Here is a 56,071-nt window from a genome sequence, read left to right as displayed (position 1 = left end):
CCGAGAGCGAGCGCATGCTCACTCAAATCAACGGTTTCTTCGACATCGTCGAGAAGATGCGGGCTGTGGATACCTCCGGCGTCGAGCCCCTGGCCCACCCCGTGGCTGCCATCCAGGACGTTGCCCTGCGCCTGCGCGAGGACGTCGCCAGCGAGCCCAACCAGCGCGACGCCAACCAGCGCAGCGCGCCGGCGGTGGAGCGGGGCCTGTTCCTGGTGCCGAAGGTGATCGAATGAGCGCGCTGCACGACTTCACCGTCACCGAACTGGCCGAAAAGCTCGCGAGAAAGGAAGTCTCCGCCGTCGAGGCCGCCCAGCATTTCCTCGCGCGCGGCCGGCAGCACGAATCGCTCGGCGCCTACCTAGACACCGACGAAGCCGTCACGCTGGCGCAGGCCCGCGAAGCCGATGCCCGCATCGCGCGCGGCGACGCCGCTCCGCTGCTGGGCGTGCCGCTCGCGCACAAGGACATCTTCGTCACCAAGGATTTCGCGACGACCGCGGGCTCGAAGATGTTGGAAGGTTATCGCTCGCCCTTCGATGCCACCGTCGTCGCGCGGCTCGCGCAGGCCGGCGTCGTCACGCTCGGCAAGCTGAACTGCGACGAATTCGCGATGGGTTCGTCCAACGAAAACTCCGCGTACAAGCCGGTTCGCAATCCGTGGGATGTCACGCGCATCCCCGGCGGCTCGTCGGGCGGCAGCGCCGCTGCCGTCGCGGCGCGCCTCGCACCCGCGTCGACCGGCACCGACACCGGCGGCTCGATCCGCCAGCCGGCCTCCTTTTGCGGCATCACCGGCATCAAGCCGACCTATGGCCGCGCGTCCCGCTACGGGATGATCGCCTTCGCGTCCAGCCTGGACCAGGCCGGCGTGATGGCCCGCAGCGCGCAGGACTGCGCGCTGCTGATGTCCACCGTGTGCGCGCCCGACCCCGACCGCGATTCGACTTCGCTCGACGTGCCTGCCGAAGACTTCACGAAGTCGCTCGATGCGTCTATCGCGGGCCTTCGCATCGGGATCCCGAAGGAATTCTTCGGCGAAGGTTTGTCCGCCGATGTGCGCGGCGCGATCGACGCGGCGTTGAAGCAATACGAAAAGCTTGGCGCAAAACTCGTCGAGGTGTCGCTGCCCCGCACCGAGCTCGCGATCCCCGTTTACTACATCATCGCGCCCGCCGAAGCATCGTCGAACCTTTCGCGTTTCGACGGCGTGAAGTTCGGCCATCGCGCGAAGCAGTACGCCGACCTGCTCGACATGTACAAGAAGACGCGCGCGGAAGGCTTCGGCGACGAGGTCAAGCGCCGCATCATGATCGGCACCTACGTGCTCTCGCACGGGTACTACGACGCCTACTACCTGCAGGCGCAGAAGATCCGCCGCATGATCGCCGACGACTTCCAGCAGGCGTTCAAACAGTGCGACGTGATCGCTGGGCCCGTCGCCCCGACCGTCGCGTGGAAGCTCGGCGAGCACGGCAACGACCCGCTGGCCGACTACCTCGCCGACATCTTCACGCTGCCCGGCTCGCTCGCGGGCCTGCCCGGGATGAGCATCCCCTGCGGTTTCGGCGACGCGAACATGCCGGTCGGCATCCAACTGCTCGGCAACTACTTCGCCGAGGGCAAATTGCTGAACGCCGCGCATCGCTTCCAGCAAGCCACCGATTTCCACCTCCGCAAGCCCGAAGGATTCCTTTGAGCCCCCACGCTCGTCACTTCGTGTACTCGCTGCCCCCCGAGGGGGCTGGCCTCCCTTGGGGCGGCCCGGCGGGAGTCCGTCTATGACCACAAAACTGATCCAGGGCTACGAAGTCGTCATCGGCTTCGAGACGCATGCCCAGCTCTCCACCCGATCCAAGATCTTCAGCCGCTCGCCCACGGCCTTCGGCGCGGAGCCGAACACGCAGGCCAGCCCGGTCGACCTCGCGTTACCCGGCACGCTGCCGGTGATGAACAAGGGCGCGGTGGAACGCGCGATCGAATTCGGCCTCGCGGTCAACGCGAAGATTGCCGAGCGCAGCGTCTTCGCGCGCAAGAACTACTTCTATCCGGACCTGCCCAAGGGCTACCAGATCAGCCAGTTCGAGATTCCGGTGGTGCAGGGTGGCAGCGTTGAGTTCTATCTCGGCGAGGACAAGAAGTCCGTGCGCCTGGTGCGCGCGCACCTCGAGGAAGACGCCGGCAAGTCGCTGCACGAGGACTTCGTCGGCCAGTCGGGCATCGACCTGAACCGCGCAGGGACGCCGCTGCTGGAGATCGTGACGGAGCCCGACATGCGCTCTTCCGAAGAGGCTGTCGCTTATGCGAAGGAGCTGCACAAGATCGTCACCTGGATCGGCATCTGCGACGGCAACATGCAGGAAGGCTCCTTCCGCTGCGACGCCAACGTGTCGGTGCGAAAGCCCGGCGCCGAGCTCGGCACGCGCCGCGAGATCAAGAACCTGAACAGCTTCAAGTTCATGCAGCAGGCGATCGACTACGAGATCCGCTGGCAGATCGAGGAGATCGAGGACGGCCGCGCCATCCAGCAGGCCACCGTGTTGTTCGACCCCGACACGGGCGAGACGCGCGCGATGCGCACCAAGGAAGACGCCGCGGACTACCGCTACTTCCCCGACCCGGACCTGCCGCCGCTCGTGGTGGCGCCCGAATGGGTCGAACGCGTGAAGTCTCAGATGGCGGAATTGCCCCGCGTGATGGCGGCGCGATTCGTCAAGGATTACGGCCTGCCGGAATACGACGCGACCACGCTCACGCAGAGCAAGGCGATGGCGGCGTACTTCGAGGCCGCCGCGAAGGCGAGCGGCCAGCCGAAGCTCGCGAGCAACTGGATCATGGGCGAGCTCTCGCGCAGGATCAATGCCGGCGAAACATCCATCGAGACGGCACCGGTCCCGGCGGCGGTGCTCGCCTCCCTGATCGGCCGCATCGCGGACAACACCATCTCCAACAATGCGGCGAAGCAGGTGTTCGAAGTGCTGTGGACCGGGGAGGGCAGCGACGTGGACGCGATCATCGAGTCGAAGGGCCTGAAGCAGATGAACGACACCGGCGCGCTGGAGGCGATCATCGACGAGGTGCTCGCCGCCAACCCGGACAACGTGGCGCAGTTCAAGGCCGGCAAGGACAAGGCCTTCAACGCGCTGGTCGGCCAGGCGATGAAGGCGAGCAAGGGCAAGGCGAACCCGGCGCAGGTGAACGAGGTGCTGCGCCGCAAGCTGGCGCAGTAGTTACTTCTTCGCGGTGGCGGAAGGCGGGGAAACCCGCTGCGCCCACAGCGCCCGGAGCTTGACGAGCTCTTCGTCGAAGCGCGTGTTGATGCGTTTCTTCTCTTCTTCCTGGTTCGCGACGAAGCGCTTCTGCGCCTGCAGCTGCGTCTCGTTCTCCTCGAGCTGCCGCCTGAGGGTCAGCGGGGCCTTGTCCGGGTTGCCCTTGAAGAACTCCACGTCCAGGTCGAGCTTCCTGCGCTGCGTCACGAGGTGCTCGGTGTTGGTGTTCGCGACCTTGATGGTTTCATCGATCACCGCCAGCGCGATTGCGCGCTCCTTGTCGTGGGCGGCCTTGTCGGGATAGCGCACGAGCAGCGCCCGCTCGCGCTTCCTCTCCTCGGCCTGGCGGTTTTTTTCCTCGATGGCGAGGCGATTTTTTTCTTCTTCGACCGCGCGTTCTTCCGCGGTGAGGGTCGGCCCGATCTTGCGTTTGAGCATGCCGTCCTTGGTGAGCTCGCGCTGCTCGCGGTCCGTGCATTCGGCGATCGGCCGGTCGGCCGTGAGGCGGCGGCCCTTGGCATCGACGCACGTGTAGATGCCCTGGGCACCTGCGCCGGCGCACAGGAAACCCAACAGCAACCCCGCAAAGATGTGTCGCCCGAACGTGCTGCGCACGAAAAATCCTCTATTCGACGCCGTAGCGATCCCGGTAGGCGAGCACCTGCTCGTGATACTCGCCCAGGGCCTGGCCACTGTGTTGTTCCAAATACTGAAGCAAATCCGCAAGCCGCGCAATCGCGCAAACCTTCAATCCGAGCTGGTCGCGCACGTACTGCACGGCGCTGTGGTTCACATCCACCCCGTTCTCCGTCGCCTTTTCCTGCCGGTCCAGCGCAATCGCCATCGCATGAGGCACGCCCCCCGCCGCCCGGATGATGGCGATGGATTCGCGTGCCGCCGTGCCCGCCGACATCACGTCGTCCACGATCAGCACCTTCCCTTTGACCGGCGCGCCCACCAGAGTTCCCCCTTCGCCATGATCCTTGGCTTCCTTGCGGTTGTAGGCGTAGGGGACATTGCGTCCCAGGCGCGCCAGCTCGATGGCAACGGCCGCGGCCAGGGCGATGCCCTTGTACGCAGGCCCGAAGATCATGTCGAACTCGATGCCTGAGGCGAGGATGCGCTGTGCATAGAATTGCGCCAGCCGGCCCAGCTTCGCCCCGTCGTCGAAGAGACCGGCGTTGAAGAAGTACGGCGACATCCGCCCGGCCTTGGTCTTGAACTGGCCGAAGCGCAGCACGCCGGACTCCACCGAAAACTGAACGAAATCCAGGGCAAGCTGATCCTGCCCGCGAGTTGCCACCATGGGGAAATCCTTGTTCAAACTGACCAGCCTCAACCTGAACGGCATCCGTTCGGCCGCCAGCAAGGGCGTGGAAGCCTGGATTGCGAAAACCAAGCCGGATTGTATTTGCCTGCAGGAGGTCAAGGCGCAAAAGCCCGACGTCGAGGGCCGCTTCGAGCAGATGGCGGGACTCACCGGCCACTTCCACTTCGCGGAGAAAAAGGGCTATTCCGGCGTCGCGGTCTACACGAAGCATGCGCCCAGCGACGTCATCGTCGGCTACGGCTCCCCGGAATTCGACGCGGAGGGCCGCTATGTCGAGTTGCGTTTCGACACGCCGAAGCGCAAGTTTTCCGTGATCAGCTGTTACTTCCCCAGCGGCTCGTCCGGCGAAGAGCGCCAGCGGGCCAAATTCCGCTTCCTGGCGGAGCTCGACCCGCATCTCGTGAGGTTGAAGAAGGAGCGGGAATTCATCCTGTGCGGCGACGTGAACATCGCGCACAACGAGAGCGACCTCAAGAATTTCAAGGGCAACCGGAAGAACAGCGGCTTCCTGCCCGAGGAGCGGGCGTGGATGACGAAGATCATTTCCGAGACGGGCCTGGTGGACGTCTACCGCCGGCTCAAGCCCGAGGCGACCGAGGCCTGCTACACCTGGTGGAGCAACCGCGGGCAGGCGTACGCCAAGAACGTGGGGTGGCGGCTGGACTACCACCTCGCCACGCCCGCGATGGCCGAGCGCGCACGCGATGAGGAGATCTACAAGACCGAGCGCTTCTCCGACCACGCGCCGATCACGGTGGAGTACGAGTTCAGCCTCTAGTTGGACGCACAATGCTGCCCATGGAAGAAGCCACTCCCCCCACCGCCGCGCCGTCCCGTCCGGAACTGCCCGACCACCTGAGCGCGGACCCGCGCAGCCCGCACCACGTCGCGGCGGTCTTCGAACACGACATCGGCATCCGCTTCAACGGCAAGGAGCGGCACGACGTCGAGGAATATTGCATCAGCGAAGGCTGGATCAAGGTGCCCGCGAGCAAGACGGTGGACCGCAAGGGCCAGCCGCTCATGCTCAAGCTCAAGGGCAAGGTCGAAGCTTTCTATCGCTGAAGGCGGGTCGCGCCGTAGGCCGCGAGCGCCAGCAGCGAGGCGAGGTTTTCGCTGAAGTTCTGGACCGCGATCGACTGGCCCGGATGCATGAGGGCGAGCCCGCGCCGTTGCAGCACCGTGTTCATCGGCACCAGCAGCAGCCCCGACATCGCGCCGACGGCCAGCATCAGCGCGGCGGCCACCGGCACGGAAGCGACCGCAGCCATCGACGCCACCGCGGCGGCCAGGGCGAGTCCCAGCGGCCAGGTTTGCAGGGCACGATCCTCGCGGATCCACTTGCCGGCGGCCGCGGCGCCCGCGATCGTCCCCGCGGCGACGGCGCCCTGCATCAGGCCGGCCTGCGCGAGTGTCAGGCCCAGCTGCTCCACGGACCAGCGCAGGATCACGAACTGCAAGACAGCGGCCGCCGCCCAGAACACGCAGGTGGCGGTGAGGGAGACGCGCGCCACCGGGTCGCGCCACAGTGTCCTTGCGCTGTGCGCGAATTCCCGCACCAGCGCGGCGGGCCGCGCGAGCGCGCGGGGGCTGCTGGCTGCGGCGGCCCGCACGGGCAGGGCGCACAGCGCCGCGAGCACGTAGGCGGCGCCCAGCGTGAGCGCGGCGTTGGACGCGATGCCGTACGCTGGAAGCGCCAGTCCCCAGCCGCCTTGCAGCAGCAGGCTGCCCCAGACGGTGCCCATCAGCAATGCGAGCACCGTGGCAATCTCCATCCATGCATTCGCCGCGAGCAGCTCGCCCTCGGGCGTGAATTCCGACAGGATGCCGTAGCGCGCCGGCGCGTGCGTCGCCGCCCCGATCCCGATGAGCGCATAGGCCAGGAGCGGCGTGGCGCCGGTCAGGAGTACCGCGCATCCGCCGACCTTCAGCAGGTTGATCGCGACCAGCATCCGCTTCTTCGGCCACGCGTCGGCGATGGCGCCCGCGAACGCGGACAGCAGGACGTACGAGAGATAGAACACCATGCGCAGCGCGGGCGCGTTCCAGGCCGGCGCGTGGCGCTCGAGAAGAATGGCGAGCGCGACGAGCAGCAGGGCGTTGTCAGCCAGCGCGCCGATGAATTGGCCCGCGACCACCCAGCGCAGGCTACGCCGCGGGTTCAAGCGGCCTCGAGGAAGTGCTTCCGGTAGCGCGGCGCCATGTCCTGCAGCCGCAGCATCATCGGCAGGTCCGCCGTGTTGAACTGCGCGTCCAGCGCCGGAGGGCCGAGCACGCGCGCGCCGCAGCGCAGGTAGCCCTTGATGAGCGGCGGCGCGTCGGGCATCGCGCGTGGCGCCGCCGGCGTCGCCAGGGGTTCGTCGAGCGAGGCGCCGGGCAGGACGCAATGCGGTGTCACGCGCCATTGCGGCGCGGCGAGGTGGGTGTGCCGCAGTCCTTCCCACAGCGCCAGCGCCGGCAGCAGGCCATCGGCCAGACCGATGCTGGCGCACCCGATCATCGTGTCCAGCCCGTGGCGCAGCATGTATTCGCCCAGGGCACTCCACATGCCCATGATCACGCCGCCCAGCCGCCAGTCCGCGTGCACGCAGGAGCGCCCGAGCTCCACGGCGCGCGCGCGCAGCCCCGCCAGCGGCGCGAGGTCGAACTCGGCGTCGCTGTAGTAGCCGCCCGCCTTGCGTGCCTGCGAAGGCGACAGCACGCGATAGGTGCCGACGACCGGGCCGCGTGTCCCGCGTTCCACGGCGCGCACGAGCAGGTGCTCGCAAAAGGGATCGAAGCGGTCGATGTCGAGCCCCGGCGGCGAGCCCGGCGGCGGCGACAGCCGAGCGCCCATCTCCTGCGAGAAGACGCGATAGCGCAGGCGCTGCGCTTCGGTCACATCGTCCTGCGAGCGCGCCCATTCGACGGCGAACTGCCGGGCCCCGGCGGCGGGCGCGCGATGCTCCGCGGTGGCGGTTCCTCTCCAGATGGCGGTGTCGCAGGCAGGCACGTCGGTCTGGCCTCAGTTGGACGGCGGGTAATGTTCGATCAGCCGGTACTGCCGCTGGTTGAGGCGCGCGAGTTCCAGCACGGAGATGGGCCGCGTGCCCTCCCGCCGGCGCGCATCCCCGATCGCGAACAGCAGGGCCTGCTTGCGAAAGATCGCCCGGAATCCTTCGACGAGGCCCGTCGCGGGGTCCCAGGCCTCGATGGCTTCGGAGCCGGCGCCGTTGACTTCCATGATGCGCAGTCCGTTGCCCGCGCGCAGGGACGCGAGGCTGTCGAAACGCACGTCGAAGCGGCCGAAGTGGAAGTGCGGCATGTCGCGCGCGATCGCGTCCACGGCCGCGACGAGCTGCGGCGTGATGCACGCCGCGCCGTCGCGGTACAGCCCGCCCACCCGGGTCGAGCCGATGGTGGCCAGGCGCACGGCCTCGCCCGCGGCGGGAACGCGCGAGGCATCGACGGCGCACTCGTGGCGCGGCGAGCCCCCGATGCGGCTCGCGCGCGGGTCCGCCGCGACCAGCTCGGCCACCGTGCGCACGCCATCGCCCACGACCTGCGGAAAGGTGCGCAGTGCGAGGCCGATGATCCGGCCTTCGTCCGTGCGCGGATCGCGCGCGTAGAAGATGCCGGCCTCGCCGTCCTGCGGCAGGTATTCCTGCAGCACCACGACTTCACCCGCGGGAAACCGAGCGAGGTAGTCGAGCAGGGAGGGCATGTCGTCGACGCGCCGCACGCCATGGCCGCACAGTCCCAGGTCGGGCTTGGCGATGAGCGGAAAGGCCAGGCCCGCTTCGGCCAGCCGTGCACGCAGCGAAGCCTCGTTCGCCGTGCCGTCGTTGCGCATGCCGATGTGCCGGGCGGTGGCGGCGCGCGCCACGCCGCCCATGCCGCGGAAGTATTCGAGCTTGCCTTCGCCCACCAGCCCGCCCGCGGTGATGGACGGGTTGGCGGCCGAGGGCAGCGTCAAGCTGCGATAGCGCAGGCCGAGCCACAGCCACTGCAGCACGAGCGGCACGCAGATCAGCCACTTCGGCATGCGCTCCAGCGTGCTGCGGCGGGCCGTCGCATCGGCCCCGGGCCATGCGTCGCCCGGGTTCTCCATGCGTTCGCCGGCGGCGGCTTGCATCACCGGTCCTTCTCCCGGGTGGCAACCAGTCCGACAGCCGCGATGCGATCGGCGCGGTCATAGGGGGCGGCTTCGAGCTCCTCGCCGAAAACGTCCGGATCGATCTCTTCGTAGGACCACTCGCAGCGCGCGGCGCGCAGCAGCGGCTCCACTTCATGCAGGAAAGGGTCACCGCCGTCCACGATCGCGACGCCCGTGTACAGGAGCAGCTGGCCACCGGGCGCGAGGCGATGCAGGGCCTGCGCCGCGATGCGAACGCTCAGGGCACGTCCCAGTCCCTCCCCGCCGTCGCGGTAGGCGCGGCGTTGCGGGTCGGCCATGTAGGGCGGATTGGAGACGATGAGGTCGAAGTCGCCTTCCACGGCCTGCAGCGCATCGCCTTGCGCAAAGGCGCAGGCGATCCCCGCGGCCGCGGCGTTCGCGGCGGCCAGGCGCAGCGCGCGCGGGTTGATGTCGTTCATCGTGACGTCCGCCTCGATGCCGTGCAGTGCGAGGCGGCGCGCGACGACGATCGCGCCGGCGCCCGAGCCGCAACCGATGTCGAGCACGCGCAGCGGGGAGGCGGGCGCCGGGCCGGATCGGCGGGCGCGCGCATCGACGGCCTGTTCGATGAAGCGCGCGAAACGGTAGGTGTCCGGGCCGAAGAATACGGAATCGTCGGCGACCGTCGGGTAGGACGAATGCAGGAAACCGTCCGCACCCAGTGTGGAGATGCGCACGGTGCTGCGCAGCAGTCCACCCGACTCGCGCAGCACGTCGGCTTCGCGCATCGCGTGAAGTGTGTCGGCGCCCACCGCGTCCGGCTCGAAAGGCAGGCTCCATCCGAGGATGCCGCGCAGGTCGGTCGCGCGGCGCGCCGGGTCGCGCGCCAGCACGCGCTGGTGGGTGAGGGGCGTCGGCGTAACAAAACGGTAGCCGCCCGCCATCACGGCGCGCAGCAAGGCCTCGAGCTTCTCGAAGGAGGATGGGACATGCACCGTACGAGCATGCCATCGCGCCCGGGTCTCGCGGGGTCGCCCGGTTGTCGTGCGTTGTAGGACGATGTCGCGACCGCGCCGCGCGGCCGGCGGCCAGCTCGGCCGTGGGCGCGAAGCGGGGCGCCTACTCGCGCACCAGGCGCTCCCGCATGGCGGCCAGCGCCTCGCGCTCCTTGGCAGCGAGCGCGGGCTTGCGCAGCTTCAGGCCCTCCAGCGTCCGCACCAGGATCTGCGAGACGATCAGGCGCGCATTGGGCTTGTCGTCGGCCGGCACGGCGTACCAGGGCGACTCGCGCGTGCTGGTCGCCGAGAGGCACTTGCCGTAGGCGTCCATGTATTGCGCCCAGTAACGCCGCTCCTCCATGTCCTGGACGTTGAATTTCCAGTTCTTGCCCGGCTCGTCGATGCGCTCGAGGAAGCGCTTGCGCTGCTCCCCGGGCGACATGTGCAGGAAGACTTTCACGATCCGCGTGCCGTTGGCCTCCAGGTGCCGCTCCATGTCGCGGATCGAGCGATAGCGCTCGCGCCACACGTGCCGGTGCGAGGCGATGGCGTCGGGCAGGTTTTCGCTGCGCAGGATCTCGGGGTGCACGCGCACGATGAGGACTTCCTCGTAGTACGAGCGGTTGAACACGCCGATGCGCCCGCGCTCGGGCAGGTTGCGCGTGGTGCGCCAGAGGAAGTCGTGCTGCAGTTCCTCCGCGCTCGGGTGCTTGAAGCTCGTGACCTGGCAGCCCTGCGGGTTGATGCCGGACATCACGTGCCGGATCACGCCGTCCTTGCCCGACGCGTCCATCCCCTGCAGGATCAGCAGGACCGCGTGGCGGCTGGTCGCGTACAGCCGCTGCTGCAGCTCGCTCAGGCGCCCGACCTGGCGCGCGAGCTGGCTCTCGTAGTCGTCCTGCGACCGGTACAGCGGATCGACCCGCGTCGGCCACTTCGCGAGCTTGACGGTGTCGCCTTCTTCCACGCGGAAGGGCTTGCAGTCGATCTTCATGGGTGGGTGCCGGTGCGCGGTCCGTATTTTTCCGGCACCAGCATGGCCTCGGGCACCGGCAGGCGCGAATAGTCCTGGTGCCGCACGCGTGCGGGGAGCTTCACGGGCACATGCTCCACCTCGGCATAGGGCACCTGCGAGAGCAGGTGGTCGATGCAGTTGAGGCGCGCGGCTTTCTTGTCGTCGCCCTGCACCACCCACCAGGGCGCCTCGGGAATATGGCTGCGCGCGAGCATGGTTTCCTTGGCGCGGGTGTAGTCCTCCCAGCGCCGGCGCGACTCCAGGTCCATCGGGCTCAGCTTCCACTGCTTGAGCGGGTCCCTGATCCGGCTCACGAAGCGCAGGTGCTGCTCTTCGTCCGAGATCGAGAACCAGTACTTGACGATCTGGATGCCCGAGCGCACGAGCATCTTCTCGAATTCGGGAACCGTGCGGAAGAACTCCTCGTACTCCTCGTCGCTGCAAAACCCCATCACCCGCTCGACGCCCGCGCGGTTGTACCAGCTGCGGTCGAAGAGGACGAGCTCGCCGGCGGCCGGCAGGTGCGCGACGTAGCGCTGGAAGTACCACTGCGTGCGCTCGCGGTCGTTCGGCGCGGGCAGCGCGGCCACGCGGCACACGCGCGGGTTCAGGCGCTGCGTGATGCGCTTGATGACGCCGCCCTTGCCCGCGGCATCGCGTCCTTCGAAGAGGATCACGATCCGCCGGCCGTTCGCCACCACCCAGTCCTGCAGTTTCACCAGCTCGAACTGCAGGCGCAGCAGGTTCGCGAAATAGCTGCGGCGCTGCGCCTTCTCCTCATCCGTGAGCGCGAGCTCGACCCCGTTGACGTCGAAGGGGCGGTCCTCGAGCTCGAGTTCGAGCTCCTCGTCGTAGCTGTCGAGCGCGTCGTTCTGCAGTCGTTTGTCGAATTCGGCTTCGTTCATGGGCAAGGGGTCGTGGCGGGTCCAGCCCCCAGCCTACACCCGCCGCATGACTTGTCCACCCGCCCCACCGGGGCTACCAGTCGACCAGGCTGAAGCCGACCGTGAAAACCGTGCGGTGGCGGTTGTAGTCGAGCAGGCTGTCGCCATAGCCCGTGAAGAGCTGCGTGTGCAGGCGCAGGTTGCCGAGCGTGGACGGCGAACGGGTCGGCAGGCGCTGCAGCCATTCGACCCGGGCCGAGCCGCGGTTCGTCCCGTTGAGCGGGTGCCGCAGCGTGACGATGAAGGCGTGGTTGGGGTTCACGTTCCATGCGGCCGTGAGTTCGCCGCGGCCGATGTAGTCGCTGATGCCCGGGTTGTCGTCCGAGCCGGCGCTCTCGTGCATGCGCTTCCACAGCCGCCCCTGCACCGTGAAGCCGCCCGCGTGTTCCATGCCGGCCATGAGGTAGGCGCGGTTCCAGCTGCGCGAATAGGGCAGGCTCTGGCCGTTGGACTGGTGCACGAGGCCGAGGCCGCCATAGCGCAGCGTCCAGCCCTGGCCGAGCGCCTGCGCGAGCGGATACACGTACATGAGTTCGGGCTCGTGGTCGGTGCTGCGGAAGGGGCGGGAGATGCTGGGGGTGAACAGCTGCCAGTACGACTGCTGCGTGTAGCCGAACCACAGCGAATCGCGCGGCGCTTCCTCGCCCGCGTCGTGCGCGAGCAGGCCCTCGAACAGCTTGGTGCGCAGGGACAGCTGGATGCGCGTTTCCACGGTGCGGTAGGGCTGCGAAGTCGTCGCGTTGTTGAGCGGATTGGCCGACGTGGGCTGGTCGTTCACGGTGCTGCCCACCACCAGCGACGCGCTGTTCGGGCGGTAGCCGCGCAGCGCGTACGTGCCGCAGCTCGTGTTCTCCTGCAGTTCCCAGAAGCGGGCCAGGCCCGGTGGTCCGCTCGTATTGCAATCCTTCGCGGGCGTGTCCTTTTCCCGAGAGTCCCCCGCGACCGGCGGCGAGGGCGGCGCCAGCGCGCGCGCCTTCTCCGCGAGGCCGTCGAAGCACGCGAGCCGCTGCTCGCGGTCCCGGAGCGCGGTGCAGGCGCGCCAGCCTGGCAGCTCGTCCTGCGCGCGCACCGCGCCGGGCGCCGCCGCCAGCGTCAGCGCGAGTCCGGCAGCTTGCGCAGCACGAACGCCCGCGCCGGCGAATCGCCCGCGCCCTGCCATGTTCCCTTGATCGTCTTGCCGCATGAGCCCTCCTCCATGGTTCCCCACCAGGTAGCGCTGATGTTGACACCATTTGCGGACTCTTCGAGCGTCACGTCGCCGTCATCGACATCGCCGGAGACTTCGGCGCGCTCGCCGTTGCGGTTGATCGCGCCCCGGACGCTCTCCGCGAGCTCGGGGTGCTGTCCGAGCAGGAGCGTCGCGCCCTGGGCCAGCCCCTCGAATTCGGCGCGCCACAGGCCGATCAGGTGGACATGCGCCAGCTCATCCGCGCCCGGGCATGCCGCAGGCGAGGCGGGCTGCGCCCGCGCGGCCCCGTGCAGGGCGAGGGCGCACGCCAGGAGGGCGAGGCGCAGCATCACGATCCACCCGTCGCCGCGGCGGCCAGCGCCGCTGCGGCCGCCGCCGAGTCCACCGCCTTCTTCGCGAATTCGGCGCGCAGCGCCTTGAGCTTCTCGCGCGGGTCCTCCACGGTCGTGAGCTTTTCCAGCGCCATCTCCGCGATGAAGCGGCTCGGCTGCGCGGCAATCATCTCGCGGCCCTTCTTGCGGCGCTTGGTCCAGCTCACGGCCAGCGAGCGCTGCGCCCGCGTGATGCCCACGTACATCAGGCGGCGCTCTTCCTGCAGACGCTGCAGGATGCCCTCGGACATCGGGCCGTCGGCGCGCCCCGTCGGGTTGTCGTCATCGCCCAGCTTGAACGGCAGCAATCCTTCGGTCACGCCCACCAGCATCACGTGCGGCCACTCGAGGCCCTTTGCGGCGTGCAGCGTCGAGAGCGTCACCACGTTCTGGTCCTGCTCGCGTTCGCTGATGGTGGAGAGCAGGGCGATGGTCTGCGCGACTTCGAGCAGGCTCTTCTTCTCGCTCGCGATGCTCGCACCCGCCGCATCCTCGATCTCGCCGCCGGCGCGCTGCGACATCCAGTCGCAAAATTCGAGTACGTTCGTCCAGCGCGAGGCCGCGAGCTTCTCGCTGTCTTCGCCGTCGTACAGGTGCTTCTCGTAGTCGATGTCCTTGAGCCACTCCAGCATGAAAGCGCGCGAAGCTTCCGCGCCATGGGTGTGCCGCGCGCGGAACTCGAGGTCGTTCACGTAGCGGCCGAACTCGTGCAAGCTGCCCACGGCCTTGGCCGGCAGCGCCGCGCCCAGCGAGGAGGAGAAGAGCGCCTCGAACAGGCTCAGCTTGTATTTGCTCGCGAAGGTGCCGAGGTTCTGCAGCGTGGTGTGGCCGATCCCGCGCTTGGGTGTCGTCACCGCGCGCAGGAAGGCCGGGTCGTCGTCGTTGTTGATCCAGAGGCGAAACCACGCGCACAGGTCCTTGATTTCCGCGCGGTCGAAGAAGCTCTGCCCGCCCGACACCTTGTACGGGATCTGCGCCTTGCGCAGGGCCTGCTCGAAAACCCGCGCCTGGTGGTTCGCGCGGTAGAGCACGGCGAAGTCCTTCCAGTCCTTACCCATGCCGTTGGCGCGGATCGACTGGATGCGCGCGACGACGCGTTCGCTCTCGTGCTCTTCGTTGTCCGCGTCGACGATGCGCACCGGCTCGCCCTCGCCGAGTTCCGAGAACAATGTTTTCGGAAAGAGCTTCGGGTTCGGCCCGATCACGTTGTTGGCCGCGCGCAGGATGGCGCTGGTGGAGCGGTAGTTCTGCTCCAGCTTGATGACCTTCAGCTGCGGGAAGTCGACGGGCAAGCGCTTCAAGTTGTCCAGCGTCGCGCCGCGCCAGCCGTAGATCGACTGGTCGTCGTCGCCCACCGCGGTGAAGCGCCCGCGCTCGCCCACGAGCAGCTTGAGCACCTCGTACTGCGTGGCGTTGGTGTCCTGGTATTCGTCGACGAGCACGTGGCCCATCTGCTGCTGCCACTTCTCGCGCACCTCGGGGTGCTGCTGCAGGAGCTTGAGCGGCAGGCCGATCAGGTCGTCGAAGTCCACGCTCTGGTAGGCGGCGAGGCGCTCCTCGTAGCGCGCCATGACGCGCGCCGTGACCTTCTCGCTGTCGTCCTTGGCCTGCGCCTCCGCCTGCGCGGCGTTCAGGCCCATGTTCTTCCACAGGCTGATCGCCCACTGCCACTGGCGGGCCGTCGCGGAATCGGTGGAGCCGCCGGCATCCTTCAGGATGCTGGTGACGTCGTCGCTGTCGAGGATGGAGAACTGCGGCTTCAACCCGAGCGCCGCGCCGTCCTGCCGCAGCATGCGCACGCCCAGCGCGTGGAAGGTGCACACGAGCACCTGTTTCGCGTCGCGGCCGATCAGCGTCTTCGCCCGCTCGCGCATTTCGGCGGCGGCCTTGTTCGTGAAGGTGATGGCGGCGATGCGGTTGGCGTCCATGCCCGCCTGGATCAGGCGGCCGATCTTGCGCGTGATGACGCGCGTCTTGCCCGAGCCCGCGCCCGCGAGCACCAGGCACGGACCCTGCAGGTAATTGACAGCTTCCTGCTGCGCGTAATTGAGGCCGGCGGACATCGGGAGGGATTGCGAAGGGGAAAAGCGCAGCAGGGAAGCCGCGAATCATACCGGCGACAATATCCGCGTGCTGGACATCCTGCTCGTCACCTTTCCCTTCTTCGCACTGGTGTTGTGCGGCTACGTCGCCGCGCGGCGGCGCATGCTGCCGCTGGACGCGATCCCGGGGCTCAACACCTTCGTGCTGTATTTCGCGCTGCCGTGCATGCTGTACCGCTTCGGTGCGAGCACGCCCGTCTCGCAGCTCCTGGACGTCGCCGCGGGTTCGGTCTACCTGCTGTGCGCGCTCGCGATGGTCGCCTTCATCGTCTGGGCGAGCCGCAATTCGCGCATCGGCTGGAACGACGCGTCCTTCGGCGCGCTCGTCGGCGCCTTTCCCAACACGGGCTTCATGGGCGTGCCGCTGCTCGTCGCGCTGCTCGGCGCGGCCGCGGCGGGCCCCGCGATCCTCACCATCCTCGTGGACCTCGTCATCACGAGTTCGCTGTGCATCGCGCTGTCGCGCCTGGACGGCGCAGACGAACACGGCGCCGAGAAAGCCGCGAAGAACGCGCTCAAGGGCGTGGCGGTGAACCCGATGCCGTGGGCCATCGTGCTGGGCGGCATCTCCTCCGCGCTGCACCTGCAATTCGTCGCGCCTGTCGCGCAGACGATCGGCCTGCTGGCCGACTGCGCATCGCCGGTCGCGCTCTTCACCATCGGCGCGGTGATGGCGCGCTCGCAGTTCGTCGCCACGCGCGAAGACCACCCGCCGATGCCGATGCGCGACTTCGTGCCCGTGTCGCTCTTCAAGCTGCTGGCGCATCCGCTGCTGGTGTGGGCGGCCGGGCGCGGCGCGATCGCGCTGGGCCTGCCGCTCGACGAATTCGCGCTGAAGGTGATGGTGCTGGTCGCCGCGCTGCCGTCCGCCAGCAACGTGGCCCTGCTCGCGGAGCGTTTCGGCGCGGACACGGGACGCATCGCGCGGATCATCCTGCTCACCACCGCGGCCGCGTTCCTCACGTTCTCCGGCGCGGTCGCGCTCCTGAAGTAGGCGTGCCATGTGCAACCGCTACCGCCCCGCCTCCGTCACCTACATCCGTGACGTCTTCGGCTTCACCGAGATCAAGGTCCGCGAGCCGGACCTGCCGCCGGTCGCACCGTCGATCGGCCCCTACCAGCAGGGCCCCTTCGTCCATTCGCAGGGCATCGAAGTCGGGCAGTGGGGACTCATCCCCTGGTTCAGCAGGACACGCCGCCCGACGGGCAAGGCAGGCCGTCCGATCAGCACCAACAATTGCCGTATCGAGACGGTCGCTACCGCGCCCAGTTTCAAAGGCCCGTGGGCGCGCGGCCAGCGCTGCCTGATTCCCGCCACCGACTACGACGAGCCGTACTGGGGCACCGGCAAGAACATCTGGTGGCGTTTCGCGCGGCGCGACGGCACCGCGTGGGCGCTCGCCGGCATCTGGACCGAGTGGACGGATCCGGAGAGCGGGGAGATCGTGGTGAGCTACACCATGCTCACGCAGAACTGCGACCAGCATCCCCTGCTGTCGCTGATGCACAAGCCGGACCCGGCACTGCCGCCGGACCAGCAGGACAAGCGCGCCGTGATCCCGATCGAGCGCGCGAACTGGGATCAGTGGTTGAACGGTTCGATCGAGGAGGCGATGGCGCTGGTGAAGCTGCCCGACGCGGACCTGTTCTCGCACGGCGCGGCGGAGCCGCAAAAGCAGGTGGATTTGCCGTTGCGCGACGACGGCGACGCGCCTTAGCGCACGGACAAAGGCGCCGGCTGGGTCGGCAGGTAAGCCCGGTGCGTGCGCGCTTCGCGCAGCTGGTGGTCGCGCAGGACGTCCGAGGCGGGCACCGTGTCGGCCCATTCCGCGCCGGTCGCCGTCGAGGCGCGTGCATCGACAGCCATGGCTTTCAGGCTCGACACGACTTCCGAAATATTCTTGGTGAGCATCGGTTGCCTCCAGGCGAAGTGGGAATACGGCGATTCTTCCCCACGCGCGCCGTCCCGCCTTAAGGCAATTTCCTAAGCCGTGCGGTCCACGGCACCTCATCCCAGCGGAAACTTCCTGCACGCCGCCTGCTCCGGCGAGGGATCGGCGATGATGCGAATGCTTCACCGATGATCATGCAATTCACACTCCACGTCCGAATCGAACGCCTTGACGGCTATGTGCTGGGCCACCTCAGCGGACTGGTCTCGGTCGAGGCCTGGGACAAGGCCCTGCGGGAGCTCGGCGCAGGCGTCGCCGGGATGCCCGGCGACCGCCTCGTGGTCGACCTCACGGGGCTCGTCGGGTGGCTGGGCATCCCCGAGCGCACCGAAGTGGGCAAGCTCTGGGCGATCCATCTGTCGCGCATGGAGAAGGTGGCGCTTTTCATCCAGCCGGAGAAGATCGCGGGCGTGGTCGAGGCGCAGGCCCGGCGCGAAGGCCTGAACCTGCGCGTGGTGTCCAGCTACGAGGAAGCGGTGGACTGGGTGACGTCCTGATCAATCCGCGAGCAGCCGCGCCTTGATGCTGCGGCCCTTGATGCGGCCCTGGTTCAGGCGCGCGACCGCCTCGGCGCCAATGCGGCGCTCCACGGCGACGTAGGTCGCGAATTCGTTGATGTCGATCTTGCCGATCTGCTCGCGGGTGTAACCGAGGTCCGCGGTGAGCGCGCCCAGCACGTCGCCCGCGCGGATCTTTTCCTTGCGTCCGGCCTGCAGGTGGATCGTTACCATGGCCGGCAGCAGCCGTCCGCCGGACGCCGGCGTCAGCTCCGCGAGCGGATGCCACACCGACGCGCTGCCCTGCAACTGGTCGATGCGCCCGACCGCACCCATCTCGTCGAGGCTCGCCAGGCACAGCGCGAGGCCGGTCTCACCGGCGCGGCCGGTGCGGCCGATGCGGTGCACGTGCACTTCGGGGTCGGGTGTCACTTCGACATTGATCACCGCGGCGAGGCCCGCGACGTCCAGCCCGCGCGATGCGACGTCCGTCGCGACGAGCACGGTGCAGCTCCCGTTGGCGAAACGCACCAGCACCTGGTCGCGGTCGCGCTGCTCCAAATCGCCGTGCAGCGCGAGCGCGCTGTAGCCCTGCGCCTGCAGCAGCTCGACGAGTTCGCGGCAGCGCGCGCGGGTGTTGCAGAAGGCCAGGGCGCTCGCCGGACGGAAGTGGTCCAGCAGCCTGCCCACGGCGGGAAGGCGTTCGGATTCCGTCACTTCGTACCAGCGCTGCTCGATCTGGCCGCTCGCATGCTGCGCTTGCACCTTCACCGTGACAGGGTCGCGCATGAACTGCGCGGCGAGCTTCGCGATGCCTTCCGGATACGTCGCCGAGAAAAGCAGCGTCTGGCGCTGCGGCGGGCATTGCTTCGCGACCGTGGCGATGTCGTCGACGAAACCCATGTCCAGCATCCGGTCCGCTTCGTCGAGCACGAGCGTGTTCAGCGCGTCCAGCTTCAGGTTGCCGCGGTCCAGGTGATCCATGACGCGTCCCGGTGTGCCCACCACGATGTGCGCGCCGTGCTCCAGGCTGCTCGCCTGGCCGCGCAGTGGCACGCCCCCGGAAAGCGTGACGAGCTTGACGTTGTCTTCCGCCCGCGCGAGCCGGCGGATCTCGTTGCTCACCTGGTCGGCGAGCTCGCGCGTCGGGCACAGCACCAGGGCCTGTACGGCGAAGCGGCGGGCGTTCAGGTTGGCGAGCAAGGCAAGCGCGAAGGCCGCGGTCTTGCCGCTGCCTGTCTTGGCCTGCGCGATCAGGTCCTTGCCCAGCAGGGCGTGGGGCAGGCTGGCGGCCTGGATCGCCGTCATCTCCAGGTAGCCGAGGCGCTGGAGGTTTTCCAGCGTGGCGGGCGCGAGGGGGAGCGTGCTGAACGGGGAGGGGGATGCTTGGGACATCCCCGATCATTTCACAGCTCGCCGGCCAGGCGCGGTGCGTGCCGTTCCCCCGCCTTTTCCTGCAGTTCGTCGCGCCCGCCCGCAGTTCGTCGCATCCCGCTGGAAGCGCAGGGACCTGCCGCCTAAAGTCCAACCCATCGAGCCACCCCGGCCCGCCAGAGGATCAAATGAACACCATCGCCGCCACCCCCTTCGCCGCCGCCCCCCAACCCCTGCTGTCCCTCACCGCGCGCATCGCCGCCGGTGTCGCGGTCGGCGCGGCCATCTCGCTCGTCATGCTCGGCGCCGGGCAGGCCAGCCACCAGGCCGTGCAGACGGCCGCCCAGGCGTTTGCGGGCAACGTGCAGCACGTCAAGCTGTCGACGGTGGAAATCGTGGGCCGCCGCGAGACCGGCAGCAAGCGCACCTGAGGCCCGCTAGCGCGCTTCGCCGGAAAAGCTGGTCTTGGCCCCGGTGGAATTGGTCACCGTGACCGCCACCCGGGCGCCATCGAAGCGCAATTCATAGGTCCTCGAGATGCCCTCTTCGGGCACGCGCAGGACCGCCGACAAGGTCGATGCATCCGTCCAGCCCGCCTGGATCGCCGTCAAGCCTTCCGGTGTCTCGCTCATCGTGAACTTCCCATCCATCCCCAAAGGCAAGGTGACCTTCATGGTCGCATTGCTCGTGCGCGAGGTATAGACGACGAGCTCCATCGCCGGTGCACCGTCCATGCGCAGCGTCATCTCCTTCATGCCCCAGGGATTGCGCTCGAGCGCATAGGTCCTGCCCGCGACTTCACGCGCGATCGGCGGCGCGGCCGGCAAGGTCGCCATCGGCTTGGGGGTGGCCGCCTCGCGGATCTTCGCGTCCAGCGCGGCCTGCCCCTGGGCGTCGGCGGGCAGCGGCGATGCCGACCGCGCGGCGCGCGCGAGATGGTCGATCACGTTGTCGAGCGGGTAATTGGAGCGGCCCGTCATCGCCGCCACGACGCCCGTCTCGGGCATCACCACGATCAACTGCCGGTCGAAGCCGACGGTGAAATACGCGCCGCGCGAGGGCAGCGTCCACCAGCCGTCCGCGTACTTCCAGGCGCCCGTCGCGAACATCGGCACGCTCGCCTGGAACACCTTGTCGGCCCAGGCGCGCGGCACGACCTGCGTGCCGTTCCACTGGCCATGATGGAGGTAGAGATAGCCGAAGCGGGCCATGTCCTGCGTCCTGAGGTACAGGCCGAAGCCGCCGGTCGCCACGCCTTGCGGGTCGAGGCGCCAGCGCCAGTCCACGATGCCGAGCGGCGCGAGCAGGTGTTTGGCCGCGAAGTCCCGCGACGGCATGCCCGACGCGAGCGACACGATCGCGGACACCAGCTGCCAGTCGCCGCTGTTGTAGTTGAACTTCGCCCCCGGCGCCTGCGCCATCGGGCGGTCGAGGACGAACTGCACCCAGTTCGCGCTGCGGCCCATGGCGATCATCGTTTCGGGCACCTCGTCCGACAGGGGTTCCACCCACGAGATGCCCGAGGTCATGTTCAGCAGCTGCTGCACGGTGATCGCGCGTTTGCGATCGTCCTCGTTCGCGGCGGTCGCGCCTTTGAAGAACCCCAGCGCCGGCGCGTTCACGTCCAGCCGGCCCTGTCCCGCCGCGATCCCGGCGAGCGCGCCCATCACCGCCTTGGTGGAGGAGTTGATGCGGTGCTTCATGCCGCGCTGGAATGGCGCGTAGTACGCCTCGGCGACGATACGGCCCCAGCGCGTGACGACCAGGCTGTCCATGCGCGTGTTGGCGCCGAATTCCACGAAGGTCGCGAGCGCCGCGGAGTCCATGCCCATCTCCTCGGGCGTGGCGCGTTCCCACTCGGCCGCGGGCCATGCCGGCGCGGGCGCCTGCGCGAAAGCACAGGTCGCGAAAGCGCAGATGAACAGCGCGCCGCACGCGCGCCGGAAGACGGACTGCATGGATGGGTTCATGGCTGGACTATAGCGATGCACGGGACTTCGCCTGACGCTTCCGCCGCACGAACTCCTACAAACCGCCCGCGGCCCGTCTCCGTACTACTCATGCGGGCGCTGTGCCCGAGCCAACTTTGGAACACACACCATGAAAACGATCTCCATCCTCGCGGCCGCCGCGATCGCCTCCGCCTCCGCTTTTGCCCAGGCACCCGCCGGCACCGTCATGCGTCCCGCCGCCGAAGCCAACGCCGCCAAGTCCGGCGGAATGCCGGCCGAGAAGGCCGAAATGAAAAAGGACGGCAAGACCATGGGCAGCGGCCCCTCCGCCAACTGGAAAGCCATGGACGCCAACGGCGACGGCATGGTCTCGCAGGAAGAGTACATGGCCTACCACACCAACAACTGGAAGAAGATGAAGATGACCAAGGGCAACATGATCTCCATGCAGGACATGGAAGCCCAGATGGCTTCCGGCCCGAACTGATCGTTAGCGCCGCCGTTTCCCGCGGAACACCGCCATGCGCGAAAGCGCGTGGCGGTGTTTTCACATGAGCCAAAACCGTTTCGGGATTGCCCGCGTACTGCATGCAGGGGACGCCGTGTCGGTGGCCCTGACAGCTCTTCCAGGAGACTCCATGAAACTTTCTTCGATCGCGTCCGCGGCACTGCTGCTGACCCTCGGCGCCGCGAGCGTCGCGTTCGCATCCAGCCACCGCGAGGGCCCGTACATCACGAGCCAGCCCAAGGTGGACGGCACCGACTTCTACATGTTCCGCAGCTACGAGCCCGGCCGCCAGGGCTTCGTGACGATGCTCGCGAACTACCAGCCGTTCCAGGACCCGCAGGGCGGACCCAACTTCTATATGTTCGACCCGAACGCGCTGTACGAAATCCACGTGGACAACAACGGCGACGCGGTGGAGGACATGACCTTCCAGTTCCGCTTCAACAATGCGTCCAAGGACGGCGCGCTCGCCGTCGGCGGCAAGCAGACGAAAATCCCGCTCATCAACAGCGGCCCCATCTCCGGCGTGAACCCCGCCACGCTCAACGTGCGCGAAACCTTCACGATCGACCTCGTGCGCGGCAACCGCCGCGGCGGCGCACGCACGTCCGTCACCAACGCGGCCGGCGGCTCGGCGACCTTCGACAAGCCGGTGGACAACATCGGCGAGAAGGTGTTCCCCGGCGGCTATGCGGCCTATGCGAACCAGCATATCTACAACGTCGCCATCCCCGGCTGCGCGACGCCCGGCAAGGTGTTCGTCGGCCAGCGCAAGGAGCCCTTCTACATCGCGGTGGGCAAGACGTTCGACCTCTTCAACCTGAACCCGCTCGGCCCGGAGGTGGGCGGCAACAACAACGACCTGGAAGCCAAGAACGTCAGTTCCATCGCGATGGAATTGCCGATCGATTGCGTCGCCACCTCGGCCGATCCCGTGATCGGCGCCTTCACCACGGCCAGCCTGCGCCAGGCGCGCCTCGTCAACGGCGCCCCGGGCACGGGCCTCGCGAAAGCCACCAAGGAAGGCGGCGCATGGACGCAGGTGTCGCGCGTCGGCATGCCGCTCGTCAATGAAGTCGTGATCGGCCTGGCCGACAAGGACAAGTTCAACGCGTCGCGTCCTTCCGGTGACGGGCAGTTCATCGACTACGTGACGAACCCCGCGTTGCCTGCGCTGATCGAGAGCCTGTTCCCCTCGGCCAAGGCGCCGACCAACTTCCCGCGCACCGACCTCGTCACCGTGTTCCTCAAGGGACTCGAAGGCGTGAACCAGCCGAAGAACGTGGTCGCGTCCGAAATGCTGCGCCTCAACACTTCCATCGCGGCGACACCGGCGGCCAGCCAGAACGCGCTCGGCGTCCCCGGCGGCGACCTCGCGGGCTTCCCGAACGGACGCCGCCCGGCCGACGACGTGGTCGACCTCTCTCTGCGCGTCGCGATGGGCGCCCTGTGCGCGCTGACCGGCACCGCCGACACGCTGAAGGTGGGCTGCAAGCCGTCCGATGCGCCCGCGGGCGGCCTGCCGCTGACCGATGGCGTGCGCAAGACCGCGGCCAACTACGGCACGGCATTCCCGTACCTCACCACCCCGATCACGGGCAACTTCAACCCGGCTCCCGCGGCCGGCACGACCTACCCGTGACACCGAGGACCCTGCACATGCACAAACTTCAACTCCGAAGCGCAGCCGTGGTCCTGGCAGCGTCCGCGCTGCTGGCGGGCTGCGGCGGCGGCGGCGACGACGCTCCCGCAACGGCGAGGACGACCGACGTGCCGGGCTCCGCGCAATCCAGCGTGGACGGCCTGATCGCGTACCTCCAGGAACTGATCGCACAGACCAGCGAAACCACCGAGCCCGTGCTCGTGGGAGATGCCGTGCTGCCCACCAGCGACACGACGGAACCCGCGGCCGTCAACTGAAGGCGCCGCGAACATGAAATGGGGCGACACCGTCGCCTGCGCGGTGGCCGCCATCTCCCTGATGGGATGGGGCCCCGCGCTTTCGCACGAATTCTGGATGGTGCCCGACCGTTTCCATCCCGCCGGCGACTCCGTGTCGCTGGCGATGCAGGTCGGGGAGAATTTCAGCGGTGAGCTCGTGGGCGTGTCCACCGCTTTCGTCACGCAATTGCATCGGCGCGCCGCGGGCCGGGCGAGCGACCTGCGTGCGTTCATTCCCGCCGCGCCCTCGGGAGCCATGCAGGTGCCCCTCGCCGGCTCCGGGACGCAACTGTTCTGGGCGGACACGCAGCCCAGCCATGTGGAGCTGGACGCGGGACGCTTCCACGCGTACCTGCACGACGAAGGGCTCGACGGGATCATCGATGCGCGCACCCGGGCCGGCACGGCCGACCAGCCCGGGCGCGAGCGGTTCCGGCGCCACGTGAAGACGCTGGTCAACACAGCCGCCGAGCCGGGCGATGCCGCGCTGCATGTCACCGGCCAGCGCCTGGAGATCGTTCCCCTCTCGGACCCCACGGCCGCGCCCGCGGGAGGCGACCTCGTGTTCGAGGTGCTGTGGGAGGGCAAGCCGCTGCCGCGGGCGCTGGTGAAGTTCTGGCACCGCCGCGGCGGGCAGCTGCTCCTGATCCGCGCGACGACCGATGCGCAAGGCCGGCTCGTCGCCACGCCCCCCTTTGCCGGCACGTGGATGGCGAGCGTGGTGCACATGATCCCCGCGACCGATTCGCCGCAGGACGACTGGGACAGTCACTGGGGCAGCCTCACGTTCGAGATGCGCGCACGCTGAGCGTGCGGTGCACGCGTCCGAAAACAGCCAGTCACGGGGCGGTCCCCGGCCGACCATGCAGCCTTCCCACCAAGGAGATCATCATGGACTCGCAAGCCACCAAGGAAATCGTGAAGAACGCGTGGGCCGCTTTCGCGACACGGGATGCGGCGCGCATCGAGGCGGTGTTCACGCCCGACGCGATCTGGCATGCGCCGCCGGGCAACGCGACCGGCGTCGCGCTCGGCTACACGCAGTTCGACCTGACGCGCGACGTCATCGTGCGATTCCTTTCGCGCGAGTTCGCAACGCTGTTCGTGGCGGACGTCCAATCGACGCCGCGCAGCCTCACGGCCGAAGGATCGCGTGCGGTGCTGGAGACGACGTTCCGGGCGCGGCTGTCCAGCGGCAGGCACTACGAGAACGACTATTGCTTCGTCATCGACGTCATGGACGGCCGCATCCACCGCATGCGCGAGTACATGGACACGCAGCGCGGCTTTCGCTGCATCTTCGGCGACGCCGGCAGCCTGGCGACTTCGGGCTGATCAGCGGGCGGACACGACGGCGATCCCGCGCAGCTGGCCCGCCTGCGCCTTCGCTTCCGGCCGCGGATACGCGACCGGGTCGAGCCGATGCAGCAGCTCCGCCTCGCGCGTGCGCGCCAGCGCGACGTTCGCGAGCTTCACGTGGCCGAACCCGCGCATGGACAGCGGCAGGGACGCGATGTCCGTCGCGATGCCCAGCCGCCGTGCATCGAGCAGGGGCAGCAGCGACTCGATGCGCGCCACGTAGTCCTCGATCAACTGCCGCTCCATGCGGCGCTCCTGCGTGCGGCCGAAGATGTCGAAGGGCGTGCCGCGCAGCATGCGTCCGCGCGCCAGCAGCTTCATCGCGTGCTGCATCCATGCGCCGAGCCGGACCTTGCGCGGCGCCTGGCCGTCCTTCGCGCGGCTGAGGAAGGGCGGGGCCATGTAGAACTCGAGCGAGACCTCGCCTTCGAACTGCTGGCGCAACTGCTGCTGGAAGCGTCCGTCGGTGTACAGGCGCGCGACCTCGTATTCGTCCTTGTACGCCATGAGCTTGAGCAGCGCGCGCGCCACCGCCGCCGTGAAAGGCAGGCCGCTCCCCTCGTCGAGCGAGAGTTCACCCGCGCGCACACGGGAGACGAGTTGCGCATAGCGCTTCGCGTAGGCGGCGCCCTGGTAAGCGGTGAGGTGATCGATGCCGCGCGCGATCGACGCGTCGAGCGAGTCGGCGGGCGGCGCATCCAGGCTTTCTTCTTCGAGCAGCTGGCGCAGCGCGGACGGCGAGGCGGCCTCGAGGCGGCCGAGCGAGAAGGCGAGCAGGTTGGTTTCGACCGCGACGCCGTTCAATTCGATCGCGCGTCGCAGCGCGGCGAGGCCCACCGGCAGGAGGCCGCGCTGCCACGCGTAGCCGACGGTCAGCATGTTCGCGAGGATGGAGTCGCCGAGCAGCGCCTCCGCGAGTGCCTGGGCATCGAGCGTTTCGACGCGATCGTCGCCCGCGGCGAAGCGCAGCTTGTCCAGCAGCTGGGGGATGCGCAGCTGCGCATCGGGGTTGCGCAGCGACTCGGCCACGGGCGTCTCGTGCACGTTCGCCAGCACGCGCGTGCGGCCGCGACGCACGGTCTGCAAGGCTTCCGGCGAAGCGCCCACGACCGCGTCGCAGGCGACGATCGCATCGGCCTGCTGCGTGTCGATGCGCACCTGGTTCAGCCGCGAGGGCACGTCGGCCAGGCGCACGAACGCGAGCACGCTGCCGCCTTTTTGCGCGAAGCCCATGAAGTCCAGCACGCTCGCGGACTTGCCTTCGAGGTGAGCGGCCATCGCGATCACCGCGCCCACGGTCACGATGCCCGTGCCGCCCACGCCCGCGACGAGCAGGTCGTAGGGGCCGGTCCACGCGTGCGGCGCGGGCGGCGGCAAGACGTCGACCAGGCGCGCGACCTCGCTCCCGCGGCGCGCCAGCGCGCCGGCCTTCCTGCGCGGCTGGCCGCCCAGCACGCCGACGAAGCTCGGGCAGAAACCCTTGGCGCACGAGTAGTCCTTGTTGCATGCGCTCTGGTCGATGCGGCGCTTGCGGCCGAGCGGCGTCTCCGTCGGCAGCACGGCGACGCAGTTCGATTGCACGGAGCAATCCCCGCAGCCTTCGCACACCTGCTCGTTGATGAAGAGCCGGCGCGCGGGCTCGACGAGCTCGCCCTTCTTGCGGCGGCGGCGCTTCTCGGCCGCACAGGTCTGCTCGTAGATCAGCACCGTGACGCCGGGCATCTCGCGCAGGCGCCGCTGCACGGCGTCGAGTTCGGCGCGGTCGTGGAACTCCGTCCCCGCGGGAAAGCGCGCGTGGATGCCGTCGTACTTCGAGATGTCGTCGGACATCACGATCACCTGCTTCACGCCCTCGGCCTCGACCTGCCGTGCGATGCCGTCGACGGTGATGATCCCGTCCACCGGCTGGCCGCCCGTCATCGCGACCGCGTCGTTGAAGAGGATCTTGTAGGTGAGCGTCGCTTTCGCCGCGACGGCCTGCCGGATCGCGAGATAGCCCGAGTGGTAGTAGGTGCCGTCGCCCAGGTTCTGGAACACGTGCGGCACCCTGGTGAACATCGCGTGCGACACCCAGTCCACCCCTTCGCCGCCCATCTGGATCAGGCCCTCGGTCTCCCGGTCCATCCAGCTCGCCATGAAATGGCAGCCGATGCCTGCCTGCGCATGCGAGCCCTCGGGCACCTTCGTCGAGGTGTTGTGCGGGCAGCCCGCGCAGAAGTACGGCAGGCGCTTCACGGCATCGGCCGCGTTGGCGAGCAGCTCGGGCGGCGTGAAGTCGCGCACGAGGTGGCGGCGGTCGAGGTCCGGGAAGTGCGCGGCCAGCCAGTCGGCGACGATCTCGATGAGCCGCGACGGCCGCAGCTCGCCCAGCGGGGACACGAGCGGCGAGCCCATCGCATCGCGTTTGCCGATGACGACGGGGCGGTGCGGCGCGTTGTAGAACATGTCGCGCAACTGCGATTCGACGACGGGGCCCTTCTCCTCGATCACCAGCACTTCGCGCAGGCCGCGCACGAATTCGCCCATGCGCACCGGCTCGACCGGATAGGTCAGCCCGAGCTTGCAGATGCGCACGCCGTGCTGCGCGAGCGTCTCGGTGGAGATGTCCAGGCGCCGCAGCACCTCCATGAAGTCGAAGTGCGCCTTGCCGGCGGTCACGATCCCGCAGGTCGCCCGCGGGCTGTCGGCGATGGTCCGGTCGATGCTGTTGACGCGCGCGAAGGCGCGCACCGCGTCGAGCTTGGCGTGCAGCCGCTGCTCGATCACGAGCGAAGGCAGGTCGGGCCAGCGGTAGTGAAGGCCCCCCGCCGGGGCCGTATGCCCGGTGATGGAATCGACCGTCCGTGCGTCCTGCCAGGCCGCCATGCGCGCGTTGATCAGGTCGAGGTCCACGGTGCTGCCGCTCTCCACCACCTCCGACAGCGCGGTGAAGCCGACCCAGTTGCCCGAATAGCGAGACAGCGCCCAGCCGTACAGGCCGAATTCCAGGTACTCCGCGATGTTGGCGGGCGACACGACGGGCGCGTGGATCGCCTGGAAGGCCTGGTCGCTCTGGTGCGGCATCGAGGACGACACGCAGCCGTGGTCGTCCCCCGCCACCATCAGCACGCCGCCGTTCGGCGAAGCGCCGTAGGCGTTGCCGTGCTTGAGCGCATCGCCCGCGCGGTCCACGCCCGGGCCCTTGCCGTACCAGAGCGCGAAGACGCCGTCGCAGGTGCGCTCCGGGTCCGACTCCACGCGCTGCGTGCCCAGCACCGCGGTGGCGGCGAGTTCCTCGTTGATGGCGGGCAGGAACCTCACGCCTTGTTCCGCGAACTTCGGGCCGGCCTTCCACACCTGCTGGTCGACCATGCCGAGCGGCGAGCCGCGGTAGCCGCTGATGAATCCCTGCGACGCGATGCCCGCCGCGGCATCGCGCTGGCGCTGCATCAGCATGAGCCGCACGATGGCCTGGGTGCCGGTGAGGAAGATCTGCCCCTCGTGCGCCCAGAGCGCATCGGAGAGGCGGTAGCCGGGTCGGGCGAGGGTGTCGTTCATCGTGCCAAGGCTAAGGTGCGGGCTGGAGAATTTGCTTCTTTTCTTCTCCGATTTCATACTCCTGGGAGAAAACTGTTCTATGCGCCTGAGGAGACAAGAGAATGGATGAGCTCGACCGGCAGGACGTGGTGCTGCTCACGGAACTGCAGCGCGATTCGCACCAGACGGTGCAGCAGCTCGCCGACCGCGTGGGGCTTTCGAGCACGCCGTGCTGGAAGCGCATCAAGGACATGGAGGCGAGCGGGGTGATCCGCGGCTACACCGCGATCATCGACCGCGAGCGGGTCGGGCTCGCGCTGTGCGTCATCGCGGAGGTGAACCTCACCCGGCACAACGAGGACGTCGTCGTGCAGTTCGAAAAGGAGGTCGCGCACTGCCCGCAGATCGTGAGCTGCTACTCCACCACCGGCCAGGCCGACTACGTGATGAAGGTGCTGGCGCCGGACATCAAGAGCTACGAGCGCTTCCTGCACGAGACGGCGTTCAAGCTCCCGGGCGTCACGCATGTGCGCTCGAGCGTCGTCCTCAAGGAAGTGAAGGCGGACACGCGGCTGCCGATCCAGGCGCCGGGCAAGGCGGGCAAGTCGAAGGCGAGGCGCGGATAGGCGGGCGTCAGCGGCCCTGGACGGGATAGGGCGGGGCGCCCCGCGTTCCCACCATGGTCTGGTCCACGACGTTCATGACGTCGTCCATCAGCATCACCCACTTCACGAGCGCGTCGGCCTGCTCGCGCGAATTCACGCAGCCCAGGATCGTGACGATGCGCCGCTGCCCGAGGATCCATACGCTCGTGTCGTCGAAGCGCCCGTCGCGCTGGATGTACTGGACGGTGCGCGGGATGATCTCCTTGTCGTACAGGTACGAGTTCGGCAGGCGGCAGCGGCCGGAGAGGTAGCAGCTGCCCCCGTGCTGCGCGCGGATGTGCGCCGCGTCGCGAAATTCCTGCGGCGTCATCAACGGTCCTTCGGGCTCGGGGCAGTCGCGCAGGGCGGAGGTCACCTGCGCGAAGGGATCCTCGAAGAAATTCCTGCGCTCCTGCGCGCCACACGGGGCGGCATGCATCAAAAGGAGGAAAGCTGCGACAGCGAATGGCCCGTTCATGCTCCCTATTGTGCGAGCCTTGGGTATTTGTTACGCTTTCAGGCGAATCCCAGGGATATAGAGAGGGCGGTTGTACTGCACGAAGGCTGCAAGCCCCAGCGGATCGAACACATGACACAACACGCATCACCTGGGGTGGAAGCCCTGAAGGTATTGGTGATCGACGACCATCACCTCGTTCGCCTCGGCTTGCATTCGGCGCTGCGCCAGGTCGATCCCGACTGCAAGCTGCTGGAGGCCGAAACCCTTGCGGCCGGAATATCGGCCATCGAAGAAAATTCGGACATCGACCTCGTCCTGCTCGACCTGGGACTGCCCGGGTGCCGCGGCATCGATGCCGTCGAGCTCCTGTACGCGAGTTGTCCCTCCGCCCGCGTGGTGGTGGTGTCCGCCACGTACGACCTGCGCACCGTGCAGCTGGCGCTGAAACGCGGCGTGCTCGGCTTCGTCCCGAAGCTGTCGGGGGCGGAGGTGCTCGTGAGCGCCCTGCAATTCGTCCTGGCCGGCGGCATCTACGTTCCACCCGAGACCCTGTTCAACGGCGGCGAAGTTCCCGCCTTGGGGGCATCCAGTCCGCCGGGCGCGAACTCTCCCCAGGCCGCCGGGTTGACGGCGCGGCAGATCGACGTTTTGAAGCTGCTGCTGGACGGCCGGTCCAACAAGCAGATTTGCAGGGACCTGAACCTCGCGCTGGGCACCGTGAAGAGCCACGTCGCCGCGATCCTGCAGACGCTGGGCTGCTCGACGCGCGCGCAGGCCGTTGCAGCCGTGGAAAAGCGTGGCTGGCGGCACGCCCTCATGGGCGACGCCGCGGACGCGGGTAGGGAACCCGCCAAGGCTGCGCAACAACACTGATCCACGTGGCCTAAGCACCCCGGCTGATTGTCCGGGTGTCTCACCGGGAAACAGAATCTGCCCGTCAGTACCCCCTCGACGGGCAGGAGTAGTCGGTGAGAATTCTCGTAGTCGGCGCCAAAGGCCGCACCGGAGCAGAAGTCGTCAGTTGTGCGCTGAACGCCGGGCATGAAGTCACGGTGTTGGCCCATGACGCCGCCCACGTCCCTGCCAGGCACGAAAGGCTGCGCATCGTCGATGGCGACGTGATGCGCCCGGAATGCGTCGTGACGGCCATGCAGCGGCAGCAGGCAGTCATCAGCGCACTGGACCCGCCCGCCGGTGCCCTCGCCGATTCGACCGTCTCCGAAGGCACGCAGAACATCATGCGCGCCATGTCCGTCTCCGGTGTGATGCGCCTGGTCGTCCAGAGCGGGCTCATGGTGGGAAGCGGCCACGGCATGAACCTCGTGAAGCGCGTGTTCATCGCGGCCTGCAGGGCCGCGCACGGGCGCCTCTACGAGGACAAGGCCCGCACCGAAAGCCTGGTGCGCGAAAGCAACCTCGACTGGACCATCGTCCGCCCCCCGCGATTGAAGTGCTCGCCCGCGCGTGGCGGCTATCGCGTCGGCAGGGACCTCGACGTCGACATCCTGGCCGGGATCACGCATGCGGATGCGGCCGCCTTCCTCGTGCAGGCCGCGGCGACCGGCACGTATCGCGGCCAGATCCTCAACATCAGCTACTAGGCTGGCGCCTGCGGCTCAAACAGGCGCTGCCGGAATCGCGAGGCCGCGGATCACCGCGGGGCGCGCGACGAATTCGGCGAGCGCCCGCTTGACGTTCGGGAAGTTGTCGAACCCGACCAGCTCGCCTGCCCCATAGAAGCCCGCGAGGTTGCGGATCCAGGGGAAGGTCGCGATGTCCGCGATGCTGTAGGCGTCGCCCGCGATCCACGCGTGCCGGCCGAGCTGCACTTCCAGCACGCCGAGCAGCCGCCTGGCCTCGTCGACGTACCGGTCGCGGGGGCGCTTGTCCTCGAAATCCTTGCCGGCGAATTTGTGGAAGAAGCCGACCTGCCCGAACATCGGCCCGATCCCGCCCATCTGGAACATGAGCCACTGGATCACCGTGTAGCGTGCGGCGGCGTCGGCCGGGATGAGCTGGCCGGTCTTCTCCGCGAGGTAGAGCAGGATCGCGCCGGACTCGAAGAGGGGCAGCGGCCGCCCGCCCGGACCGTTCGGGTCCAGGATCGCGGGAATCTTGTTGTTCGGGTTGAGCGACAGGAATTCCGGCGACAGCTGGTCCTGCTTGTCGAAAGCGACACGGTGCACCTCGTAGGGCAGGCCCGTCTCCTCCAGCATGATGGAAATCTTCACGCCGTTGGGCGTCGGAAGCGAGTAAAGCTGCACGCGATCGGGGTGTTGCGCGGGCCATTTGCGCGTAATGGGGAAGGCCGAGAGGTCGTTCATCGGCCCAATATAAGCCGCCTCGCGAAACCCTGCTGAAGGCCGATGTAGGCCGCAAAGCTCAGCGCTGAGGGGCAAGCGTCCTACACCCTGCGGGACCTGAAGAGCTTTAGCCTTCGTTCCAAGGCAAGCACAGCCAATTCAATCAGGGACGAGCATGAGCAGCAGTATCACCCACACCGGCGAAGCCGGCGTCAACACCACCACCGGCGGCGACCAGTTCGCGCCGGCCATCGCCAACCTCCGGGACGGCTTCGTCGTGGTGTGGCAATCCTTCCAGCCGGACTACGCCACGGGCGTGCCCTCCACCGACATCTACCTGCAGCGTTACAGCAATGCGGGCGTGCCCGTGGGCGGGGAAGTGGTGGTCAACTCCATCTCCATCAACGAACAGGTCGAACCCACCGTGACGGCCACCGCCGACGGCGGCTTCGTCGTGGCCTGGTCCTCCCGCCAGGAGGCGTCCCCCTCCGGCGACGACTACGGCGTCTACCTGCAGCGCTTCGACGGCCAGGGCAACCTGCTCGGCACGCAGTCGCAGGTGAACACGCACAGCGCCCTGGACCAGGCGCATCCCGGCCTCACGGCGCTCGCCGGCGGTGGCTTCGTCGCCACGTGGTGGTCCGACACCGGCGCCGGCGGCGCCGTGTACTCGCGTGTGTATGGCGCGGACGGCGTGGCGGCCGGCGGTGAGACGCTGGTCACCGCTTCCAGCGCCGGCCCGCAATCCGCGCCGGTGACGACGGGCCTGGCCGATGGCGGCTATGTCATCGCCTGGGACGGCAGCAACGGCATCCATTCCCAGCGTTTCGACAGCCACGGAGCGGCAGTATCCGCCGACATGCGCGTCGACACGGGCGGCGGCGGCGCGATCGCCAAGCCCGCCATGGCGGCGCTGGCCGACGGCGGCTACGCGATCGCCTGGCAATCCGTCGCGAGCGACGGCAACGGCCTGGACATCCACATGCAGCGCTACGCCGCGAACGGCGCCACGATGGGCGGCGAGACGCTGGTGAACCACACGGTGGAAGGCCAGCAGACCTCCCCCGCCATCACCGCGATGAACGACGGCGGCTTCGTCGTCGCCTGGACGAGCACCGACGGCACGATGAACGGCAACGACGACATCGTCGCGCAGCGCTTCGACGCGAACGGCCACACGCTCGGCGGCGAAACCATGCTCAATTCGACCATGGCGGGCAACCAGTCGGACGTCACGCTCGCAGCCGAAGGCAGCGCCTACGTTGCCGCGTGGAGCTCGCAGGGGCAGGACGGCAGCGGCTGGGGCGTCGTGGCCACGGCCGTGCTGAGGAGCGACACGGCGCCCCTGCGGAGCATCGTCAAGGCGACCGAGAACAGCGACGTGCTCTACGGCACGTACGACGAGAACGCGTGCCTCGCGCTCGGCGGCGACGACGTCTACTACAGCCAGGGCGGCGCCGACTACTTCGACGGCGGCTCGGGCCGCGACACCTACATCTTCCCGAATTCGGTGAGCCAGGTGCATTCGTACACGCTCAAGGACGGCACGCTCACCATCCACACCGCCGACGACCATTACGCCGACACCGTGCCGATCATCATGGCCACCGAGCGCATCGTGTTCAGTGACGCCGTGTTCGCGCTGGACACGCAGGGCCCGTCGGGCTCCGCGCCCGCCGGCAGCGTCTGGCAAGCCGGCGCGCTGCTCCACGCGGCCTTCGGCACGGCACCGGACATGACGACCCTCAGCCGCTGGACGGCGCAGGCGGACACGTCCACCGGCATGGGCCAGCTCGGCCAGAAGCTGATCGACGCGAGCCTGCACGGCATCACCTCCGCCAACCTCGTGTCGCAGGTGTACTTCAACCTCACCGGCGTGCAGGCGAGCGCCGAAGTGGTGGCGAGCTTCACCGCGCAGATCGGCGCGGGCAAGACCTTCGCGACGCAGGGCGATGCGCTCGCCTACGCGGCCAACCTCTCGTACAACACCGACCACCTGGGCTTCATGGGTGTGGTGCAGCAGCTGGACCCGACGTTCTTCCCGCACGCGGTCATCTGAGAACGGTCAGTCCAGGGTCTGCCGGTACCGCGCCAGCGCGAGCGCCCCGGCGACCAGCATGAACGCCAGCATCGGCCACAGCTCGCCGACGAGCAGGTCGGCGGTGCTGCCTTTCAGCATGATCCCGCGCACGATGCGAAGGAAGTGCGTGAGCGGCAGCACCTCGCCGACCCACTGCGCCCATCGCGGCATCGCGCGGAACGGGAACATGAACCCCGAGAGCAGCATGCTGGGCAGGAAGAAGAAGAACGTCATCTGCATCGCCTGCAACTGGTTGCGCGCGAGCGTCGAAAAGGTGAAGCCGACGCCCAGGTTGGCGACGATGAACACGCCGATCATCGCCATGAGGAGCATGAAACTGCCTTCGAGCGGCACCTCGAACAGCAATGCCGCCGCGCCGAGGATCACGCCGAGCTGGACGTAGCCGATCACCACGTACGGCAGGATCTTGCCGGCCATCACCTCCGCGGGCAGCACCGGCGTCGCGAGCAGGTTCTCCATCGTCCCGCGCTCGCGCTCGCGCGTCATCGCCAGCGAGGTGAGCATCACCATGGTCATCGTGAGGATCGTGCCGATGAGGCCCGGCACGATGTTGTAGCGCGAGAGCCCCTCGGGGTTGTAGCGCCGGTGGACCACGACTTCGTAGGGGGCGGGTGGCGACTGCAGGAAACTGAGCGCGCCTGTGAGGTCCGGTTGCAGCGCCTGCGCGGCCGCTGCGTTGAGCGCTGCGAGCGCATTGCCCGAGGCCGACGGGTCCGTCGCATCGACCGCGACCAGCAGCTGCGGATGCTCGCCGCGCACCAGGCGCCGCGAGAACTGCGGCGGGATGACGACGATGAACTGCACCTCGCCCGACTCGATCAGCCTTTCGGCATCGCCCTCGCTCGTGCCCTGGTGGACGATGCGGAAGTAACCCGTGTTCTGCAGCGACGCGACGATGCTGCCCGCGAGCGGGCCGGTGTCCGCCGCGACGATCGCGGTGGGCAGGCCGCGCGGGTCCGTGTTGATCGCATAGCCGAAGAGCACGAGCTGCAGGATGGGCACGCCGACCGCCATGCCGAAGGTCAGCCGGTCGCGCAGCATCTGCTGGAACTCCTTGATGAAGACGGCGGCCATGCGCGCGAAGGAAAAACTCACGCCGCCTTCTCCTTGCGATGCCTGTCGCCGGCGGGCGCGAAATTGTCCTGCGCGCCCTCGATCAGCTTGATGAAGGTTTCTTCCAGCGAAGAGCCCGCGGGCAGACCCGCCTGCGCGACGATCTGCGGCTCGGTGCCGCGCGCGAGTACCTTGCCGTAGGCGATGTAGACGAGCTCATGGCAGCGCGCGGCCTCGTCCATGTAGTGGGTCGACACCAGCACCGTGATGCCCTCGTCCGCGAGCCGGTGGATCTGGTCCCAGAATTCGCGCCGCGCCTTCGGGTCGACGCCCGCGGTCGGTTCGTCGAGCAGCAGCAGCTTCGGGTCGTGAATGAGGCAGCCCGCGAGCGCGAGCCGCTGCTTCCAGCCGCCGGACAGCGCGCCCGCGAGCTGGCCCTGCCGCTCCACGAGTCCCAGCCGTTGCAGCGCCTGGTCCACCGCCGCGGCACGCTGCGGGACCTGGAACAGCCGCGCGATGAATTCCAGGTTCTCGCGGATCGACAGGTCTTCGTACCAGCCGAACTTCTGCGTCATGTAGCCGGCCTGCAGCTTGATCTCGCGCGCCTGCCGGATCACGTCCAGCCCGAGGCACGTGCCCTCGCCGTCGTCGGGCTTCAGCAGGCCGCAAAGCATGCGGATGGTGGTCGTCTTGCCGCTGCCGTTCGGGCCGAGGAAGCCGCAGATGCGTCCCGCGCCCACCTGCAGGTCGACATGGTCGACCACCGTGCGCCCGCCGTAGCGCTTGGTGAGCCCGCGCACGTCGATCGCGAGTTCGCTCATCGGCCGGTCGCGTTCGCCGCCGCCTTCACGCTCAGCGGCTGGCCGGGGCGAAGCCGCGGGGCATCCGCCGGCGCGGGCTTCGCCTCCAGCATGAACACGAGCTTGCGGCGCTGGGAATTGGAATAGATCACCGGCGGGGTGTATTCGGGCCGCGTCGCGATGCGCGTGATCCGCGCGCGGAGTGCCGCCCCGCACCCGTCGCATTCGACGAGCACGTCCTGGCCGAGCGCGAGTTTCGGCAATTCGGACTCGGGCACGTAGAAGCGCGCCTTGATGTTAGCGGGCGGCAGCAGGGCGACGACGGGCTGGCCCGCGGCCACGAACTCGCCGGGGCGAGAGAAGGTGTCGGCCACCTGCGCATCCGAGGGGGCGGTCTGCTGCTTCTGTTGCTGCCGCCACTCGGATTGGCGCAGCACCTGGCGCGCGGCTTCGACCTGCGCATCGGCCGCGTCGCGCGCATCCGATCGGGCGGGCAGGCGCGCCACCTGGACGGCCGATGCCAGTTCCGCCACACGCGCCTGGGCCTGCGCGAGCGTCGCCTGGGCCTCGTCGAGCTGCGCGCGCGAAATGAAGCCCCTGGCCACGAGTTCGCGCTTGCGCGTGAGGTCGTGCTGCGCGAGTTCCGCGGCCGCGCGCGCCTGCGCGAGCTGCGCCCGGTTCACCGCCACTTCGGGTTCGCGCTTGCCCTTGTCCGCGTCGCTCGCCTGCGATTGCGCGGCTTCGAGGCGCGCATTCGCTTCTTCGCGGGCCGCCTTTTCCGATTCCGATTCCAGCGCGAAGAGCGGCTTGCCGCGTCCCACCTGCTGGCCCGCCTCCACCGCGAGCACGCTGAGCGTCCCGGGCAGCGGGGAGGAGACGTAGATGTAATCGGCGTCCGCATAGCCGGACCAGCCCGCGTCGCGCGGGTCGCCGCAACCCGCGGGGAGCATGCAGGCCAACGCCGCCGCGCATCCGCAAAGCCGGTGCAAGGGGAAGGGAAGACGGCGCATCGCGGATTATTGGTCCCGCCGCAGCCCCTTGGCAACACGGCGCGATTGCATCGTTCCGCGCGCACATTATTGCGAGGTCGCCATTTTTTTAAATCCGGGCCATGGACGTGTTTGGACGCGTTGACACCTTCAGGGACCCTCCATTCGGTGCAAAATGGCGCCCTATGCCCAATATCGCCTCCGTCCTCAAATCCGAAATTTCGCGCCTCGCCCGCAAGGAAGTCCGCGCCGAGACCGATTCGTTGAAAGAAGCGTCCACGCGCTACCGCTCGGACATCGCCGCCCTGCGCAAGCAGATCAAGGCGATGGAATCGCAGATCCGCCAGCTCTCCAAGGGGGGCGGCCGTGGCGCGTCCTCCGCGGGCAAGCCCCAGGAAGAACCCACGGAGCGCCTGCGCTTTTCCGCCAAGGGCCTCGCCAGCCGCCGCCGCAAGCTGGGCCTGTCGGCCGAAGCCTTCGGCGCCTTGATCGGCGTCACCGGCCAGTCGATCTACAAGTGGGAAACCGGCAAGGCCACGCCGCGCGCCGCCCAGCTCAAGGCCATCGCCGGCGTGCGCTCGCTCGGCAAGCGCGAAGCCAACGCCAGGCTCGCCGCCCTCCAGCCCTGAGCGCCGCCTCGCTGTCCGGCCGCCGGGCGGACAGCGCGCGGACACCCGCGAACAGCCCGCAGCGGACGGGCTTTTCCTTATGAATCAATGACTTGCGTGCAGGCACGCATCGTGCAAACGATGGCTGCGACACACGCAAGCCATGATTCGAGACACCTCCGCCCAGGACACCGCCCTCGCCCCTGACACCCGCAGGCGCAAGCTGCGCCTTGCCATCGGCGCGGGCGCCGCCTTGCTCGCCGCCGGCATCGCGGCGACCTTGCTCAGTGGCTGGCATGCCGGCACGCAGTCGGTGAATGCGCAGCGCCTGCGCATCGCGCCTGTCACGCGCGGGACACTGGTGCGCGACGCGGCGGTGAACGGACGCGTGGTCGCCGCCGTGAGTCCCACGCTCTATGCCACGGCCGCGTCCACCGTCACCCTGAAGGTCAACGCGGGCGACACGGTGAAAAAGGGCGATGTGCTGGCCGTGCTCGAGTCCCCGGACCTCGCGGGCGCGCTCAAGCGCGAGCAATCCAGCTTCGAGGAGCTGCAGGCCGAGGTGCTGCGCCAGCAGCTCATCGCGCGCAAGGCGAAGCTGATCGCGCGGCGCGACGCCGACCAGGCCGAGATCGAGCGCATCGCGGCGCAGCGCGCGTACGAACGCGTGGAGGCGGCCGGCATCGAGGGCGTCATCGCGAAGAACGATTTCCAGAAGGCGCAGGACACGCTGAAGTCCGCGCAGATCCGCAGCAAGCATGCGTCGGAGGCCGCGCTGCTGGAAAACGACGACGTGGACCTGCAGCTCAAGACGCGCCTGTCGCAACTGCAGCGCCAGAAGATCGCCCTGGACCTCGCGCGCCAGCGCGTGGACGAACTCACGCTGCGCTCGCCGATGGATGGGTTCATCGGCAGCCTCGCCGTCGCCAACCGGGCGGTCGTCGCGGCGAATGCGCCGCTGATGACGCTCGTCGACCTGACGCGGCTGGAAGTGGAACTCGAGATTCCCGAGACCTACGTGGCCGACCTCGGCATCGGCATGAACGTGGAAATCACCGCCGGCGAGATCAAGGCGACGGGCAAGCTCTCCGCGCTGTCGCCCGAAGTTGTCAGGAACCAGGTGCTCGCCCGCGTCCGCTTCTCCGGCGCGCAGCCGCAGGGCCTGCGCCAGAGCCAGCGCGTGCAGGCGCGCCTGCTGATCGACGAGAAGGCCAACGTGCTGATGCTGCCGCGCGGCCCCTTCGTGGAAGCGCAGGGCGGCCACTACGTGTACGTGGTCGAGGACGGCGTGGCGCGCAGGCGCCCCGTCACGCTCGGGGCGATGAGCGTCGCCGCCGTGGAAGTCGCGGGCGGGCTCAAGGCCGGCGAGCAGGTCGTCATCTCCGGCACCGAGGCGTTCGACAACGCCGAGGCCGTCTCCATCAACCCCTGAAACGAAAGGCCACCCATGCTGCGCATGCAGGACTTGAGCAAGGTGTATCGCACCCACATGATCGAAACGCACGCGCTGCGCGGCCTCGACATCCACGTGAAGGAAGGCGAGTTCGTCACCGTCACCGGCCCGTCGGGCTCGGGCAAGACGACCTTCCTGAACATCGCGGGACTGCTGGAGGACTTCACGGGCGGGGAATACACGCTCGACGGCGTGAACGTGAAGGGGCTCGACGACAACGCGCGCTCGCGCCTGCGCAACGAGAAGCTCGGCTTCATCTTCCAGGGCTTCAACCTCATTCCCGACCTCAACCTCTTCGACAACGTCGACGTGCCGCTGCGCTATCGCGGCTTCAGCGCCGCCGAGCGGCGCGAGCGCATCGGGCAGGCGCTCACGGACGTGGGCCTCGCCTCGCGCATGAAGCACTACCCGGCGGAGCTCTCCGGCGGCCAGCAGCAGCGCGTGGCGATCGCCCGCGCGCTCGCCGGCAGCCCCAAGCTGCTGCTGGCCGACGAGCCGACCGGCAACCTGGACACAAAGATGGCGCGCAGCGTCATGGAGCTCCTGGAGCAGATCAATGCGAAGGGCACGACCATCCTCATGGTGACGCACGACGCCGAACTCGCGATGCGCGCGCAGCGCAACGTGCACATCATCGACGGCTACGTGAGCGACCTCGTGCGCAAGACGCCCTCGCTCCTCGAGCCCGAAGCCGCAACCGCCTGAAGGGAGCGCGCATGTTCGCCTACTACCTGCGCCTGGGCGCCCGCAGCCTGCGCCGCAACCCGGTGCTCACCGGCCTCATGGTGCTCACGCTCGCGATCGGCGTCGCGGCGAGCATTTCCACGCTCACGATCCTGCACGTGATGTCGGGCGACCCGATCCCGCACAAGAGCGCGCGCCTGTTCTCGCCGCTGCTGGACAACGCGCCGCTGAAATCCTACGTGCCCGGCTACCGCGAGCCCTTCGCGGTGCAGATGACCTACCCCGACACGATGAACCTCCTCGCCTCGGGGCAGGGCACGCATCGCACCGCGGTGCTGGACATCGCGGGCTCCGTGGAGCCGCCGCGCGCAGACAAGCCGCCGACGGAAATACGCGGCGTCGCGGTGAACGCCGACTTCTTCGAGATGTTCGAGGTCCCGTTCCTGCAGGGCGGCGCCTGGGGCGCGGGCGACGACAAGGCGGGCGCCCGCGTCGCCGTCCTCACGCGCAAGAAGGCGCAGGCGCTTTTCGGCGCGGGCGACGCGGTGGGCAAGCGCTTTCGCATCTGGAGCCGCGAGTTCCAGGTGGTCGGCGTGCTGCAGGACTGGAACCCCGTGCCGCGCTACACGCACCTGCTGAACGGCAACGGCGGCAAGTTCAACGGCGAGGACGAGATCTACGTGCCGTTTCGCGCCGCGATCGAGGCCGAGCAGTCCTCCAACGGCAACACGAGCTGCCCCGGCGAGCTCGGCGCGGGCTACAAGGGCCTGCTCGAATCCGAATGCACGTGGATCCAGTTCTGGTTCGAGCTCGCTTCGGCCGCGGAGCGACCGGCGCTGCAGAATTTCATGGACAACTATGTCGCGGAGCAGCGCCGCCTCGGCCGCTTCGAGCGCCCCGTGCCGGCGCGCATCTACGACGTGATGGAGTGGATGGAGTTCATGCAGGTGGTGAACAACGACAGCAAGGCCGCGGTCTGGCTCTCGCTCGGCTTCCTGCTCCTGTGCGTGATCAACACCATGGGCCTGCTGCTCGCGAAGTTCTCCGTGCGCGGCCCTGAAGTCGGCGTGCGCCGCGCGCTCGGGGCCACGCGGCCCGCGATCATCGGCCAGTTCCTCGTGGAGACCGGCGTGATCGGCCTTGCGGGCGGGGTGCTCGGCCTGCTCCTGAGCCTGGGCAGCCTGTGGGTGATCCGGCAGCAGTCGCGCGACCTCTCGGTCGTGGCGCACATGGACTGGCCCATGCTCGGCCTCACGCTGGCCATCGCGCTCGGCGCGAGCCTGTTCGCCGGCCTGCTGCCGACCTGGCGCGCGAGCCGTGTCACGCCGGCCCTGCAGCTCAAATCCCAATAGACAGGGGACACCATGGAACTCCGACCGATCTTCTCCGCGCTGCTGCGCAACAAGACCGCGCCGCTTCTCGTGGCGCTGCAGGTGGCGATCAGCCTCGCGATCCTCGCCAACGCGCTTTTCATCGTGCAGACGCGCCTGGCCTCCGCGCAGCGCCCGAGCGGCATCGACGACGAGGCGGCGGTGGTGTACTTCCAGGTGCGCCCGCTGGACAAGCGCACGCACAACGAGGCGATCGAGCAGCAGCGGCGCGAACTCGCCGCGCTCAAGGCGCTGCCCGGCGTGCGTTCCGTGGCATGGACGACGCAGATGCCCATGTCCACCTCGGGCTCCTCCGGCAGCGTGCGCACGAGCCTCGCGCAGACGCGCGCCACGGCGGACCCCGCGATCTACTCGGCGCCGTCGGACCTCGTCGCCACGCTGGGCCTGAAGCTCACCGAGGGCCGCGACTTCAAGGAGGACGAGGCGGTGGAGATGGACCCCGAGAACGACTCGTGGATCGACAAGTTCCCCAAGGTCGCCATCGTCACGCGCAGCCTCGCGGAGCTGATGTTCCCGGGCGAAACCAGCTTCCTCGGCAAGCGCTTCTACCAGGGGCTCGGCGTGGGCAGCGAACTGCGCATCGTGGGCGTCGTGGAGCACCTGCAGACGACGCAGGCGCAGCCCGGCGCCGCGGGCGACTACTCGATCGTCATCCCCTGGCGCCTGTCGAATCCCTCTTCGCGCTATGCGCTGCGCGTGGACCCGGGGCAGGGCGACCGCGTGCTCGCCGCGGGCGAGGAGGCCTTGCGCAAGGTGAATGCGCGCCCCGTGCGCGTCTCGCAGCGCACGGTGACCGAGGACCGGTACAACCGCTACCGCAACGAGCGCGCGATGGCGTGGATGCTCGTGGCCGTGAGCGTGCTGCTGCTGCTGGTCACGGTGAGCGGCATCGTCGGCATGACGGCGCTGCGCGTCGCGCAGCGGCGCAAGCAGATCGGCGTGCGCCGCGCACTGGGCGCGCGCTGGCGCGACATCGTGCGCTACTTCGTCACCGAGAACCTCTTCATCACATCGGGCGGCATCGCGGCCGGGCTGGTGCTGGCGATCGGGTTGAACCAGCTCCTGATGCGCAACCTCGAGATGGGCCGGCTGCCGCTCGGCTACCTCGCCTTCGGCGCGGCTGCGCTCTGGCTGCTCGGCATCGCGGCGGTGTGGGGCCCGGCCTCGCGCGCGGCGAACACCCCGCCCGCCATCGCGACGCGGACTGCGTGATTGGTATGCTGGCGCCCGCATGCCCAACGTCCTGATCATCGACGACAACCCGTCCATCGCCACGGCGCTGGACGTGCTGCTGTCGCTGCACGACATCGCCACGCAGCATGCCGACTCCCCGCAGGCGGGCCTCGCGATGCTGGGGGAGGGCGGCGTGGACCTCGTGATCCAGGACATGAACTTCGCGGCCGACACCACGTCCGGCGAAGAGGGGCAGGCGCTTTTCCGCAGCCTGCGCGAGCGCCATCCGGACATGCCCGTGATCCTGCTCACCGCGTGGACCCACCTCGACACCGCCGTGCAGCTCGTGAAGGCCGGCGCCGCCGACTACGTGGCCAAGCCCTGGAACGACGAGCGCCTCGTGACGACCGTGAAGAACCTGCTGGAGCTCGGCCAGGCCAACCGCGCGCTGCGGGCGCGGCTGCAGCGCGAGCGGCGCGGGCGCCGCGAGCTCGAGGCCCAGCACGACCTGCGCGGCATGGTGTGGCGCGACGCCGCGACCGAGCGCGTGCTCGAAGTCGCCTGCCAGGTGGCGCGCGCGGACGTGCCCGTCCTCATCACCGGCCCGAACGGCGCGGGCAAGGAGCGCATCGCGCAGATCATCCAGGCCAACTCGCAGGTGAAGGACGGTCCGTACGTCACGCTCAACTGCGGCGCGCTGCCCTCCGAGTTGATCGAGGCGGAACTGTTCGGCGCCGAAGCCGGCGCGTACACGGGTGCGACGAAGGCGCGCGCGGGCAAGTTCGAGGCGGCCGACGGCGGCACGCTGTTCCTCGACGAGATCGGCAATTTGCCGCCCGCGGGGCAGGTGAAGCTGCTGCGCGTGCTGGAGACGGGCCGCTTCCAGCGCCTGGGCTCCAACGAGGAGCGGCAGGTGCGCGTGCGCGTCCTCAGCGCGACCAACGCCAACCTGCGCGCGATGATCAAGTCCGGCGCGTTCCGGGAGGACCTGCTGTACCGCCTGAACGTGATCGAGCTGGAGTTGCCGCCGCTCGCGCGCCGGCCCGACGACATCCTGCCGCTGGCGGAACACTTCCTGCAAGAAGGCGCCGTCCCCGCGAAGCGCCTCGACGCGTCCGCGCAATCGGCGCTGCTGCGGCACGCGTGGCCCGGCAACGTGCGCGAGCTCAAGAACATCATGCAGCGCGCCGCGCTGCTCGCGAAGGGCGAAGCGATCACGGCGCCCGACCTCGGCTTGCCCCCAGGCGCCGCGCCCGACGGCGAGCCCGAGCCCGACAAGTCGGCGATCGAGGAGGCGCTCGCGCGGCACCGCGGCGTCGTCGCGCAGGCGGCGTCCGACCTCGGCATGAGCCGGCAGGCGCTGTACCGGCGCATGGAGCGGCACGGCATCGCGCGCGCCGGGGGCTGATGGCGGGCGGCAGGCGCATTCGCATCACGCTGGCCTCGCGGCTTGCCGGCGTGGTGGTGCTGCTGGTTGCCGCCGCCGTCGCGCTCGCCACCTTCCTGCTGCGCTGGCTGCCGCGGGAGCCGTGGCTGGCCGCCGGCATCGCGCTGGCGGTGATGCTGCCGGTCGCGGTCATCGCGGTGCGTGCGGTGCTGCAGCCGGTCCTCGCCATGTTCCGCGCGCTGGGCGGCACCGTCATCAGTTACCGGGACGGCGATTTCTCCTTCGGCCTGCACTGGGAGCGCGACGACGAGATCGGCGACCTGGTGGCGTCCCACAACGCCTTGGGCGACGTGCTGCGCGAGCAGCGTGTGCAACTCGTGCAGCGCGAATTGTTGCTGGACACGATGGTGCAGAACACGCCCGTGGCGATGCTGCTGGTGCAGGAGGGCGGGCCGGTGGTCTTCGCGAACATCGCGGCGCGCCAGCTGCTGCATCGCGGGCGGCGCATCGAAGGCGTGGACATCGCCGCCGTGCTGCAGCGCGCCTTTCCCTCGCTGCGCGAGGCCTACGCGCGCGGCGGCGACGGGCTCTTCAGCGTGAGCCGGGTCGCCGGCGATGGGGAAGAGGGCGGGGCGGAAGACGAGATCTACCACCTGGCACGGCGCGAGTTCACGCTGAACGGCCGCAAGCACGAACTCCTGCTGCTGCGCCACCTCACGGCCGAGCTGCGGCGCCAGGAAGTGCAGACCTGGAAGAAGGTGATCCGCGTCATCAGCCACGAGCTCAACAATTCGCTCGCGCCGGTCGCGTCGCTGGCGAGTTCGAGCGCGCAGCTGCTGCAGCGCGGCCAGACCGAGCGCCTGCCGGACATCCTGCGCACGATCGAGGACCGCGCGCGGCACCTGGAGCGGTTCATCGAGGGCTACGCGAAGTTCGCGAAGCTGCCGGCGCCGCGCATGGAGCGGGTCGCGTGGCGAAACTTCATCGAAGCGCTGCAGTCGCAGGTGCCCTTTCGCGTGCAGGGCGAACTGCCGGGCGAGCCGGGGACCTTCGATGCGGCGCAGATGGAGCAGGCGCTCATCAACCTCCTGAAGAACGCGCACGAATCGGGGTCTGCGCCGGATGAAGTCTGCGTTTGCGTGCGGCGCGCCGGCGACATGACGGCGATCGAAGTCGCCGATCGTGGCTCGGGCATGGCCGCCGCCGTGATGGAACAGGCGCTCGTTCCCTTCTATTCCACCAAGCGCAGCGGCACCGGGCTCGGACTCGCCCTCGCCCGTGAAATTGCCGAGGCGCATCATGGCCGCATCGGTATGCACAACCGGCCCGGTGGCGGCCTCGCCGTCACGCTGGTCCTTCCTGCTTCTCCCGCCCATCCGTGAGTCATTGAAGAGCTTCGCAGCCCGTCAGTAATTCACGATTTCCCGCTCGGCAGTGATCGACTTCTGTCGGTCTTCTCCTACGCAGCTCGCAGAGTTTTCCGATACCGCCGGCACGGAGAAATGCCTACGCTGTAGTCAGTCACCAAAGACGCTACCGCGACCACCTCAAGGGAAACAACGATGAGCATCCAACAAGCACAAGCGATCGGGCTGTCCCCCCTGCCGAACTTCGGCGCCAGCGATTTCGTCAACAGCGATTTCGACGCGCTGGAATCCCACATGCGGCGGTGCGAGCGGTCGCGCGACCGCATGGCGAGCGTGCGCCTGGCGCTGGAAATGTTCCACTCGGTCGCTTCCGCCCGCATCGTGACCACGGGCGCCGTGTTCGCGACCTGCGCCCTGGTGCTCCTGGCCATCGCCTGAGCGGCGGGTGAACTCCGCCGTCGTCGACCGGCTCCCTTCGCTCTCCCCTTTCGCCAGGAACCTGCTGCTTTCGTCTCCCGAGCGAGCCGAACCTCCCATCCGGTCCGAACTCTTCGGGCTGCACCGCTTCGAAGAGCACGGCCTGAGCCTCGCGCGGGCGCAGACCGTCGATGAGTCGCCCGCCACCGCCTGGCGTGCCGCGCGCGGCGCTTTCTTTCCGCGGGTCACCGAGAACATCGAGTCGCTGCGCGCGTCCTACGACTACATCGCCGCGACCTCGCAGGGCGGCCAGTACGTCACCCCCGCGGCCGAGTGGCTGCTCGACAATTTCCACCTGGTCGAAGCCCAGATGCTGGAGATCCGCGAGGGCGTGCCGCGCCGCTACTACGCGGAGCTGCCCAAGCTCAACTCCCCGCCGCTCGAGGGCCTGCCGCGCGTCTACGGCATCGCGTGGGCGTACGTCGCCCACACGGACAGCGTCTTCGATCCCGCCACCTTCACCGCGCTGCTGAACGCCTACCAGGAGGTGAGCGAGCTGCGGCTCTCGGAGTTGTGGGCCATGCCCACCACCCTGCGCGTCGTCCTGCTGGAGAACCTGCGGCGCGTCGCCGACGACATCGCGTTCGGCAAGGTGGCCCGCGAGGCCGCGCACGCGGTGTGGGACAGCGAGACGCCGCCCACGGGCGAGGAGCTGGACAAGCTGCGCCTGCTGATGCGCGAGCGCGGCATCGAGCGCCCCTTCCTCACGCAGCTGTGGCAGCGCGCGCCCGCGCTGCGGGACGAAGAGGATCCCTCGCCGGTCTTCGCGTGGGTCGACCGCCATTGCGGCGACGGCCCCGCGCTGACCCTGGAGAGCCAGGCCGCGCAGGTGGCGTCCAACCTCACCGTCAGCAACATCATCACGACGCTGCGCATGATCGGGCACGTGGAGTGGATCGAAGTGATCGAGCCGCTCAGCCGCTCGCTGCGCGTGCTCGACCGCCTCCCCAGCTTCCGCCGCGAGAGCGAGATGACGCGCAAGCTCATCACGCACGCGATGGAGCGCCTGGCCAAGCGCTGCGCCCTGAGCGAGCGCGTCGTGGCCGAGCGCGCCGTGGCGCTCGCGCAGGCGGCGCCGCTGGACCAGCCGGTGCAGCAGACCGCGGGCTACTACCTCATCGGCCCGGGCCGCGGCGAGCTCGCCGGGGCGCTCGGCTTGCCGCAGCATGCGCCGAGGCGGCAGCACCGCGACTGGCGCCTCTTCGCCTACATCGCCGCCATCGTGGTGGCGACCTCCTTCGTGATGATGGTGGGCCTGCACCACATGGCCGGCAGCGGCTGGGCGTGGGGGGTCGCGATCGCGCTGCTGATGCTGCCGGCCTCGGAGGCGGCGGCGTCCTTCGTGCACCGCATGCTCGCGGAATCGGTGCGCGTGAACTACCTGCCGCGGCTGGACTTCGGCGGCGGCATCCCGCAGGAGCATCGCGCGATGGTGGCGATGCCCTCGCTGCTCACTTCGCCCGCGTCGATCGATCGCCTCGTGCACCGGCTGGAGCTGCACTGGCTCTCCAACCGCGAACTGCAGGCGCAGTTCGCGCTCGTCACCGACTGGGCCGACGCGCCGGAGGCCACCGCGCCCAACGATGCCGACCTGCTGCAATACGCGCGGCGCGCGATCGACCAGCTGAACGCGCGCTACCCCGCCGCGCAAGGCATGCGCGACCGCTTCCTGCTCCTGCACCGCGGGCGCGAGTGGTGCGAGACGCAGCAGGCGTGGCTGGGCTGGGAGCGCAAGCGCGGCAAGCTGGAAATGCTGGTGCGCTGGCTCGCGCGCGGCGACGCCTCAGGCTTCCTGCCGGTCGCACCGGCGCAGTCGCCGATGGACGGCATCCGTTACCTGCTCACGCTGGACAGCGACACGGGCCTGCCCCCCGGCGCCCTGCGCGAGCTCGTCTCCGTTGCCGCCCACCCGCTCAACGCGCCGCGATTCGACGAAGAGAAACGGCGCGTCGTCGCGGGCTACGGCATCCTGCAGCCGCGCGTGGTGGCCCCGCTGCCGGAGGACCCGGAGCGCACGCTCTTTCACAAGCTCTTCGCCGGGCAGTGCGGCATCGACCCGTACAGCCAGAGCGCCTCCGACGTCTACCAGGACCTCTTCGGCGAGGGCAACTTCAGCGGCAAGGGACTTATCCACGTCGAGGCGATGCACGCCGCGCTGGACAGGCGCTTGCCCAAGGAAGCCGTGCTCAGCCATGACCTGCTCGAAGGAACGATCGCGCGCTGCGCCTACGTGAGCGACGTGGTGCTGATCGAGGACCACCCGAGCCACCCGTCGGTGGCGGCGTCGCGCCTGCACCGCTGGACGCGCGGCGATTGGCAGCTGCTGCCGCTGATGCTGCGCGCGAAGCGGCACGGCATCGACGACCTCGGCCTGTGGAAGATGACGGACAACCTGCGCCGCTCGCTGGTCCTGCCGGCGTGCTGCGCGTTGATCGGCTGGGCGGTGTTCAGCAGCGCCATCCCGCTGGCCGCCGTGCTGTGGATGACGGTGGGCGCCTTGCTCGCCGGGCCGCTGCTCGGATCGCTCGCGGGCCTCGTGCCGTTGCGGCGCGGCATCGCGTGGCGCCACTTCTTCGGCGTCGGCCTGCGGCAGCTCTACCTCACGCTGGCCGCGGCCGGATGGCAGTTCGTGGAACTCGCGGCCAACGCGCGGCTGTTGCTCGGCGCGGTGCTGCGCACCCTCTGGCGCATCGGCGTGAGCCGCCGCCGCCTGCTGGAGTGGACCACGGCCGAGCAGGCCAGCGCCGCCGCCGGCACGCAGCTCGCGGCCTTCCTTCGCCATGACGCCCCGGTGTCGATCGCCTGCCTGGTGCTGGCGCTGCTGGCGATGAACGGGCCCCACCCGGTGGCCGGCGTGGTGATCTTTCTCACCTGGGCGCTGGCGCCCGTGCTCGAGTGGGTGTCCAGCCTGCCGCGCCCCGCGCAGGCCCCGCCGGTGGAAGGCAGCGAGGAGCATCGCGAACTGCTCGCGATCGCGCACGACACCTGGCGTTTCTTCGAGCGCGTGGTGACCGCCAAGGACAACCACCTGCCGCCGGACAACCTGCAGATGGTGCCGGAGGCGACCATCGCGCACCGCACCTCGCCCACCAACATCGGGCTGTACATGCTGGCCGTGCACTGCGCGCGCGAGTTCGGCTGGGTCGGCGCGCGCGATGCCGTGCAGCGGCTGCGCGCGACGCTGGGTTCCATCGAAAGGCTCGAGCGCCATCACGGCCACCTCATGAACTGGTACGACACGACGACGCTGCAGGTGCTGCTGCCCGCGTACGTGTCGACCGTGGACAGCGGCAACTTCGCGGGCCTGCTGCTCACCGTGGCGCAGGCGTGCGAAGAAGCGTCGCGGGAGATCAGCGGCCCCGAGCTGTCGCAGGACTGGCTGGACATCGCCGCCCGCTGCCGGCGCCTGTACGACGAGATGGATTTCCGCCCGCTCTACGACGCGCGGCGGCACCTCTTCCACATCGGCCTGCGCGTGCACGAGGACGAGCTCGACCCGAGCCACTACGACCTGCTCGCGTCCGAATGCCGCCTCACGAGCTTCCTCGCGATCGCCAAGGGCGACGTCTCGCGGCGGCACTGGACGGCGCTCGGACGGCCCTTCCTCACCGTGGGCGAGGCGCCCAGCCTGAAGTCCTGGTCCGGCTCGATGTTCGAGTACCTCATGCCCTCGCTCGTGATGCCCGAGCCGCGCGGCAGCCTGATCGACGTCGCCGCGCGCGCGGCGATCACGGAGCAGCAGGCGTTCGGCGTGGCGCAAGGCCTGCCCTGGGGCGTGTCGGAGTCGGCGTACTTCGCGCAGGACCACACGCTGGCCTTCCAGTACGGCCCCTTCGGCGTGCCGCGTCTCGCCTTGCGCCGCACGCCCGCGACGGACCGCGTCGTCGCGCCCTATGCGACCTTGATGGCCGCGATGTTCGAGCCTTCCGCGGCGCTCACCAACCTGCGCGCGATCGATGCGCTGGGCGGGCGCGGCGAGTTCGGCTTCTACGAGTCGCTGGACTTCACCGCCGCGCGCCAGGGCGACGACCGCGGCTTCAGCCTGGTGGAAACCTTCATGGCGCACCACCACGGCATGTCGCTCGTGTCGCTGTGCAACCTGCTGCGCGCGAGCGCCCCGCGGCGCTGGTTCCGCGCCTCGCCGGTGGTGCAGGCGCACGAGGCACTGCTGCACGAATGCACCCCGCGGCTCATCTCGCGCACGCCGGATCCACGCCGCCTGCCCGCGGGCCAGGGCGAGCGCCAGCAGCTGCCGATGCAGGCGCGCGAGGTCGACCCGCAGATCCGCGGCTGGAAGCCCACGCACCTCCTGTCCAACGGCAGCTACAGCGTCGCGCTGCGCGCCAACGGCGCCGGCGTGAGCCGCTGGCGCGGCAAGCACGTCTCGCGCTGGCGCGACGACCTTGCGCGCGATGGCTACGGCACCTTCTTCTACCTGCGCACCGCGGGCGAGCCGCCGATCTCGCTCACCGCCGTTCCCGCACCGGGCCCGGGCTGGCTGTACAACGCGCGCTTCATGGCCGACCGCGTGCAGTACGACGCGCGCGGCGGCGAGATCTCCTCGCTCGTCACCGTGGTGGTGAGCCCGGAGGACGATACGGAACTGCGCACCGTCGCGATCCACAACAGCGGCCGCCGCGAGATCCGCTGCGAGCTCGTGTCCTGCTTCGAAGTCGCCCTGGCCGACCACCGCGCCGACGAAGCGCACCCCGCGTTCTCCAACCTCTTCGTCGAGACGCGCTGGCACGAGGAGTGGAACGCGATGACCTTCGTGCGCAAGCCGCGGCTGGGCAGCGGCGAGGCCGCATGCGCCGCGCACATGCTGGCATCGTTCGAGGGACACATCGAATCGGTCACCTGCACCGCGGACCGGCGCGCCTTCCTCGGCCGCCAGCGCGACATGAGCGCGCCGCTCATGCAGCCGCAGGCCTTCAGCGCGCCGGGGCAACCGGTCAACGGGCTCGATCCGGTCGCGAGCCTGCGCATCACGCTGCGCATCCCGCCCGGCGCGTCGGCCCGCCTGCACTTCGCGACCATGGCCGCGACGAGCGCCGAGGAGCTCGCGAGCCGCATCGACACCTACCTGCAGCCCACGCACATCCAGCGCGCGATGCGCATGGCGGCCACGCTCGCGCAGGTGCGCCTGCGCGATCTGGCGCTCTCGCCCGAGCTCACCTCGTCGCTGCAGGACCTCACCACGGCGCTCATGTACACCGCGCCGCGGCTCGTGTCCGATCGCCAGCCGGTGGACCAGCGGCTGCTCTGGCGCTTCAGCATCTCGGGCGACAAGCCCATCGTGCTGGTGCGCATCCATTCGGCGCACGGCATGCCGCTCGTGCACGCGCTCATGCGCGCGCAGTCGTGGTGGAACTTCGGCGGCCTCGCGGTCGACCTCGTGCTGCTGAACGGCGAGCCCAACTCCTACCAGATGCCGCTGCAGCGCGACATCCAGCAGCTGCGCGACCGCCTGCAGCAGAGCATGCAGCAGAAGGTGTATGGCGGCGAGGCGGGCGGGCTCTTCGTGCTGCGCGACCAGGAAGTGAGCGACGCGGAAAAGGGCGCGCTCGCCTCGCTGGCGCGCCTGGTGCTCAACGCCGACGGCCGCCCGCTGGAAGTGCAGCTGGCCGCATGGCGCGAGGCGCTGTCGCCCACGCTCGTGCCCGGCCGCGTGCCCACGAGCGGCGGCTGGCGCGCCGCGGCCGGGGCGCCCACGCTCGGCTCCTTCGACCCCGGCAGCGGCGAATACCGCCTCGCGCTGCGTCCGGGCCAGGCGACGCCGCGCCCGTGGGTCAACGTGATCGCCAACCCGAGTTTCGGCTTCCAGGTGTCCGAGCGCGGCAGCGGCTACACGTGGGCGATCAACAGCCGCCTGCACCAGCTCACGCGCTGGTCCAACGACGCGGTGACCGACCCCACACCGGAGCACTGGCTCCTGCAGGACCTGGACACGCGCGAATGCATCGCGCTCTTCCCGGGGCTGGAGGGCAACGCGCTCTCGCACCACGTGGTGCGCCATGGCCAGGGCTACAGCACCTTCGAGACCTCGCAGAACGGGCTCATGCTGGAGACGACCTTCCTCGCGGACACGCAGGATCCGGTGAAGCTCGTCTCCATCCGCATCACCAACGAAAGCCCGCGTGCCCGCAAGCTGCGCGCGGTCGCGCTGGTCGAGTGGATGATGGGCGCGGGCCTCGCCGACCGCCGCACCGTCCACACCTGGAAGGAAGACGACATGTCGGTCCTCTTCGCGCGCCAGCGGCAGGCGCGCGCGGGCTTCGGCGGCTGCACCGGGTTCCTCGCCCTGGCCGGCGGCGAAACGCGCATGCGCTGGACCTGCGACCGCTCGGAGTTCTTCGACGACTCCGGCCGGCTCGTGCTGCCCGACGTGCTGGGCAAGCGGCGCGGCGCGGGCGATCCGGCCTCCGCGATCGCGCACGACGTCGAGCTCGACCGGGGCGCCAGCATCACGGTCGTCTTCGTGCTCGGGCATGCGACGAGCGAGGAAGGCGCGCTGCAGCTCGCGCGCAAGTGGATCGGCCGCGACGCCGCGATGGCGCTGTCGCACGTGCGCGAGCAGTGGACGCAGCTGCTGGGCGCCGTGCAGGTGCGCACGCCCGATCCGGCCTTCGACGCGCTCGTCAACCGCTGGCTGCTGTACCAGACCGTGACATGCCGCTTGTGGTCCAAGGCCGGCTTCTACCAGGCCGGCGGCGCCTACGGCTTTCGCGACCAGCTGCAGGACGCGATGGCGCTCGCGACGGCCGCGCCCAAGCGCCTGCGCGACCAGATCCTGCTCAATGCGTCCCGCCAGTTCCCCGAAGGCGACGTGCAGCACTGGTGGCACGCGCCGGGCGGCGAGGGCGTGCGCACGCACTTCTCCGACGACCTGCTTTGGCTGCCCTATGCGACGGCGCACTACCTCGATGTGACCGGCGACCTGACGATCCTCGACGAGCGCGTGGGCTTCCTGGACGGCCCGCAGATTCCCGAGGGCGCGGAAGACGCGTACTACGTGCCGCAGCAGGCGTCCGAAGGCGCGACGCTGTACGAGCACTGCGCGCGCACCATCGACAAGAGCCTCGCGACCGGCGTGCACGGCCTGCCGCACATGGGCACAGGCGACTGGAACGACGGCATGAACCGCGTCGGCCACGAGGGCAAGGGCGAGTCCGTGTGGCTCGCGTGGTTCCTGTGCAGCGTGGTCGAGAAATTCGCGCCCACCGCCACCGCCCGCGGCGAGGCCGAGCGCGCGCAGCGCTGGGGCACGGCGCGCAAGGGCTGGATCGAGGCGCTGCACGGTCCCGCGTGGGACGGCGAATGGTTCCGCCGCGCGTTCTTCGACAACGGCGCGCCGCTGGGCGCGAGCGCGAACGAGGAATGCCGCATCGACCTGATCGCGCAGGCCTGGTCGGTGCTTTCGGGCGCGTCGGAGCCGCAGTACACGGCCAAGGCGATGGCGTCGTTGGGCACGCACCTCATCGACCGCGAAGCGAACCTGCTGCGCCTGCTGCATCCGCCGCTGCAGCATTCGGCCAACAACCCGGGCTACATCCAGGCCTACCCGCCCGGCGTGCGCGAGAACGGCGGCCAGTATTCGCATGCCGCGGTGTGGGCGATGATGGCGCAGGCCCTCACCGGCGACCACGACGGCGCGTGGAAGAGCTTCGAGGCGCTCAGTCCCGCGCACCGCTGGCAGAACGCGGCGCTCGGCCAGGCCTACGAACTGGAGCCCTACGTGATGGCGGGCGACATCTACAGCGCGCCGCCCTACATTGGCCGCGGCGGCTGGAGCTGGTACACGGGCTCGGCCGCGTGGCTCTACCGCGCCTCGGTGGAGACGCTGCTGGGCCTCACGGTGCGCCCCGGCGCGGTGCGCCTGGAGCCGCGGGTGCCGGGCCACTGGCCGCGCTTCGAGATCGTGCTGCGGCTGGCCGGCCGCTGGGTGACGCTCGCGTGGCGTGCCGACGGCACGGTGCCGCCCCCGGGCAATGTATCGGGTCCGCAGAAGCAGGTGCGCAGCGGGGAATGGATCGAACTGGACGAGCTGCCGCAGCGCTCGACCATCCTCGTCACACCGGCGCCGAGAGAGGTGCCTGCGCCTGCCGACACGGTGCGCCAGGAGCCCTGAAGCGCGGCGCGAGCCGGCCGCGTGCAAGGCGGCCCCGGCTCGCGTATCGTTGCGCTCGTGCAGGTGCTCGACAACATCTTCTGGAACGCCCTCACCGGGCCGCAGGCGAAATTCGCGAGCGGCGCCGGCGGCGCGCGGCGCTTCGCGCGCGGCTTCTCACCCATCGTCGGCTTCCGGGATGCACAGCAGCCGGACTTCGACGCGCTGGCGCCTTACTGCGAGCCGGGGGAGCATTTCTACTGCGCGGACTGGACGGGCCCGCCGCCTGCGGGCTGGACCGTCGAGGCCGAGGCGACCATGTACCAGATGGTGTGGGATGCACCCGTGCCCGATGCGGTGCACGACCCGCGCATCGAGCGGCTGCAGCCTGGGCACGCGCCGCTGGCGGCCGAGCTCGCGGCCCTCACGCAGCCGGGTCCCTTCGGCCCGCGCACGCCGGAGCTCGGGGAGTATTTCGGCGTCTTCGAGGACGGGCGCCTCATCGCGATGTGCGGCGAGCGCGTGCAGGCGGCGGGGGTGCGCGAAGTGAGCGGCGTGTGCACGCATCCGCAGGCGCAGGGCCGCGGGCTCGCGCGCCTGCTCGTGAACCACGTGGTGCGCCGGCAGATGGCGCGCGGCGAGCAATCCTTCCTGCACGTGATGCGGTCCAACAACGGTGCGCACGGCCTGTACGCGCGCATGGGTTTTCGCATCCACCGCGAGTGCCCGGTGCGCGTGGTGGCGCCCAGCTCATCCATGGGATGAGGTGAAATAAAAGCCGGAAAGGATGAGGCGGGCCCGCGCACATCCAATTAACATCGGGGGATGGAGAAGCGCAAGGCGGTGAGGGTCTTCCTCGTGGAAGACATGAACCAGTTGAAAGGTGTGATCGAAGATCTGCTCAGGAGCATGGGCAACTTCGTCGTCGTCGCATCGGCCGGGACCGAGGCGGAAGCCATCCTGTGGCTGACCGAGAACCAGGGCAAGTGGGACCTCGCGGTGGTGGACCTCGTGCTCGAGCAGGGCACCGGCATGGGTGTCATCGCGCGGACGAAGGGACGCCCCAGTGCCTCGAAGGTGGTCGTGTTCAGCGACTACGTCACCGAAGGCATCTCGAAGTACTGCCTGAAGCTCGGCGCGGACGCGGCCATCCCGAAATCGGACATGCCGGCCTTCATGGAATTTTGCGGCGCGCTCGCCTGAAGGGCGTTCAGGCGGCCAGCGCTTCGCGTTGCCGGCCCAGCACCGGCGCATAGGGCGCATCGCCCTCCACGTGGTTGAAGAGGCGCGCGGGATAGGCGCACATGAGCGAGAAGGCGCCCTGGTTCTGCAGGTCGTTCCACAGGGCTTCGAGCCGCAGCGCCGCTTCGGGTTTGCCGTCGTCCCACAGCAGCGAGACCATTTCGCCGAACGCGACAGCGGGCCGGCCCTCGGCCGCGGCCATGCGCACGAGCGAACCCACATGGCGGTCGAAGGCGGCGGCATCGGGCCAGCCTTCCACCAGCACCTGGTCGAGCGTGGAGCGCGCATCGATGAGCGAGAGCACCCCCACGGCCGCGCCGCCGCGCAGGTATTCGCGATGCAATCGCACGGACACCGCATGCGCGATGCCCGGCCGCGCGATCACGAACGCGTGCCGGCCTTCCCGCAGGGCGGGGCCCACGTAGTCCACCAGCATGGAAACGAGCTGGGCGTCCTGGTCGTAGAACCGGACGCTGTCGCGAAAGGGCAGGGCGGGGGAGGTCATGGCGCTGATTCTGGAAGGGCCCGCGCTGGCGGCCTGTAGGAGCGGAGCGATTCCGCGATGCAGCATTCGTCCCGTCAGCCGGCGGTCATGCGGGGGCGCCTTCCGTGTAGCGCACGTCGCCGATCCAGTTGCGCGCGCGCCGCGCGAGGCGCGACGCTTCGTCCTCTCCGTCGAAGCTGGCGGGCGCATGCCGCAGCAACGCAGGGTCGACGCCCTCGAAGGCGTGGACGCTCACCACCGCGTAGAGCTTGCCGTCGATCTCCGAGGTCACGACCGGCACCACGCCGCATTCCGAACAGATGTGGAAGGTGGCGGTTTTCGTGCCGAAGGCGTAGCGCGAGACGCGCTCCGGATGGCTGACGTGGACGGTGAGCGCGCCGGTCGGGCAGGACGTCCAGACGCCGCCGTGCTTGGTGCAGAAGGAGCAGGTGCACGCCCGCGCGGGGATTTCCGCAGGCTCCGGTGTCCAGTCGAGCTGGAAGGAAATGTTGCCGCAATGGCAGCGACCGGGGATCCGCATGGCTATTTGTCCGTCAGGGCCAGCTTGGCGCCCAGGCCCGCAAACGCCGCCGCGAAACCGTTGCGCAGCCAGCCCTGCACGCGCGCCGACTCCATCACCACCGCGCGGAAGGCATGGGCGACGACGCCGTAGACCACGAACACGGCGAAGGTCATCGCCATGAACACCGCGCTCAGCACGAGCAGCTGCACCAGCGCATCGCCCCGCGCGGGATCGACGAACTGCGGCAGGAAGGCGAGGAAGAAGATGGTGAGCTTGGGGTTCAGGATGTTGATGAGGAAGGCCTTGACCACCAATCCGACCGACGAGGCGCGCGCCACGCTGCCGTCCACCGCGAAGGCCGATTTGTCGCGCCAGGTTTGCCAGGCGACGTAGAAGAGGTAGGCGACACCCG

General features: G+C 69.0%; 52 protein-coding genes (2 of these 52 running past the window's edge). 29 read left to right on the top strand and 23 right to left on the bottom strand.

Annotated features, from left to right (window positions below):
• The 3 genes from gatC to gatB form a co-directional block, all read left to right on the top strand.
• A protein-coding gene (gene gatC / locus I5803_RS11640) for an Asp-tRNA(Asn)/Glu-tRNA(Gln) amidotransferase subunit GatC (protein WP_196986521.1) crosses the window boundary here: on the top strand, positions 1–236 show its 3' portion. Its footprint begins 64 nt before the window's first position; 236 of the gene's 300 nt are visible here — the last part of the coding sequence; its start codon lies beyond the left edge, outside the window; its stop codon occupies positions 234–236.
• Positions 233–1,699 carry an Asp-tRNA(Asn)/Glu-tRNA(Gln) amidotransferase subunit GatA gene (gene gatA, locus I5803_RS11635; RefSeq protein ID WP_196986520.1) on the top strand — a complete coding sequence of 489 codons (1,467 nt, stop codon included), beginning with the start codon at positions 233–235 and terminating at the stop codon, positions 1,697–1,699. The genes gatC and gatA overlap by 4 nt, the downstream gene beginning before the upstream one ends.
• Before the next feature lie 82 nt (positions 1,700–1,781).
• Positions 1,782–3,230 (top strand): Asp-tRNA(Asn)/Glu-tRNA(Gln) amidotransferase subunit GatB, encoded by a 1,449-nt coding sequence (gatB, locus tag I5803_RS11630; protein WP_196986519.1) that lies wholly within the window; start codon positions 1,782–1,784, stop codon positions 3,228–3,230.
• On the opposite strand, the gene I5803_RS11625 is transcribed toward gatB, so the two are convergent.
• Both I5803_RS11625 and pyrE read right to left on the bottom strand, forming a co-directional pair.
• Positions 3,231–3,884, bottom strand: a complete 654-nt coding sequence (locus I5803_RS11625; protein WP_354001655.1) for a DUF4124 domain-containing protein — start codon at positions 3,882–3,884, stop codon at positions 3,231–3,233. It lies immediately after the preceding gene.
• 10 nt (positions 3,885–3,894) lie between these two features.
• On the bottom strand, positions 3,895–4,575 hold the full coding sequence (gene pyrE / locus I5803_RS11620) for an orotate phosphoribosyltransferase (RefSeq protein ID WP_196988537.1): 681 nt from the start codon (positions 4,573–4,575) through the stop codon (positions 3,895–3,897).
• 10 nt (positions 4,576–4,585) lie between these two features.
• Here pyrE and I5803_RS11615 point away from each other — a divergent pair, with 10 nt between their 5' ends.
• Complete coding sequence (locus tag I5803_RS11615) at positions 4,586–5,377, top strand: exodeoxyribonuclease III (protein WP_196986518.1); 792 nt, start codon at positions 4,586–4,588, stop codon at positions 5,375–5,377.
• Between the two features lie 20 nt (positions 5,378–5,397).
• Positions 5,398–5,664 carry a DUF3297 family protein gene (locus I5803_RS11610; protein WP_196986517.1) on the top strand — a complete coding sequence of 89 codons (267 nt, stop codon included), beginning with the start codon at positions 5,398–5,400 and terminating at the stop codon, positions 5,662–5,664.
• Here I5803_RS11610 and lplT read toward each other — a convergent pair.
• The 9 genes from lplT to I5803_RS11565 form a co-directional block, all read right to left on the bottom strand.
• Positions 5,655–6,764, bottom strand: coding sequence for a lysophospholipid transporter LplT (lplT, locus tag I5803_RS11605; RefSeq protein WP_196986516.1), 1,110 nt, complete (start codon positions 6,762–6,764; stop codon positions 5,655–5,657). The two genes, I5803_RS11610 and lplT, sit on opposite strands and share 10 nt — an antisense overlap.
• On the bottom strand, positions 6,761–7,591 hold the full coding sequence (locus I5803_RS11600) for a GNAT family N-acetyltransferase (protein ID WP_354001654.1): 831 nt from the start codon (positions 7,589–7,591) through the stop codon (positions 6,761–6,763). Before I5803_RS11600 ends, lplT begins: the two co-directional genes overlap by 4 nt.
• Positions 7,592–7,603: 12 nt before the next feature.
• Positions 7,604–8,713, bottom strand: coding sequence for an ATP-grasp domain-containing protein (locus I5803_RS11595; protein ID WP_196986515.1), 1,110 nt, complete (start codon positions 8,711–8,713; stop codon positions 7,604–7,606).
• Entirely contained in the window at positions 8,713–9,690 is a 978-nt protein-coding gene (locus I5803_RS11590) for a methyltransferase (protein ID WP_354001653.1), read from the bottom strand. Before I5803_RS11590 ends, I5803_RS11595 begins: the two co-directional genes overlap by 1 nt.
• A gap of 124 nt (positions 9,691–9,814) precedes the next feature.
• On the bottom strand, positions 9,815–10,687 hold the full coding sequence (locus I5803_RS11585) for an ADP-polyphosphate phosphotransferase (RefSeq protein WP_196986514.1): 873 nt from the start codon (positions 10,685–10,687) through the stop codon (positions 9,815–9,817).
• Entirely contained in the window at positions 10,684–11,613 is a 930-nt protein-coding gene (ppk2, locus tag I5803_RS11580) for a polyphosphate kinase 2 (RefSeq protein ID WP_196986513.1), read from the bottom strand. Before ppk2 ends, I5803_RS11585 begins: the two co-directional genes overlap by 4 nt.
• 73 nt (positions 11,614–11,686) lie before the next feature.
• Positions 11,687–12,835, bottom strand: a complete 1,149-nt coding sequence (locus I5803_RS11575) for a phospholipase A (RefSeq protein ID WP_196986512.1) — start codon at positions 12,833–12,835, stop codon at positions 11,687–11,689.
• Complete coding sequence (locus I5803_RS11570) at positions 12,745–13,170, bottom strand: hypothetical protein (protein ID WP_196986511.1); 426 nt, start codon at positions 13,168–13,170, stop codon at positions 12,745–12,747. The genes I5803_RS11575 and I5803_RS11570 overlap by 91 nt, the downstream gene beginning before the upstream one ends.
• Positions 13,170–15,275, bottom strand: coding sequence for an ATP-dependent helicase (locus I5803_RS11565; RefSeq protein ID WP_196986510.1), 2,106 nt, complete (start codon positions 15,273–15,275; stop codon positions 13,170–13,172). Before I5803_RS11565 ends, I5803_RS11570 begins: the two co-directional genes overlap by 1 nt.
• Positions 15,276–15,342: 67 nt before the next feature.
• Here I5803_RS11565 and I5803_RS11560 point away from each other — a divergent pair, with 67 nt between their 5' ends.
• Complete coding sequence (locus I5803_RS11560) at positions 15,343–16,308, top strand: AEC family transporter (RefSeq protein WP_196986509.1); 966 nt, start codon at positions 15,343–15,345, stop codon at positions 16,306–16,308.
• Between the two features lie 7 nt (positions 16,309–16,315).
• Positions 16,316–17,032 (top strand): SOS response-associated peptidase, encoded by a 717-nt coding sequence (locus tag I5803_RS11555; protein ID WP_196986508.1) that lies wholly within the window; start codon positions 16,316–16,318, stop codon positions 17,030–17,032.
• Here the strand turns inward: I5803_RS11555 and I5803_RS11550 are convergent.
• On the bottom strand, positions 17,029–17,226 hold the full coding sequence (locus tag I5803_RS11550; protein ID WP_196986507.1) for a hypothetical protein: 198 nt from the start codon (positions 17,224–17,226) through the stop codon (positions 17,029–17,031). The genes I5803_RS11555 and I5803_RS11550 overlap by 4 nt on opposite strands.
• Positions 17,227–17,400: 174 nt before the next feature.
• On the opposite strand from I5803_RS11550, the gene I5803_RS11545 reads away from it, so the two are divergent.
• Complete coding sequence (locus tag I5803_RS11545; RefSeq protein ID WP_196986506.1) at positions 17,401–17,763, top strand: hypothetical protein; 363 nt, start codon at positions 17,401–17,403, stop codon at positions 17,761–17,763.
• Here I5803_RS11545 and dbpA read toward each other — a convergent pair whose 3' ends face one another.
• Complete coding sequence (gene dbpA / locus I5803_RS11540) at positions 17,764–19,158, bottom strand: ATP-dependent RNA helicase DbpA (protein ID WP_196986505.1); 1,395 nt, start codon at positions 19,156–19,158, stop codon at positions 17,764–17,766. It abuts the gene before it with no gap.
• A 167-nt stretch (positions 19,159–19,325) separates the two neighbouring features.
• On the opposite strand from dbpA, the gene I5803_RS11535 reads away from it, so the two are divergent.
• Positions 19,326–19,568: a hypothetical protein gene (locus I5803_RS11535; RefSeq protein ID WP_196986504.1), complete on the top strand. Its 243-nt coding sequence runs from the start codon at positions 19,326–19,328 to the stop codon at positions 19,566–19,568.
• A 6-nt stretch (positions 19,569–19,574) separates the two neighbouring features.
• Here the strand turns inward: I5803_RS11535 and I5803_RS11530 are convergent, their stop codons facing one another.
• The gene (locus I5803_RS11530; RefSeq protein WP_196986503.1) at positions 19,575–21,107 is read right to left on the bottom strand and encodes a serine hydrolase domain-containing protein; all 1,533 of its coding nucleotides are present in this window, start codon (positions 21,105–21,107) and stop codon (positions 19,575–19,577) included.
• Between the two features lie 130 nt (positions 21,108–21,237).
• Here I5803_RS11530 and I5803_RS11525 point away from each other — a divergent pair, with 130 nt between their 5' ends.
• The 5 genes from I5803_RS11525 to I5803_RS11505 all read left to right on the top strand — a co-directional run bounded on the left by I5803_RS11525 (position 21,238) and on the right by I5803_RS11505 (position 24,873).
• Positions 21,238–21,576: a hypothetical protein gene (locus I5803_RS11525; RefSeq protein WP_196986502.1), complete on the top strand. Its 339-nt coding sequence runs from the start codon at positions 21,238–21,240 to the stop codon at positions 21,574–21,576.
• A gap of 151 nt (positions 21,577–21,727) precedes the next feature.
• Entirely contained in the window at positions 21,728–23,239 is a 1,512-nt protein-coding gene (locus tag I5803_RS11520) for a DUF4331 domain-containing protein (RefSeq protein ID WP_196986501.1), read from the top strand.
• Positions 23,240–23,256: 17 nt separating this feature from the next.
• Positions 23,257–23,517, top strand: coding sequence for a hypothetical protein (locus tag I5803_RS11515; RefSeq protein ID WP_196986500.1), 261 nt, complete (start codon positions 23,257–23,259; stop codon positions 23,515–23,517).
• A 13-nt stretch (positions 23,518–23,530) separates the two neighbouring features.
• Positions 23,531–24,346 (top strand): DUF4198 domain-containing protein, encoded by an 816-nt coding sequence (locus tag I5803_RS11510; RefSeq protein ID WP_196986499.1) that lies wholly within the window; start codon positions 23,531–23,533, stop codon positions 24,344–24,346.
• 83 nt (positions 24,347–24,429) lie between these two features.
• Positions 24,430–24,873 (top strand): nuclear transport factor 2 family protein, encoded by a 444-nt coding sequence (locus I5803_RS11505; protein ID WP_196986498.1) that lies wholly within the window; start codon positions 24,430–24,432, stop codon positions 24,871–24,873.
• Here I5803_RS11505 and I5803_RS11500 read toward each other — a convergent pair whose 3' ends face one another.
• Positions 24,874–28,434, bottom strand: coding sequence for an indolepyruvate ferredoxin oxidoreductase family protein (locus tag I5803_RS11500; RefSeq protein WP_196986497.1), 3,561 nt, complete (start codon positions 28,432–28,434; stop codon positions 24,874–24,876).
• Positions 28,435–28,535: 101 nt separating this feature from the next.
• Here I5803_RS11500 and I5803_RS11495 point away from each other — a divergent pair, with 101 nt between their 5' ends.
• Positions 28,536–29,039 (top strand): Lrp/AsnC family transcriptional regulator, encoded by a 504-nt coding sequence (locus I5803_RS11495; RefSeq protein WP_196986496.1) that lies wholly within the window; start codon positions 28,536–28,538, stop codon positions 29,037–29,039.
• A 7-nt stretch (positions 29,040–29,046) separates the two neighbouring features.
• Here I5803_RS11495 and I5803_RS11490 read toward each other — a convergent pair whose 3' ends face one another.
• Positions 29,047–29,535 (bottom strand): BON domain-containing protein, encoded by a 489-nt coding sequence (locus I5803_RS11490; RefSeq protein WP_196986495.1) that lies wholly within the window; start codon positions 29,533–29,535, stop codon positions 29,047–29,049.
• Positions 29,536–29,646: 111 nt separating this feature from the next.
• Here I5803_RS11490 and I5803_RS11485 point away from each other — a divergent pair, with 111 nt between their 5' ends.
• Both I5803_RS11485 and I5803_RS11480 read left to right on the top strand, forming a co-directional pair.
• Entirely contained in the window at positions 29,647–30,390 is a 744-nt protein-coding gene (locus I5803_RS11485) for a response regulator (RefSeq protein ID WP_196986494.1), read from the top strand.
• Between the two features lie 95 nt (positions 30,391–30,485).
• Entirely contained in the window at positions 30,486–31,118 is a 633-nt protein-coding gene (locus I5803_RS11480) for an NAD(P)-dependent oxidoreductase (RefSeq protein WP_196986493.1), read from the top strand.
• Positions 31,119–31,133: 15 nt separating this feature from the next.
• Here I5803_RS11480 and I5803_RS11475 read toward each other — a convergent pair whose 3' ends face one another.
• Entirely contained in the window at positions 31,134–31,841 is a 708-nt protein-coding gene (locus I5803_RS11475) for a glutathione S-transferase N-terminal domain-containing protein (protein WP_196986492.1), read from the bottom strand.
• A gap of 154 nt (positions 31,842–31,995) precedes the next feature.
• On the opposite strand from I5803_RS11475, the gene I5803_RS11470 reads away from it, so the two are divergent.
• A complete protein-coding gene (locus I5803_RS11470) occupies positions 31,996–33,879 on the top strand; it encodes a hypothetical protein (protein ID WP_196986491.1) in 1,884 nt (627 codons plus the stop codon).
• Positions 33,880–33,885: 6 nt separating this feature from the next.
• On the opposite strand, the gene I5803_RS11465 is transcribed toward I5803_RS11470, so the two are convergent.
• From I5803_RS11465 to I5803_RS11455, 3 genes are read right to left on the bottom strand one after another with little or no spacing between them, the layout of a single operon-like run.
• On the bottom strand, positions 33,886–34,995 hold the full coding sequence (locus I5803_RS11465) for an ABC transporter permease (RefSeq protein WP_196988534.1): 1,110 nt from the start codon (positions 34,993–34,995) through the stop codon (positions 33,886–33,888).
• A 17-nt stretch (positions 34,996–35,012) separates the two neighbouring features.
• A complete protein-coding gene (locus tag I5803_RS11460; protein WP_196986490.1) occupies positions 35,013–35,795 on the bottom strand; it encodes an ABC transporter ATP-binding protein in 783 nt (260 codons plus the stop codon).
• Positions 35,792–36,784: an HlyD family secretion protein gene (locus tag I5803_RS11455; RefSeq protein WP_196986489.1), complete on the bottom strand. Its 993-nt coding sequence runs from the start codon at positions 36,782–36,784 to the stop codon at positions 35,792–35,794. Before I5803_RS11455 ends, I5803_RS11460 begins: the two co-directional genes overlap by 4 nt.
• Positions 36,785–36,948: 164 nt before the next feature.
• On the opposite strand from I5803_RS11455, the gene I5803_RS11450 reads away from it, so the two are divergent.
• From I5803_RS11450 to I5803_RS11400, 11 genes are all read left to right on the top strand, one after another.
• The gene (locus I5803_RS11450; protein WP_196986488.1) at positions 36,949–37,392 is read left to right on the top strand and encodes a helix-turn-helix domain-containing protein; all 444 of its coding nucleotides are present in this window, start codon (positions 36,949–36,951) and stop codon (positions 37,390–37,392) included.
• 142 nt (positions 37,393–37,534) lie between these two features.
• A complete protein-coding gene (locus I5803_RS11445; RefSeq protein WP_196986487.1) occupies positions 37,535–38,803 on the top strand; it encodes an efflux RND transporter periplasmic adaptor subunit in 1,269 nt (422 codons plus the stop codon).
• Positions 38,804–38,818: 15 nt separating this feature from the next.
• A complete protein-coding gene (locus tag I5803_RS11440) occupies positions 38,819–39,529 on the top strand; it encodes an ABC transporter ATP-binding protein (RefSeq protein ID WP_196986486.1) in 711 nt (236 codons plus the stop codon).
• An 11-nt stretch (positions 39,530–39,540) separates the two neighbouring features.
• On the top strand, positions 39,541–40,860 hold the full coding sequence (locus I5803_RS11435; RefSeq protein ID WP_196986485.1) for an ABC transporter permease: 1,320 nt from the start codon (positions 39,541–39,543) through the stop codon (positions 40,858–40,860).
• Between the two features lie 12 nt (positions 40,861–40,872).
• The gene (locus I5803_RS11430) at positions 40,873–42,111 is read left to right on the top strand and encodes an ABC transporter permease (RefSeq protein ID WP_196986484.1); all 1,239 of its coding nucleotides are present in this window, start codon (positions 40,873–40,875) and stop codon (positions 42,109–42,111) included.
• 19 nt (positions 42,112–42,130) lie between these two features.
• The gene (locus I5803_RS11425; RefSeq protein WP_196986483.1) at positions 42,131–43,480 is read left to right on the top strand and encodes a sigma-54-dependent transcriptional regulator; all 1,350 of its coding nucleotides are present in this window, start codon (positions 42,131–42,133) and stop codon (positions 43,478–43,480) included.
• Positions 43,480–44,841 (top strand): sensor histidine kinase, encoded by a 1,362-nt coding sequence (locus I5803_RS11420; RefSeq protein ID WP_196986482.1) that lies wholly within the window; start codon positions 43,480–43,482, stop codon positions 44,839–44,841. The genes I5803_RS11425 and I5803_RS11420 overlap by 1 nt, the downstream gene beginning before the upstream one ends.
• A 180-nt stretch (positions 44,842–45,021) precedes the next feature.
• The gene (locus I5803_RS11415) at positions 45,022–45,264 is read left to right on the top strand and encodes a hypothetical protein (protein ID WP_196986481.1); all 243 of its coding nucleotides are present in this window, start codon (positions 45,022–45,024) and stop codon (positions 45,262–45,264) included.
• 7 nt (positions 45,265–45,271) lie between these two features.
• Entirely contained in the window at positions 45,272–53,431 is an 8,160-nt protein-coding gene (locus I5803_RS11410) for a GH36-type glycosyl hydrolase domain-containing protein (RefSeq protein ID WP_196986480.1), read from the top strand.
• Between the two features lie 21 nt (positions 53,432–53,452).
• Complete coding sequence (locus I5803_RS22420; RefSeq protein WP_354001652.1) at positions 53,453–54,175, top strand: GNAT family N-acetyltransferase; 723 nt, start codon at positions 53,453–53,455, stop codon at positions 54,173–54,175.
• Positions 54,176–54,235: 60 nt separating this feature from the next.
• Positions 54,236–54,613 (top strand): response regulator, encoded by a 378-nt coding sequence (locus tag I5803_RS11400; RefSeq protein ID WP_196986479.1) that lies wholly within the window; start codon positions 54,236–54,238, stop codon positions 54,611–54,613.
• Positions 54,614–54,620: 7 nt separating this feature from the next.
• Here the strand turns inward: I5803_RS11400 and I5803_RS11395 are convergent, their stop codons facing one another.
• From I5803_RS11395 to I5803_RS11385, 3 genes are all read right to left on the bottom strand, one after another.
• Positions 54,621–55,157 carry an MEDS domain-containing protein gene (locus I5803_RS11395; RefSeq protein ID WP_196986478.1) on the bottom strand — a complete coding sequence of 179 codons (537 nt, stop codon included), beginning with the start codon at positions 55,155–55,157 and terminating at the stop codon, positions 54,621–54,623.
• Positions 55,158–55,242: 85 nt separating this feature from the next.
• Complete coding sequence (locus tag I5803_RS11390) at positions 55,243–55,677, bottom strand: GFA family protein (protein ID WP_196986477.1); 435 nt, start codon at positions 55,675–55,677, stop codon at positions 55,243–55,245.
• A gap of 2 nt (positions 55,678–55,679) precedes the next feature.
• On the bottom strand, positions 55,680–56,071 hold the 3' portion of the coding sequence (locus I5803_RS11385; RefSeq protein ID WP_196986476.1) for a LysE family translocator. The gene runs 223 nt beyond the window's last position; 392 of the gene's 615 nt are visible here — the last part of the coding sequence; the start codon falls outside the window, past its right edge; its stop codon occupies positions 55,680–55,682.

This window comes from Caenimonas aquaedulcis (genome assembly GCF_015831345.1).
GTDB classification, from domain to species: Bacteria; Pseudomonadota; Gammaproteobacteria; order Burkholderiales; family Burkholderiaceae_C; genus Ramlibacter; species Ramlibacter aquaedulcis.
Note: the sequence above shows the minus strand (reverse complement) of the source record. Positions and strands in the feature narration are given on the sequence as shown.

What these genes read in the sequence shown, in the direction of transcription:
- gatA (WP_196986520.1), top strand. Translation starts at nt 233, where the DNA reads ATGAGCGCGCTGCACGACTTCACCGTCACCGAACTGGCCGAAAAGCTC.
- gatB (WP_196986519.1), top strand. Translation starts at nt 1,782, where the DNA reads ATGACCACAAAACTGATCCAGGGCTACGAAGTCGTCATCGGCTTCGAG.
- pyrE (WP_196988537.1), bottom strand. Translation starts at nt 4,575, where the DNA reads ATGGTGGCAACTCGCGGGCAGGATCAGCTTGCCCTGGATTTCGTTCAG.
- I5803_RS11610 (WP_196986517.1), top strand. Translation starts at nt 5,398, where the DNA reads ATGGAAGAAGCCACTCCCCCCACCGCCGCGCCGTCCCGTCCGGAACTG.
- I5803_RS11595 (WP_196986515.1), bottom strand. Translation starts at nt 8,713, where the DNA reads ATGCAAGCCGCCGCCGGCGAACGCATGGAGAACCCGGGCGACGCATGG.
- I5803_RS11585 (WP_196986514.1), bottom strand. Translation starts at nt 10,687, where the DNA reads ATGAAGATCGACTGCAAGCCCTTCCGCGTGGAAGAAGGCGACACCGTC.
- ppk2 (WP_196986513.1), bottom strand. Translation starts at nt 11,613, where the DNA reads ATGAACGAAGCCGAATTCGACAAACGACTGCAGAACGACGCGCTCGAC.
- I5803_RS11575 (WP_196986512.1), bottom strand. Translation starts at nt 12,835, where the DNA reads ATGCGGCAAGACGATCAAGGGAACATGGCAGGGCGCGGGCGATTCGCC.
- I5803_RS11570 (WP_196986511.1), bottom strand. Translation starts at nt 13,170, where the DNA reads ATGCTGCGCCTCGCCCTCCTGGCGTGCGCCCTCGCCCTGCACGGGGCC.
- I5803_RS11565 (WP_196986510.1), bottom strand. Translation starts at nt 15,275, where the DNA reads ATGTCCGCCGGCCTCAATTACGCGCAGCAGGAAGCTGTCAATTACCTG.
- I5803_RS11555 (WP_196986508.1), top strand. Translation starts at nt 16,316, where the DNA reads ATGTGCAACCGCTACCGCCCCGCCTCCGTCACCTACATCCGTGACGTC.
- I5803_RS11550 (WP_196986507.1), bottom strand. Translation starts at nt 17,226, where the DNA reads ATGCTCACCAAGAATATTTCGGAAGTCGTGTCGAGCCTGAAAGCCATG.
- I5803_RS11545 (WP_196986506.1), top strand. Translation starts at nt 17,401, where the DNA reads ATGCAATTCACACTCCACGTCCGAATCGAACGCCTTGACGGCTATGTG.
- dbpA (WP_196986505.1), bottom strand. Translation starts at nt 19,158, where the DNA reads ATGTCCCAAGCATCCCCCTCCCCGTTCAGCACGCTCCCCCTCGCGCCC.
- I5803_RS11535 (WP_196986504.1), top strand. Translation starts at nt 19,326, where the DNA reads ATGAACACCATCGCCGCCACCCCCTTCGCCGCCGCCCCCCAACCCCTG.
- I5803_RS11530 (WP_196986503.1), bottom strand. Translation starts at nt 21,107, where the DNA reads ATGAACCCATCCATGCAGTCCGTCTTCCGGCGCGCGTGCGGCGCGCTG.
- I5803_RS11525 (WP_196986502.1), top strand. Translation starts at nt 21,238, where the DNA reads ATGAAAACGATCTCCATCCTCGCGGCCGCCGCGATCGCCTCCGCCTCC.
- I5803_RS11520 (WP_196986501.1), top strand. Translation starts at nt 21,728, where the DNA reads ATGAAACTTTCTTCGATCGCGTCCGCGGCACTGCTGCTGACCCTCGGC.
- I5803_RS11515 (WP_196986500.1), top strand. Translation starts at nt 23,257, where the DNA reads ATGCACAAACTTCAACTCCGAAGCGCAGCCGTGGTCCTGGCAGCGTCC.
- I5803_RS11510 (WP_196986499.1), top strand. Translation starts at nt 23,531, where the DNA reads ATGAAATGGGGCGACACCGTCGCCTGCGCGGTGGCCGCCATCTCCCTG.
- I5803_RS11505 (WP_196986498.1), top strand. Translation starts at nt 24,430, where the DNA reads ATGGACTCGCAAGCCACCAAGGAAATCGTGAAGAACGCGTGGGCCGCT.
- I5803_RS11500 (WP_196986497.1), bottom strand. Translation starts at nt 28,434, where the DNA reads ATGAACGACACCCTCGCCCGACCCGGCTACCGCCTCTCCGATGCGCTC.
- I5803_RS11495 (WP_196986496.1), top strand. Translation starts at nt 28,536, where the DNA reads ATGGATGAGCTCGACCGGCAGGACGTGGTGCTGCTCACGGAACTGCAG.
- I5803_RS11490 (WP_196986495.1), bottom strand. Translation starts at nt 29,535, where the DNA reads ATGAACGGGCCATTCGCTGTCGCAGCTTTCCTCCTTTTGATGCATGCC.
- I5803_RS11485 (WP_196986494.1), top strand. Translation starts at nt 29,647, where the DNA reads ATGACACAACACGCATCACCTGGGGTGGAAGCCCTGAAGGTATTGGTG.
- I5803_RS11475 (WP_196986492.1), bottom strand. Translation starts at nt 31,841, where the DNA reads ATGAACGACCTCTCGGCCTTCCCCATTACGCGCAAATGGCCCGCGCAA.
- I5803_RS11470 (WP_196986491.1), top strand. Translation starts at nt 31,996, where the DNA reads ATGAGCAGCAGTATCACCCACACCGGCGAAGCCGGCGTCAACACCACC.
- I5803_RS11465 (WP_196988534.1), bottom strand. Translation starts at nt 34,995, where the DNA reads ATGGCCGCCGTCTTCATCAAGGAGTTCCAGCAGATGCTGCGCGACCGG.
- I5803_RS11460 (WP_196986490.1), bottom strand. Translation starts at nt 35,795, where the DNA reads ATGAGCGAACTCGCGATCGACGTGCGCGGGCTCACCAAGCGCTACGGC.
- I5803_RS11455 (WP_196986489.1), bottom strand. Translation starts at nt 36,784, where the DNA reads ATGCGCCGTCTTCCCTTCCCCTTGCACCGGCTTTGCGGATGCGCGGCG.
- I5803_RS11450 (WP_196986488.1), top strand. Translation starts at nt 36,949, where the DNA reads ATGCCCAATATCGCCTCCGTCCTCAAATCCGAAATTTCGCGCCTCGCC.
- I5803_RS11445 (WP_196986487.1), top strand. Translation starts at nt 37,535, where the DNA reads ATGATTCGAGACACCTCCGCCCAGGACACCGCCCTCGCCCCTGACACC.
- I5803_RS11440 (WP_196986486.1), top strand. Translation starts at nt 38,819, where the DNA reads ATGCTGCGCATGCAGGACTTGAGCAAGGTGTATCGCACCCACATGATC.
- I5803_RS11435 (WP_196986485.1), top strand. Translation starts at nt 39,541, where the DNA reads ATGTTCGCCTACTACCTGCGCCTGGGCGCCCGCAGCCTGCGCCGCAAC.
- I5803_RS11430 (WP_196986484.1), top strand. Translation starts at nt 40,873, where the DNA reads ATGGAACTCCGACCGATCTTCTCCGCGCTGCTGCGCAACAAGACCGCG.
- I5803_RS11425 (WP_196986483.1), top strand. Translation starts at nt 42,131, where the DNA reads ATGCCCAACGTCCTGATCATCGACGACAACCCGTCCATCGCCACGGCG.
- I5803_RS11420 (WP_196986482.1), top strand. Translation starts at nt 43,480, where the DNA reads ATGGCGGGCGGCAGGCGCATTCGCATCACGCTGGCCTCGCGGCTTGCC.
- I5803_RS11415 (WP_196986481.1), top strand. Translation starts at nt 45,022, where the DNA reads ATGAGCATCCAACAAGCACAAGCGATCGGGCTGTCCCCCCTGCCGAAC.
- I5803_RS11400 (WP_196986479.1), top strand. Translation starts at nt 54,236, where the DNA reads ATGGAGAAGCGCAAGGCGGTGAGGGTCTTCCTCGTGGAAGACATGAAC.
- I5803_RS11395 (WP_196986478.1), bottom strand. Translation starts at nt 55,157, where the DNA reads ATGACCTCCCCCGCCCTGCCCTTTCGCGACAGCGTCCGGTTCTACGAC.
- I5803_RS11390 (WP_196986477.1), bottom strand. Translation starts at nt 55,677, where the DNA reads ATGCGGATCCCCGGTCGCTGCCATTGCGGCAACATTTCCTTCCAGCTC.